General features: G+C 62.2%; 60 protein-coding genes (2 of these 60 only partly in view). 24 read left to right on the top strand and 36 right to left on the bottom strand.

What is annotated here, in order from left to right; translation table 11 throughout:
* The 7 genes in view from RSE12_07375 to RSE12_07345 are tightly spaced (at most 25 nt apart) and all read left to right on the top strand, a layout consistent with a single transcriptional unit that may run on beyond the window.
* A protein-coding gene (locus RSE12_07375; GenBank protein ID WRH64146.1) for a xanthine dehydrogenase family protein subunit M crosses the window boundary here: on the top strand, positions 1-69 show its 3' end. It extends 747 nt beyond the left edge of the window; 69 of the gene's 816 nt are visible here — the last part of the coding sequence; its start codon lies beyond the left edge, outside the window; its stop codon occupies positions 67-69.
* A complete protein-coding gene (locus tag RSE12_07370; protein ID WRH64145.1) occupies positions 66-524 on the top strand; it encodes a (2Fe-2S)-binding protein in 459 nt (152 codons plus the stop codon). Before RSE12_07375 ends, RSE12_07370 begins: the two co-directional genes overlap by 4 nt.
* The gene (locus RSE12_07365; protein ID WRH64144.1) at positions 521-2,869 is read left to right on the top strand and encodes a xanthine dehydrogenase family protein molybdopterin-binding subunit; all 2,349 of its coding nucleotides are present in this window, start codon (positions 521-523) and stop codon (positions 2,867-2,869) included. The genes RSE12_07370 and RSE12_07365 overlap by 4 nt, the downstream gene beginning before the upstream one ends.
* Positions 2,870-2,894: 25 nt before the next feature.
* The gene (locus RSE12_07360) at positions 2,895-3,725 is read left to right on the top strand and encodes a sulfite exporter TauE/SafE family protein (protein ID WRH64143.1); all 831 of its coding nucleotides are present in this window, start codon (positions 2,895-2,897) and stop codon (positions 3,723-3,725) included.
* Between the two features lie 13 nt (positions 3,726-3,738).
* Positions 3,739-4,302 (top strand): carboxymuconolactone decarboxylase family protein, encoded by a 564-nt coding sequence (locus RSE12_07355; GenBank protein ID WRH64142.1) that lies wholly within the window; start codon positions 3,739-3,741, stop codon positions 4,300-4,302.
* On the top strand, positions 4,302-5,312 hold the full coding sequence (locus RSE12_07350; protein ID WRH64141.1) for a Gfo/Idh/MocA family oxidoreductase: 1,011 nt from the start codon (positions 4,302-4,304) through the stop codon (positions 5,310-5,312). The genes RSE12_07355 and RSE12_07350 overlap by 1 nt, the downstream gene beginning before the upstream one ends.
* Positions 5,309-5,755, top strand: coding sequence for a DMT family transporter (locus RSE12_07345; GenBank protein ID WRH64140.1), 447 nt, complete (start codon positions 5,309-5,311; stop codon positions 5,753-5,755). Before RSE12_07350 ends, RSE12_07345 begins: the two co-directional genes overlap by 4 nt.
* On the opposite strand, the gene RSE12_07340 is transcribed toward RSE12_07345, so the two are convergent.
* The 15 genes from RSE12_07340 to RSE12_07270 all read right to left on the bottom strand — a co-directional run bounded on the left by RSE12_07340 (position 5,752) and on the right by RSE12_07270 (position 19,603).
* The gene (locus tag RSE12_07340; protein ID WRH64139.1) at positions 5,752-6,618 is read right to left on the bottom strand and encodes a polysaccharide deacetylase family protein; all 867 of its coding nucleotides are present in this window, start codon (positions 6,616-6,618) and stop codon (positions 5,752-5,754) included. The genes RSE12_07345 and RSE12_07340 overlap by 4 nt on opposite strands.
* Positions 6,619-6,692: 74 nt before the next feature.
* Positions 6,693-7,787 carry an amidohydrolase family protein gene (locus RSE12_07335; GenBank protein WRH64138.1) on the bottom strand — a complete coding sequence of 365 codons (1,095 nt, stop codon included), beginning with the start codon at positions 7,785-7,787 and terminating at the stop codon, positions 6,693-6,695.
* A gap of 115 nt (positions 7,788-7,902) precedes the next feature.
* Positions 7,903-8,937, bottom strand: coding sequence for an ABC transporter substrate-binding protein (locus RSE12_07330; GenBank protein ID WRH64137.1), 1,035 nt, complete (start codon positions 8,935-8,937; stop codon positions 7,903-7,905).
* Between the two features lie 52 nt (positions 8,938-8,989).
* Positions 8,990-9,829, bottom strand: a complete 840-nt coding sequence (locus RSE12_07325; protein WRH64136.1) for an ABC transporter permease — start codon at positions 9,827-9,829, stop codon at positions 8,990-8,992.
* Positions 9,822-10,691 carry an ABC transporter permease gene (locus tag RSE12_07320; protein ID WRH64135.1) on the bottom strand — a complete coding sequence of 290 codons (870 nt, stop codon included), beginning with the start codon at positions 10,689-10,691 and terminating at the stop codon, positions 9,822-9,824. The genes RSE12_07325 and RSE12_07320 overlap by 8 nt, the downstream gene beginning before the upstream one ends.
* Positions 10,691-11,452 carry an ABC transporter ATP-binding protein gene (locus RSE12_07315; GenBank protein WRH64134.1) on the bottom strand — a complete coding sequence of 254 codons (762 nt, stop codon included), beginning with the start codon at positions 11,450-11,452 and terminating at the stop codon, positions 10,691-10,693. The genes RSE12_07320 and RSE12_07315 overlap by 1 nt, the downstream gene beginning before the upstream one ends.
* A 138-nt stretch (positions 11,453-11,590) precedes the next feature.
* Positions 11,591-12,205, bottom strand: a complete 615-nt coding sequence (locus RSE12_07310) for a GntR family transcriptional regulator (protein WRH64133.1) — start codon at positions 12,203-12,205, stop codon at positions 11,591-11,593.
* Positions 12,206-12,308: 103 nt separating this feature from the next.
* Positions 12,309-13,313 carry a Gfo/Idh/MocA family oxidoreductase gene (locus tag RSE12_07305; protein WRH64132.1) on the bottom strand — a complete coding sequence of 335 codons (1,005 nt, stop codon included), beginning with the start codon at positions 13,311-13,313 and terminating at the stop codon, positions 12,309-12,311.
* A 13-nt stretch (positions 13,314-13,326) separates the two neighbouring features.
* Positions 13,327-14,634 (bottom strand): histidinol dehydrogenase, encoded by a 1,308-nt coding sequence (gene hisD / locus RSE12_07300; protein WRH64131.1) that lies wholly within the window; start codon positions 14,632-14,634, stop codon positions 13,327-13,329.
* Positions 14,635-14,649: 15 nt separating this feature from the next.
* On the bottom strand, positions 14,650-15,381 hold the full coding sequence (locus RSE12_07295; GenBank protein WRH64130.1) for an SDR family oxidoreductase: 732 nt from the start codon (positions 15,379-15,381) through the stop codon (positions 14,650-14,652).
* On the bottom strand, positions 15,378-15,812 hold the full coding sequence (locus RSE12_07290) for a heme-binding protein (protein ID WRH64129.1): 435 nt from the start codon (positions 15,810-15,812) through the stop codon (positions 15,378-15,380). The genes RSE12_07295 and RSE12_07290 overlap by 4 nt, the downstream gene beginning before the upstream one ends.
* Complete coding sequence (locus tag RSE12_07285; protein WRH64128.1) at positions 15,809-16,699, bottom strand: NAD(P)-dependent oxidoreductase; 891 nt, start codon at positions 16,697-16,699, stop codon at positions 15,809-15,811. The genes RSE12_07290 and RSE12_07285 overlap by 4 nt, the downstream gene beginning before the upstream one ends.
* Positions 16,696-17,487, bottom strand: coding sequence for an alpha/beta fold hydrolase (locus tag RSE12_07280; protein WRH64127.1), 792 nt, complete (start codon positions 17,485-17,487; stop codon positions 16,696-16,698). The genes RSE12_07285 and RSE12_07280 overlap by 4 nt, the downstream gene beginning before the upstream one ends.
* The gene (locus RSE12_07275) at positions 17,484-18,581 is read right to left on the bottom strand and encodes an LLM class flavin-dependent oxidoreductase (protein ID WRH64126.1); all 1,098 of its coding nucleotides are present in this window, start codon (positions 18,579-18,581) and stop codon (positions 17,484-17,486) included. Before RSE12_07275 ends, RSE12_07280 begins: the two co-directional genes overlap by 4 nt.
* Positions 18,582-18,661: 80 nt before the next feature.
* Positions 18,662-19,603, bottom strand: a complete 942-nt coding sequence (locus RSE12_07270) for a LysR family transcriptional regulator (GenBank protein ID WRH64125.1) — start codon at positions 19,601-19,603, stop codon at positions 18,662-18,664.
* A 100-nt stretch (positions 19,604-19,703) separates the two neighbouring features.
* On the opposite strand from RSE12_07270, the gene RSE12_07265 reads away from it, so the two are divergent.
* Positions 19,704-20,231: a flavin reductase family protein gene (locus RSE12_07265; protein ID WRH64124.1), complete on the top strand. Its 528-nt coding sequence runs from the start codon at positions 19,704-19,706 to the stop codon at positions 20,229-20,231.
* Here RSE12_07265 and RSE12_07260 read toward each other — a convergent pair.
* Positions 20,228-20,626 (bottom strand): hypothetical protein, encoded by a 399-nt coding sequence (locus tag RSE12_07260; GenBank protein WRH64123.1) that lies wholly within the window; start codon positions 20,624-20,626, stop codon positions 20,228-20,230. The genes RSE12_07265 and RSE12_07260 overlap by 4 nt on opposite strands.
* A gap of 73 nt (positions 20,627-20,699) precedes the next feature.
* On the opposite strand from RSE12_07260, the gene RSE12_07255 reads away from it, so the two are divergent.
* Positions 20,700-21,914, top strand: coding sequence for an FAD-dependent monooxygenase (locus RSE12_07255; GenBank protein ID WRH64122.1), 1,215 nt, complete (start codon positions 20,700-20,702; stop codon positions 21,912-21,914).
* On the opposite strand, the gene RSE12_07250 is transcribed toward RSE12_07255, so the two are convergent.
* Positions 21,907-22,866, bottom strand: coding sequence for a cyclase family protein (locus RSE12_07250; protein WRH64121.1), 960 nt, complete (start codon positions 22,864-22,866; stop codon positions 21,907-21,909). The genes RSE12_07255 and RSE12_07250 overlap by 8 nt on opposite strands.
* 118 nt (positions 22,867-22,984) lie before the next feature.
* On the opposite strand from RSE12_07250, the gene RSE12_07245 reads away from it, so the two are divergent.
* From RSE12_07245 to RSE12_07195, 11 genes are all read left to right on the top strand, one after another.
* Positions 22,985-23,644, top strand: a complete 660-nt coding sequence (locus RSE12_07245; protein ID WRH64120.1) for a TetR/AcrR family transcriptional regulator — start codon at positions 22,985-22,987, stop codon at positions 23,642-23,644.
* 102 nt (positions 23,645-23,746) lie between these two features.
* Complete coding sequence (locus RSE12_07240) at positions 23,747-24,496, top strand: PhnD/SsuA/transferrin family substrate-binding protein (protein WRH64119.1); 750 nt, start codon at positions 23,747-23,749, stop codon at positions 24,494-24,496.
* A 103-nt stretch (positions 24,497-24,599) separates the two neighbouring features.
* Positions 24,600-25,379 (top strand): amino acid ABC transporter ATP-binding protein, encoded by a 780-nt coding sequence (locus RSE12_07235; GenBank protein ID WRH64118.1) that lies wholly within the window; start codon positions 24,600-24,602, stop codon positions 25,377-25,379.
* A gap of 42 nt (positions 25,380-25,421) precedes the next feature.
* On the top strand, positions 25,422-26,153 hold the full coding sequence (locus RSE12_07230) for a transporter substrate-binding domain-containing protein (GenBank protein WRH64117.1): 732 nt from the start codon (positions 25,422-25,424) through the stop codon (positions 26,151-26,153).
* A gap of 39 nt (positions 26,154-26,192) precedes the next feature.
* Positions 26,193-27,077, top strand: a complete 885-nt coding sequence (locus tag RSE12_07225) for an ABC transporter permease subunit (GenBank protein WRH64116.1) — start codon at positions 26,193-26,195, stop codon at positions 27,075-27,077.
* A gap of 10 nt (positions 27,078-27,087) precedes the next feature.
* On the top strand, positions 27,088-27,915 hold the full coding sequence (locus RSE12_07220) for an ABC transporter permease subunit (protein WRH64115.1): 828 nt from the start codon (positions 27,088-27,090) through the stop codon (positions 27,913-27,915).
* Between the two features lie 144 nt (positions 27,916-28,059).
* Entirely contained in the window at positions 28,060-29,397 is a 1,338-nt protein-coding gene (locus RSE12_07215; protein WRH64757.1) for a glutamine synthetase family protein, read from the top strand.
* 143 nt (positions 29,398-29,540) lie between these two features.
* The gene (locus RSE12_07210) at positions 29,541-30,221 is read left to right on the top strand and encodes a type 1 glutamine amidotransferase (GenBank protein WRH64114.1); all 681 of its coding nucleotides are present in this window, start codon (positions 29,541-29,543) and stop codon (positions 30,219-30,221) included.
* 40 nt (positions 30,222-30,261) lie between these two features.
* Positions 30,262-31,617: a glutamine synthetase family protein gene (locus tag RSE12_07205; protein WRH64113.1), complete on the top strand. Its 1,356-nt coding sequence runs from the start codon at positions 30,262-30,264 to the stop codon at positions 31,615-31,617.
* Between the two features lie 5 nt (positions 31,618-31,622).
* On the top strand, positions 31,623-32,924 hold the full coding sequence (locus RSE12_07200) for an FAD-binding oxidoreductase (GenBank protein WRH64756.1): 1,302 nt from the start codon (positions 31,623-31,625) through the stop codon (positions 32,922-32,924).
* A 127-nt stretch (positions 32,925-33,051) separates the two neighbouring features.
* The gene (locus tag RSE12_07195) at positions 33,052-34,239 is read left to right on the top strand and encodes an aminotransferase class I/II-fold pyridoxal phosphate-dependent enzyme (GenBank protein ID WRH64112.1); all 1,188 of its coding nucleotides are present in this window, start codon (positions 33,052-33,054) and stop codon (positions 34,237-34,239) included.
* A 114-nt stretch (positions 34,240-34,353) separates the two neighbouring features.
* Here RSE12_07195 and RSE12_07190 read toward each other — a convergent pair whose 3' ends face one another.
* The 4 genes from RSE12_07190 to phaC form a co-directional block, all read right to left on the bottom strand.
* The gene (locus tag RSE12_07190) at positions 34,354-35,301 is read right to left on the bottom strand and encodes a LysR family transcriptional regulator (protein ID WRH64111.1); all 948 of its coding nucleotides are present in this window, start codon (positions 35,299-35,301) and stop codon (positions 34,354-34,356) included.
* A 21-nt stretch (positions 35,302-35,322) separates the two neighbouring features.
* Positions 35,323-35,886, bottom strand: a complete 564-nt coding sequence (gene phaR, locus RSE12_07185; GenBank protein ID WRH64110.1) for a polyhydroxyalkanoate synthesis repressor PhaR — start codon at positions 35,884-35,886, stop codon at positions 35,323-35,325.
* Positions 35,887-36,081: 195 nt separating this feature from the next.
* On the bottom strand, positions 36,082-36,531 hold the full coding sequence (locus RSE12_07180) for a Phasin (GenBank protein ID WRH64109.1): 450 nt from the start codon (positions 36,529-36,531) through the stop codon (positions 36,082-36,084).
* A 144-nt stretch (positions 36,532-36,675) separates the two neighbouring features.
* Positions 36,676-38,472 carry a class I poly(R)-hydroxyalkanoic acid synthase gene (phaC, locus tag RSE12_07175; GenBank protein ID WRH64108.1) on the bottom strand — a complete coding sequence of 599 codons (1,797 nt, stop codon included), beginning with the start codon at positions 38,470-38,472 and terminating at the stop codon, positions 36,676-36,678.
* A 107-nt stretch (positions 38,473-38,579) separates the two neighbouring features.
* Here phaC and phaZ point away from each other — a divergent pair, with 107 nt between their 5' ends.
* Positions 38,580-39,857: a polyhydroxyalkanoate depolymerase gene (gene phaZ, locus RSE12_07170; protein WRH64107.1), complete on the top strand. Its 1,278-nt coding sequence runs from the start codon at positions 38,580-38,582 to the stop codon at positions 39,855-39,857.
* Here the strand turns inward: phaZ and RSE12_07165 are convergent.
* From RSE12_07165 to RSE12_07155, 3 genes are read right to left on the bottom strand one after another with little or no spacing between them, the layout of a single operon-like run.
* Positions 39,835-40,578 carry an alpha/beta hydrolase gene (locus RSE12_07165; GenBank protein ID WRH64106.1) on the bottom strand — a complete coding sequence of 248 codons (744 nt, stop codon included), beginning with the start codon at positions 40,576-40,578 and terminating at the stop codon, positions 39,835-39,837. The genes phaZ and RSE12_07165 overlap by 23 nt on opposite strands.
* Entirely contained in the window at positions 40,575-41,555 is a 981-nt protein-coding gene (locus RSE12_07160; GenBank protein WRH64105.1) for an alpha/beta fold hydrolase, read from the bottom strand. The genes RSE12_07165 and RSE12_07160 overlap by 4 nt, the downstream gene beginning before the upstream one ends.
* Positions 41,555-42,301 (bottom strand): alpha/beta hydrolase, encoded by a 747-nt coding sequence (locus tag RSE12_07155; GenBank protein WRH64104.1) that lies wholly within the window; start codon positions 42,299-42,301, stop codon positions 41,555-41,557. The genes RSE12_07160 and RSE12_07155 overlap by 1 nt, the downstream gene beginning before the upstream one ends.
* A gap of 208 nt (positions 42,302-42,509) precedes the next feature.
* Between RSE12_07155 and thrS the strand changes: the two genes are divergently transcribed.
* Positions 42,510-44,456: a threonine--tRNA ligase gene (gene thrS / locus RSE12_07150; protein WRH64103.1), complete on the top strand. Its 1,947-nt coding sequence runs from the start codon at positions 42,510-42,512 to the stop codon at positions 44,454-44,456.
* Between the two features lie 292 nt (positions 44,457-44,748).
* Positions 44,749-44,955: a cold-shock protein gene (locus RSE12_07145; GenBank protein WRH64102.1), complete on the top strand. Its 207-nt coding sequence runs from the start codon at positions 44,749-44,751 to the stop codon at positions 44,953-44,955.
* A gap of 62 nt (positions 44,956-45,017) precedes the next feature.
* Here the strand turns inward: RSE12_07145 and RSE12_07140 are convergent, their stop codons facing one another.
* The 5 genes from RSE12_07140 to RSE12_07120 all read right to left on the bottom strand — a co-directional run bounded on the left by RSE12_07140 (position 45,018) and on the right by RSE12_07120 (position 48,608).
* A complete protein-coding gene (locus RSE12_07140; protein ID WRH64101.1) occupies positions 45,018-45,341 on the bottom strand; it encodes a glutaredoxin domain-containing protein in 324 nt (107 codons plus the stop codon).
* An 81-nt stretch (positions 45,342-45,422) separates the two neighbouring features.
* Positions 45,423-45,818: a DUF2177 family protein gene (locus tag RSE12_07135; GenBank protein ID WRH64100.1), complete on the bottom strand. Its 396-nt coding sequence runs from the start codon at positions 45,816-45,818 to the stop codon at positions 45,423-45,425.
* Positions 45,819-45,997: 179 nt separating this feature from the next.
* Entirely contained in the window at positions 45,998-47,293 is a 1,296-nt protein-coding gene (locus RSE12_07130) for a MarR family transcriptional regulator (protein ID WRH64099.1), read from the bottom strand.
* A gap of 62 nt (positions 47,294-47,355) precedes the next feature.
* Complete coding sequence (locus RSE12_07125) at positions 47,356-47,829, bottom strand: dihydrofolate reductase (protein ID WRH64098.1); 474 nt, start codon at positions 47,827-47,829, stop codon at positions 47,356-47,358.
* Positions 47,829-48,608, bottom strand: coding sequence for a thymidylate synthase (locus RSE12_07120; GenBank protein ID WRH64097.1), 780 nt, complete (start codon positions 48,606-48,608; stop codon positions 47,829-47,831). Before RSE12_07120 ends, RSE12_07125 begins: the two co-directional genes overlap by 1 nt.
* A gap of 101 nt (positions 48,609-48,709) precedes the next feature.
* Between RSE12_07120 and RSE12_07115 the strand changes: the two genes are divergently transcribed.
* On the top strand, positions 48,710-49,138 hold the full coding sequence (locus RSE12_07115) for a VOC family protein (protein ID WRH64096.1): 429 nt from the start codon (positions 48,710-48,712) through the stop codon (positions 49,136-49,138).
* A 109-nt stretch (positions 49,139-49,247) separates the two neighbouring features.
* Here RSE12_07115 and ribD read toward each other — a convergent pair whose 3' ends face one another.
* The 7 genes from ribD to RSE12_07080 form a co-directional block, all read right to left on the bottom strand.
* Positions 49,248-50,306 (bottom strand): bifunctional diaminohydroxyphosphoribosylaminopyrimidine deaminase/5-amino-6-(5-phosphoribosylamino)uracil reductase RibD, encoded by a 1,059-nt coding sequence (gene ribD, locus RSE12_07110; protein WRH64095.1) that lies wholly within the window; start codon positions 50,304-50,306, stop codon positions 49,248-49,250.
* Between the two features lie 31 nt (positions 50,307-50,337).
* Positions 50,338-50,805 (bottom strand): transcriptional regulator NrdR, encoded by a 468-nt coding sequence (gene nrdR / locus RSE12_07105; GenBank protein ID WRH64094.1) that lies wholly within the window; start codon positions 50,803-50,805, stop codon positions 50,338-50,340.
* 157 nt (positions 50,806-50,962) lie between these two features.
* Entirely contained in the window at positions 50,963-51,217 is a 255-nt protein-coding gene (locus RSE12_07100) for a Txe/YoeB family addiction module toxin (GenBank protein WRH64093.1), read from the bottom strand.
* Positions 51,214-51,468 (bottom strand): type II toxin-antitoxin system prevent-host-death family antitoxin, encoded by a 255-nt coding sequence (locus tag RSE12_07095; protein WRH64092.1) that lies wholly within the window; start codon positions 51,466-51,468, stop codon positions 51,214-51,216. Before RSE12_07095 ends, RSE12_07100 begins: the two co-directional genes overlap by 4 nt.
* Before the next feature lie 525 nt (positions 51,469-51,993).
* Positions 51,994-53,991, bottom strand: a complete 1,998-nt coding sequence (gene rpoD / locus RSE12_07090) for an RNA polymerase sigma factor RpoD (GenBank protein WRH64091.1) — start codon at positions 53,989-53,991, stop codon at positions 51,994-51,996.
* A gap of 138 nt (positions 53,992-54,129) precedes the next feature.
* A complete protein-coding gene (gene dnaG / locus RSE12_07085; GenBank protein WRH64090.1) occupies positions 54,130-56,103 on the bottom strand; it encodes a DNA primase in 1,974 nt (657 codons plus the stop codon).
* 249 nt (positions 56,104-56,352) lie between these two features.
* Positions 56,353-56,399 carry the 3' portion of a sarcosine oxidase subunit gamma family protein gene (locus RSE12_07080; protein WRH64089.1) on the bottom strand. The gene runs 505 nt beyond the window's last position, so 47 of the gene's 552 nt are visible here — the last part of the coding sequence; its start codon lies beyond the right edge, outside the window; its stop codon occupies positions 56,353-56,355.

The following is a 56,399-nucleotide window of genomic DNA, read 5'->3' as shown; positions in this document are numbered from 1 at the left end:
AATTCTGCCGAGACCAAGGTTCATCTGGCACGGGTGATGATCCGCCGCCTGCTGGAGCGCATGACATGAGGGTTACTTTCCGCCTGAATGGCGAAGCCACGGTGATCGAGGCCGAACCGCGCCAAAGCCTCGCCGATGCGGTGCGCGCGGCGGGGTTCACTGGAACGCATCATGGCTGTGAACATGGGGTTTGCGGGGCCTGCACCCTGCGCGTGGACGGCGTGGCGGTGCGGGGATGCCTGATGCTGGCCGTGCAGGCAGAGGGGGCCGAAGTGGTGACGGTCGAGGGGTTGGATGCGCCCGATCTAAAGGCGGCTTTTGTCCGCCACAATGCCCTGCAATGCGGGTTCTGCACGCCGGGGATGTTGATGACCGCAGCGGAATTGCTTGAATCCGGCCATGTGCCGGACCGCGCTGAAATCCGCGATCACCTGTCGGGCAGTTACTGCCGCTGTACCGGCTATCAGGCGATTGTCGATTCAGTGGAAGAGGTGGCGCAGGCGCGTCATGGGGCCAAGCCATGACCCAGATCGGCCGCGCCCTACCCCGCCCCAATGCGCGCCGACTGGTGGAAGGCGCGGGCCGGTTCGTGGGCGACCTTACCCCGCCCCGGATGCTGCACGCGGTCTTTGTCCGGTCGCCCTATGCCCATGCGGTGATCACCGGGATGGATCTGGACGCCGCGCGCGCCGCGCCGGGGGTGGTTGCGGTCTATGACGGGGCCGACATGGCCACCCAGATCACGCCTTGGGTGGGCGTGCTGACGCATATGGTGGGCATGCGGTCACCGCCGCAGCCTGCGCTGGCGGTCGGGCACACGCATTGGCAGGGTGAGCCTGTGGTGATGATAGTGGCCAGCAGCCGCGCGCTGGCCGAGGATGCCGCCGAACTGGTTACGGTGGACTATGATCCGCTTCCCCCGGTCACGGACATGGAAGCTGCGCTTGCCCCCGACGCCCCGGTGATCCACCCCGACCTTGGGTCGAACCTCTGCTGGGAGAAGCGTATCGATGTGGGCGCGGTGGACGTGGCCTTTGCCGATCCGGCCAATACGGTGGTGGAACGCCGCTTTGTCTTTGGCCGCCATACGGGCGTCACGCTGGAGCCGCGCGTCATCACGGCCGATTATGACGCGGCGCAGGATCAGTTGACGGTAAACTACTCGGGCCAAGTGCCGCATATGATGCAGGAGGTGTTGGCAACCCATCTGGGCCTGCCGCAATCGCAGGTGCGGATCGTGGCGCAGGATGTGGGCGGTTCCTTTGGGATCAAGATCCACACTTACGGCGACGAGGTGGCCGCCTGCGCCGCAGCCCGCCTGCTGCGCCGCCCGGTGCAATTCGCAGCGGACCGCTATGAAAGTTTTCAAAGCGACATCCACGCCCGCGATCACAGGGTGACAGCCCGCGCGGCGATGGCGCCTGACGGGCGCCTGCTGGCCGTGGATGTGGATGACATCACGGGGATCGGCCCCTATTCCGTCTACCCCCGCTCTTCGGCGATCGAGGGCAATCAGGTCATCAACCTGATCGGCGCGCCATACACCCTGCCCGCCTATCGCGCCCGGTTGCGAGTGGTGTTCCAGACAAAGGTTCCCACCTGCCAATACCGCGCTGTGGGCCATCCGATTGCCATGGCGGTGATGGAAGGGCTGATGGACGATCTGGCCGCTGCAACGGGCCGCGATCCGGTGGTGCTGCGGGAGATGAACCTGATCCCGGATGATGCCTATCCGGTGCGTTCGCCGCAGGGGATGCTGTATGCCGATCTGTCGCATCAGGCCTGCCTGACCCGCCTTAAGGAACTGATGGGCTATGACGCGCTTTGCGCGGAACGCGACGCGATGCGGGCGCGTGGCGTGCATCGGGGGATCGGGATCGTCAGCATGGTAGAGATCACCAACCCGTCGCCGATGTTTTATGGCGTAGGCGGTGCTCCGGTTGCGGCACAGGATGGGGCGGTCGTGCGGCTGGATGCGTCGGGTGCGGTGCATCTGTCCAGTTCCGTCACTGAACAGGGACAGGGAACGGAAACGATCCTCGCCCAGATCGCCGCCGATGTGCTGGGCCTTAGGGCCGAAGATATCCGGGTACAGACCGGGGATACCGCCCATATGCCCTATGGCGGTGGCACCTGGGCCTCACGCGGGGCGGGGATCGGGGGCGAGGCGATGCGCGCGGCAAGCGTGGCATTGCGCGCGCAAGTGTTGGAACTGGCCGGAGCTGTTCTGCAATGCCCGCCCAGCGCCTTGGCTCTTGCAGGCGGTGCGATCATTGATGCCGCAAGCTCGACGGAGCGCATGACCCTGCGCGAGTTGGCGCAGATGGTGTATTTCCGGGGCAATGAGCTTCCCGCCGGACAGGCGGCTGAGTTGATCGCCAGCCGCCATTTCCGGGTTGAGGGGATGCCATTTGTGTTCAGCAACGGGGCGATGGCATCCTATGTCGAGGTGGATGTCGAAACAGGGCTGGTTACGCTTTTGAACCATTGGGTGGTGGAAGATGTGGGCACCATCCTGAACCCCAAGCTGGTGGATGAACAGATCCGGGGCGGTGTGGTGCAGGGCATAGGTGGGGCCCTGTTCGAGGAATGCCTGTTCTCTGACGATGGCCAGCTTTTGACCGCGACGATGGCCGATTATCTGGTTCCGATGGCGGGCGAGATGCCAGATATCGAGATCGCGCATGTGGTCACGCCCACCAGCACCTCGGCTCTTGGGGCCAAGGGTGCGGGCGAGGCGGGCACCTCGGGCGCATCGGGCGCTGTGATGAATGCCGTGAACGATGCGCTGCGTCCGCTGGGCGCGCAGATCAGCCAGATGCCCATGACGCCAGAACGCATTTTGCGCAGTCTTGGTCTGGTGCCATGATGCCCCCTTTCAGGAGAGAACGCCGATGATCATGGACACTGACGGCGGCACCCTGTTTGGCGTGGCCGCCATGCTTGTGGTGGCGGGGTTGGCCACCGGGGTTCTGGCCGGCCTGTTCGGTGTTGGCGGCGGGGCGATCCTTGTGCCAGTCCTGTTCCTGTCTTTCACGCTGGTGGGGGTGGAAGAGGCGATTGCTATGCCGCTGGCAGTGGGAACATCGCTGGCTGTGATCGTGCCCACCTCGATCAGTTCGGCGCGGGGGCATTTCGCCAAGGGCATGGTGGATATGGCGCTGGTGCGTGTCTGGGCGGTGCCGATACTGGCGGGTGTGATGGGTGGGGCGGTGCTGGCGCGGTATTCCGCGCCTTGGGTGTTCCAGTTGGTCTTCATTCTGGTTGCGGGGACCAATGCAACCAAACTGCTGCTGGGCAAGGCGAACTGGAAGATCGCGGATGATCTGCCGACCGGTTGGCTGTTGCGGTTTTATGGGTTCATGGCGGGGCTTCTGTCGGCACTGATGGGCATTGGCGGCGGGGCGATTACCAATCTGGCGATGACGCTGCATGGCCGGCCGATCCATCAGGCGGTGGCAACCTCCGCTGCCATCGGGGTGGTGATTTCGATCCCCGGCGCCATCGGCTATGCGTTGGCGGGGCTGGGCAAGGCCGGCTTGCCGCTCGGGTCCATCGGGTTTGTCTCGGCCCTTGGCTTTGTGCTGATCGTGCCAACCACGCTGCTGACCACTGCGATTGGCGTCCGGCTGGCGCATGCCATGTCGCGCCGGACGCTGGAAAAGGCCTTTGGCATCTTCCTGCTGGCGGTAAGCCTGCGCTTTCTGCATCTGCTGTTGACCTGAGAGAGGCTGACCCATGCCCCGCCTGACTGATCTTGACGAAACCCGCCTCAGCCCAGCGCAACAGCGCATCTTCGATGCCATCCGGTCCGGCCCGCGCGGTGTGGTCGAAGGCCCGCTGCGCGTCTGGCTCACAAGCCCCGGCCTTGCCGATACTGCGCAGGCGCTAGGGGCCTTTTGCCGCTATGGCACGTCGCTGCCGCCGCGACTGTCAGAACTGGCGATCCTCGTGACCGGGGCCTTCTGGGCATCGGGTTTTGAATGGGCGGTCCATGCCCCCATCGCCCACAGCGCGGGCCTGTCGGAAGAGGTGATCGAGGCGATCCGTCAAGGCCGGATCCCGGCATTTGCGCAGGAGGACGAGGCGATCATCTACGCCTTTGCCAGCGAACTGCACCGCGGTCACAAGGTGCAACCCGCCACATATGCCCGCGCCACCGCAGCCTTTGGCGAACAGGCCGTGGTAGAGCTTGTGGGCATCCTTGGCTATTACACCTTGATTTCCATGACCATCAACGCCTTCGAGGTGCCCCTGCCCGCAGGCGCGCCCGATCCTTTCCCGAAGCAGGAGTCTGTCTGATGCTGAACGCCGCAATCGTCGGTCTGGGCTGGTGGGGCAAGACGCTTGCCCGTGCAGCGCGTTCCGGGGGAGAGATCGCAATTGTCGCCGGGGCCACGGGCCGCCGTGCCTTGGCCGAGGATTTCGCCGCCGAGCAGGGGTTTGACCTGCTGGACAGCTATGAACAGGTGCTGGCCGATCCGCGTGTCGATGCCGTGATCCTTGCCACACCGCATCTGGACCATGAGGCGCAGATGATCGCTGCCGCCCGCGCAGGCAAGCACATCTTTGCCGAAAAGCCCTTTACGCTGACCAAAGCCTCGGCCGAGGCGGCGGTGGCGGCTATCCGCGCGGCGGGCGTAACCGTGGGTCTTGGCCATAACCGCCGCTTTCACCCGCATATGGCCGATCTGAGACGCCGCGTGCGCTCGGGTGCTTTGGGCACTGTCCTGCATGTCGAAGGTACGATGACCGCGCCAAACGGGCTGTTCCTGAAACCCGACAGCTGGCGCGTCGATCCCCGGCAATCGCCCGCAGGCGGCATGGCGGGCCTTGGCATCCACATGGTTGACGGGATGATCGATCTGTTCGGCCAGATCACCGAAGTCACCTGCCAAAGCCTGCACCGCGCCACGCCTGCGGGAACGCAGGACACAACGTCGATCCTGCTGGCCTTTGCCGAAGGGATGACGGGATATGTGTCCTGCATGACGGCCACGTCGCCCAGCTATCGGTTCTGTGTCTATGGCTCAGCCGGGATTGCCGAAATCCGGGGGCAGCATCTGGACGAGTTCACCTTTGCCCCTGCCCCCGATGCGCCGTTGTCAGGCCATGCCACGGCGAAGCCGGTGGAGCGCCACAGCCTGCCCGGTTTCGATACCGTCGCGGCGGAACTGTCCGCCTTTGCAGCCGCCGTTGCGGGGCGCGCGCCCTTTCCCATCACCCCTGACGAAATGATCCATGGCGCGGCGGTGTTTGAGGCCATCGCCGAATCGGCGGCGGCCAACAGCAAGGTGCAGGTCCAGCGGTGAGCGCGAGTTTTGCCGTTGCCCTTGCGGGGCTGATCGCCGCCGGCGCGGTTCTGGCCATGCAGGCCCCGATCAATGGGGCGCTGGCGCGTGCGGCGGGCGATGCCACCTTTGCCGCCTGTATCAATTTCTTGGTTGGCTTTCTCGTGATGGGCTGCGTCGTTGTGCTGCGCGGGGCATGGCCTGTGACCGGTTTCATCGCCAATGCCCCGTCCTGGGCCTGGATCGGGGGGGCGCTGGGGGGATTTTACATCACCATGATGGTGATGATGATCCCCATCACCGGGGCGCAGACGGCGGCCATGGCAGGGATCCTTGGCCAGTTGGTCATGGCGATGCTGCTGGATCATTTCGGGGCTTTCGGCCTGCCGGTACAGCCGATCACATGGCAGCGGATCGCCGGTCTGGCGATGGTGGCGGGTGGCGTGCTGTTGTCGCGCGCCTAAAGCCCCATTTCCCCGCGATACCATCCGGCGATTTCCTCGCCCGTCATCCAGACCACGCCGTCATGGCTGCGGATGTGATCAATCGCACGCTCCAGATAACCGATCCGATGCGGCACGCCCGACAGATAGGGATGCAGGCTAATCGCCATGACGCGCGGCTGGGTTTCGCCGTCCTGATAAAGGCGGTCGAACTGATCGATGCAGCGGTTCATGAACCCATCCGATGGCAGGTGCTGCACCGCATGCACCACGATGTCATTGGTTTCCACTGTATAGGGCACCTGCAACATCGGCCCGTGCTTGGTGTGCAGAACCGAGGGCAGATCGTCGATGGGCCAGTTGGCCACATATTCGATCCCTGCCGCGCGCAGATGATCCAGAGTTGCTTCCGTTTCCGTCAGACCGGGGCTTTCCCAGCCCACGGGGGCCTTGCCGGTGAAGCCTTTGATCGCGGCCACCGTGGCATCAATCGCCGCGCGCTGGTCATCCAGTTGGTGCATCGGGCGCTGCACAAAGCCGTGGCCCATGAACTCCCACCCGGCGTCGCGGGCGGCTTCGGCGATGCGCGGATAGCTGTTCACGATATTGCCGTTCAGCGCCATCGTTGCCCGCAACGCGCGCGATTGCAGCGCATCGAGGATGCGCCAGAAGCCCACCCGCATCCCGTATTCATGCCAGGCCCAGTTGGGCAGATCGGGCTGCAACGGGTTGCCCATGGGCGGGGTCAGCACCTGCCGCGGCATGGGCCGCTCCAGCGCCCATTCTTCGATGTTCACGATGAACCAAACCGCCACCCGCGCCCCGCCGGGCAGGGTGAGCTTTGGGCGGTCAGGGAACGCCTCATAGGGCGCGCGGTCGCTCATGCGCATCGGGCAGGTCTTTCCTTGTCAGGTCTCAGGGGAAAGGGCCGCAAGCCAAAGGCCAGCGGCCCAAAGGATCAGAGCGACAGGCCCAAAAGCCGTGCAGCGGTGCCGCCGGCGACTTTGGCGGTGTCCTCGGTCGAAAGCCCGGCGCTGATAACATGTTCCACCGGATCGTAATCGCACATGTCATAGGGATAGTCGGTGCCCATCACGATCTTGTCCGCGCCATAGACCTTGACCAGATATTCCAACTGATGCGGGGTGAAGACGACGTTATCGAAATAGACCTTGCGCAGGTAGTGCGTCGGCGGATGCGGCAGGTCGGCATGGCTGTCCTTGCGTGCGCCCCAGGCATGGTCGATCCGGCCGGAATAGGATGGCAGATAGCCGCCGCCATGCACTGCCAGAATCTTCAGATCCGGCATCCGCTCCAAAGTGCCGGAGAAGATCAGGTGATGCAGGGCAATCGTTGTTTCCAGCGGGTTCCCGATCACGTTCGAGAAGTAGTAATCATGGAAGCGGTCGCCATGGGTGAACCCGTTGGGATGGATCATCACAAGTGCGCCCAACTCTTCCGCGCGCTTCCAGAAGGGCGCGAATTGCGGGGCGGCGAGTTCGGCGCCATGGACGTTCGTCAGCACCTCCACGCCTTTGAACCCCAGCGTGTTCATGCAGTATTCAAGTTCTTTCACCGCCTCGGCTGCGTCCTGCATGGCCACGGTGCCAAGCCCGGCAAAGCGATCCGGGCGCTTGGCGACAAAGCCTGCAATCCCTTCGTTCACCATGCGGCTGGCCTTGACGGCATGTTCGACCGGGACGGAGTAATAGCATTGGAAAGGCGGCGGGGCGACGACCTGAAAATCAATCCCCATCGCATCCAGCACGGCCAGGCGGTCATCCATATCGACCATGGCAACCTTGCGGTCGGCGTCTTGGGTCATGTTGATCGATTTGGTTTCCGCATTGGAATGCCGGACCATGGCGATATCGGTCATCACCAGATGCGGGGCGATATAAGCGGCGGCCTCGGGGACGGCGACGTGTGCGTGAATATCCACCGTGGGCGTTTTCAAACGCTTTGCGCCGTCGGGCCGCTGGCGGGCAGCGGTCGGCCCGTACCGGTTTACGTAATCGCCGCGATCGGCCGTATCTATCGTGCTATGAGACATGGAACAGTCCTTTTGAGGGTCGGAGTAATGCCAATCGGACCGCCTGAAGGCGCAATTCCGTGGTGAAGATCAGGATGGGTGACGGGCAGCCCCGATGGGGACTGCCCGCGCAGGGTTACTTGTTGGCTTCAAGCCAGGCTGCTGCCTCGGCCTCGACCTCGGCGCGGTCGAAATCATTGGCGGCGGCGATGTAGGTGTCGTTGAGGAAGGTGGTCACATCCACCGGTTCCGGCACAGCACCTGACGAGACGAGACGCGGCTGAAGCGCGGTCCAGACGTCGGATTGCAGATCACCCAGACGCTCGGTCGTCGATACGTTCATGCCGATGGACATATCGAGGAACAGTTGACCTGCCGCCTCGTTTTCCCATTCGGCCGGCACGCCCTTGCGCAGCGCCTGCGCCACCATTTCCGGGTTCACGGAAGCCACATACATCCCCTTGGACCAGGCCTTGAGGAAACCTTCGATGGCGTCACGCTTCTCTTCGATGGTGTCGGCATTCACGGCGAAGGTGTTCGCCGGGCTAGCCAGCATTTCGGGCGGCGTGATCAGGCGGACGTTGATCCCATTGGCGTTGAGCGAGATCCAGTCCGGGGCCGCGCCGGAAATGGCCGAGACCTGACCATCGCGGATCGCGGCGGCGAGCGTCGGACCGCTTTCACCCAGCACCACGGTTTCCACATCATCAATCGACTTGCCCACCACATCGAGCGAGGCCTGAAGGAAGGCGCGGTCACGGTCAGAGACAAGACCAACAGTGGTGCCGGCAAGATCGTCAACCGAGTCATATTCGCTGGTATCCAGAACACCGATGGCTTCGGGCGCGTTCTGCATCACTTCATAGACGGTGTTGATATTGGCACCGGCCAGCCGCGCGTTGATCGTTTCGACCGGGTCCAGCATGGCCAGATCGGCCTGCCCGTTTTGCACGAAGGCGACATAGGGGATCGAGGTGTCGGACGGCAGCAGGTTCACCTCCACCCCTTCTTCGGCGAAGTAGCCAAGCGCCTCGGCCACGACGAGCGGAAAGAAGTTGGTCGACCGCGGCAGCGGGTTGATCATGTTGACCGGGGTCAACTCTTGCGCGACTGCGGGCACCGTTACCACCGCCAGCGCGGTGCTCAGCATCAAGGTCTTGAAGATCGTCATTGGTCGTTCCTCCCAGAATTTTTGTTGATTTTTCGTGACTTGTTTTCGCCCCTTACTTTTCCGCGTCCGATTTCCAGGCCCGGGCGCGGGCGCGCGACACCGCCGACAAGCGCGCTTCCCGACGCCAGAACACGATCCGGTCGTCCAGGAATTCCATCGTGTAGAACAGCAGCAGCCCGATCAGCGTCATGCTCAGCAGCGTGGCAAGCGACGACGCCATATCCAGAGAAAAGGAGAAGCGGGCCATCAGGACGCCCACGCCTGCGGTGGCCTGCGCGAATTCGGCCACGACCGCGCCGATCAGCGCCGTGGTCAGCCCGATCTTCAGCCCGGCAAACATCAGCGGCAGCGCAGCAGGCACCCGCAATTGCAGAAAGACCTGCCGGCGGGTCGCGCCGAAAGAGCGGAACAGTTCTTCCCGGTCGGCATCGGTCTGGCGTAGGCCGGTCAGCGTGTTCACGAAAATCGGGAAAAAGCAGATCACGGCAGCAAGGGCGATCTTTGATCCCATGCCATAGCCGAACCATGCGATGATGATGGGTGTCAGCGCGATCCCCGGTGTCACGTTCAGCACCACCGCATAGGGCGAGACATAGCGTTCAAAACCCTCGGAAAGCGATGACGACACAGCAAGCGCAATCGCCACACCCGCCCCGATCAGAAAGCCGAAGACGGCCTCGGCCAGGGTGATGAAGAAGTGTTCGTAGATCGTGCCTTTGGTCACATACAGTTCGACGATGGCCCCCAGAATGGCGCTGGGGCGCGGCACCATGATCGTGTCGATCGTCCCGGATGCGACGGCCCATTCCCACAGAACGATTAGCGCCGCGAAGAGCATCAGATGCGGCAGGATGCGGAACAGCCAGTAAAGCCATGCCTCTGGTTCACGCATGGGCATTCCCTTTCTGTGACATGGCCCAGGCGCGGGCGCGCTTGGCGCCCACGCGGCGCAGACCGGCCTCGTTCTTCCAATAGGCGATGTGGTGATCGAGCATTTCCATGCCCTTGAAGATCAGGAACCCGATCAGCGTCAGGGTCAGGATGCAGGCAAAGGCCGAGGCCATGTTCAGGTTGCGCGTATAGGTCAGGATCAGGGTGCCGATCCCCTGATCGCGCTGGATGAATTCCGCCACCAGCACGCCGGACAGCGCCGATGTCAGCGCCAGCCGTTCGCCTGCCATGATCACCGGCACGGCTTCGGGCAGCACCAACTTGCGCAGAACCTGCATCTTGGAGGCGCCCAGAGACCGCATCAGTTCCATCCGGTCGCGGTCGACGTTGATCACCCCTGACAGCGTGTTGATGAAGGGCGCGAAGAAGCAGACCAGCATGATGATGGCGATTTTTGACGTCACGCCAAAGCCCAGCGCCGCAATAAGCAGCGGTGCCACCGCGATGCGGGGGGTGGCTTCCAGCACGATCACGTAAGGTTGCAGGAACCGCCGCACCACGGCGTTCATGCCCACCACCGCGCCCAGCCCGATGCCAAGAAGTGATCCTGCAGTAAAACCTGCCAGCACCAAACCGAGCGAGACGTAGAGGTGATACCAGATGTTCCCTTGGCTGACATAAATCCGCCAGACCGAAGTGAGGATCGCGCTGGGTGCGGGAAAGAACAGCGGGTCCAGCCAACCCATCTGCGCGCCCAGTTCCCACAACAGGATCAGTGTCAGGAAGATGCCCAGATGGGTGAACAATCGGCGTTGCCGAAGGCTGGTTGCGCCTGTCGCGGGGATGGCTGTCATCTCTGCCATCAATGTGTTCCCAGAATATCGCGCACTTCGGCCACCAGCGCATTGAATTCGGGTGTCAGGGTCAGTTCGGGCGTGCGGGGCCGGGCAAAGGGCACGTGCACCATGCGCGCCAAACGGCCGGGGCGCGGCGTCATCACCATCACCTCATCCGCCAGAAAGATCGCCTCGAGGATGTTGTGGGTCACGAACAGCGTCGTGGCCCCCACCTCGCCCACGATGCGCATCAATTCGATGTTCAACCGTTCGCGCGTGAATTCATCCAGCGCGCCAAAGGGTTCGTCCAGCAACAGGATATCCACACCCGTCTGTAACAGCCGCGCCAGCGCAACGCGCTGTTGCATGCCGCCCGACAACTGGCTGGGAAAGGAAAAGGCGAAATCCTTCAGCCCGACCATGGCAAGCAATTCGGCCGCGCGGGCCTTGTCCGCCGCCGTGACAGACCGCTGGATTTCGACAGGAAGCAGCACGTTTTCAATCGCCGTGCGCCATTCAAGAAGGGTGGCGCGTTGAAACATCATGCCGACATCGGTATGCGGGCCGGCCACATCCCGGCCATGCACGGTCAATTGCCCGGATGTGCGGTCGATCAGGCCCGCGATCAGACGCAACAAAGTGGATTTTCCGCAACCCGAAGGCCCCACAAGCGACACGAAGGATCCGGCCTGAATCGAGAAGCTGGCCCCTTCCAGCGCGATCACGCTGCCGCCGCCGAACGACTTTCCGACACCCCGTCCTTCGATCACGGTTCTGCTTTGCGCCATCGCGTCCATTCTTCCCAAAGGCTGCATCGTGTTCACTCCCCGGTTCCTCCCGACACAGCCAGCCGATATGCCACGCTGCTTTGTTTCGACCTTGCCTGATATATCAGAGATTCAGGCAATAAAAAACGCAACCCCCGTTCAATCCACAATTGGCCGCTGACCGAGCCCACGCATTATGGAGCCGCGCGATTTTCCGACATGCCGCGTCACCATCCGCGCCGCCGCAGCGCCATTGCGCGCCTGCAGGGCATCGATGATCTCGTTATGGTCGGCCAACGGGTCCGCAAGGGCATCCTCGCGCCGCAGGGTCGACAGGGACACAAGACAGAGGCGATCATAGACCTCCATCAGGCGGCGGGTTTCCTCGGCCAGCCGCCGGTTGCCGGTCATATCTGCCAGACCATAGTGGAACGAGCGATTATAGGCTGCAAACGCAGAAATAGACGTCAAATCTGTGGTGCGAAAGGCATCCAGACTCGCCAGTTGCGCATCCGTCGCCTTATCCGCCAGCAACCGCACCACGCCCGTTTCCAGAATGGCGCGCAGTTCCAGGATATCATCCGCATCCGCCACTGAAATCGGTTTGACCCTGTGGCCCCGCCGCGGCTCGATCTCGATCAGGCCTTCGAATTCCAGTTTCTGCATCGCGTCGCGCACCGGCGATTTGGACACGCCGTAGCGCCGCGCCAGTTCGTTTTCGCGCAATTCCTCGCCCGGTCGAAGTTGGCAGGACAGGATTTCACCCCGAACCATTTCAAAGACCCTGTTTCGAACTAGGCTCAATGATTCACACCTCTCTGATATTTCAAGAAGCATGATTTGTGCAGATGCCTGCGTCAAGGCTGCTTTCATCGCCCTAGCTGTCTTTTGCCAGACGGATCGTGCCGCCCCCTGCCGCCGAGGCGACGATCGCCTCAAGGATCGCGATATTCCCGACCAGTTGTTCGGGCGTGAAGCTATAGGTTGCCTTGCCCTGCGCGGCTTGCGCGAACAGGTCCAGATTGGCGCGCACGGAATCCGTCCAGTCATAGGTGATCACGCGCGGCGGTTGCCCGGTGACCTGCACCGTCAGGGTCGATGGGCCGGGCGTATCCGGATGGGTTTCGTTGCGGTATTCGGCCCAGGCCTTGGTGCCAAACACGGTAAAGCGGAGGTAAAGCGGTGTGTAGAGCACCGCGTTCAGATAGGCTGTCGGGCCAGAATGGAACCGGATCAAGGCCGAGACCACATCGCCATTGTCGCCAGGCAGCACGCGCTTGGCCGTCATCGCCTGCACTTCCGAAGCCGGGCCAAACAGGTTCACAAAAGCATCCGACAGGTGAATCCCCATCGCCGTATAGCCCGCCGCCGGGCTTTCGGTGGCGCTGCGCCGCCAATCGGTGACCGGCACGTTGATCAGCTTGTCATGGCTGAAGTTGCCTTCCGCATGCATGATCTCGCCCAACTCACCGGCGCGGACCATGCGTTCCACTTCCAGCATCGCCAGTTCAAACCGCCGCTCATGCCCCATGCCCAGCACGACTTGCTTTTCCTGACACAGCTCCACAGACGCCCGCGCCTCGGCCACGTTCAGCGCGAGCGGCTTTTCGCAAAACACATGCTTGCCCGCATGAGCCGCCGCCGCGATCTGCTGCGTGTGCAGGCTGTTGGGCGTGGTCAGGATCACGGCATGCACATCCGGATCGGCCAGCACCGCGGCGTAGTCGCCCGTCACCGGCACGCCGTATTTCGCAGTGTATTCCCCCTGCTTTTCCGGGAACAGATCCACCGCCCGGGTGATGCGCATCTCGGTCGATGCCTGCATCCGATCGGTGATGGTCTTGCCCCACCAGCCAAGGCCAATGACTGCTGCGTTCAACATGGTCCTGTCCCCTTCATTCCGCCGCCGTGCCATAGGCCACGTTGCGCCCGCCATAGCGGCGGACACGCACATTGGCCTGTTCGGCATGGCCGACAAATCCTTCCAGCATGCACAGGCGCGAACAGGCCTCGCCCACCTTGGCGCTGGCCTCATCCGTCAAGACGCGCTGATAGGTGCAGGTCTTCAGGAACTTGCCCACCCACAGCCCGCCGGTATAGCGCGCAGCCCCCCGCGTCGGCAGCGTGTGGTTCGTGCCGATCACCTTGTCGCCATAGGCCACATTCGTACGCGGGCCCAGAAACAGCGCACCGTAATTCGTCATGTGGTTCAGGAAGTAATCCGGGTCGCGCGTCATGACCTGCACATGTTCCGAAGCGATGCGGTCAGCTTCCGCCACCATCTCATCAAGACTGTCGCAGACAATGACCTCGCCGTAATCCTTCCAGGCTTGCGCGGCGATCCCAGCCGTCGGCAGGATGGCCAACAGCCGCTCCACCTCGGCCATCGTGGCACGCGCCAGCGCCTCGGATGTCGTAAGCAGCACTGCGGGGCTGGTCGGCCCATGCTCGGCCTGCCCCAGCAGATCGGTGGCGCAAAGTTCTGCATCCACGCTGTCATCCGCGATCACCAGCGTTTCCGTGGGCCCAGCGAACAAATCAATCCCCACCCGCCCATACAGCTGCCGTTTGGCTTCGGCCACAAAGGCATTGCCCGGCCCCACCAGCATATCGACGGGCGCAATGCTTTCCGTGCCCAGCGCCATGGCCCCCACCGCCTGCATTCCGCCCAGCACGTAGATCTCGTCCGCGCCCGCCATATGCATCGCTGCCACAATCGCCGGATGCGGTGCCCCATGGAACGGCGGGGCCGAGGCGATGACTCGCTTCACTCCCGCAACCTTGGCCGTCACCACCGACATATGGGCCGAGGCGACCATGGGATACTTGCCCCCCGGCACATAGCAGCCCACCGAATTCACCGGGATATTGCGATGCCCCAGCACCACGCCGGGCATGGTTTCCACCTCGATATCCTGCAAGGCGGCGCGCTGATGGCGGGCGAAGTTGCCGACCTGTTCCTGCGCGAAACGGATATCCTCCAGATCACGGCGCGACACTTGCGATATGGCCTTTTCAATCTCCACCTCTGACAGGCGGAACTGCGCAGGCTCCCAGCCATCGAACTGCTTTGACAGGGCGCGCACGGCAGCATCGCCCTCGGCCCCTATGCGGGCGAGCGTCTCTTCGACCGTGCGGCGCACGGCGGCATCGGCCTCGGCCCGCACTTCGGCGCGCATCGCTGTTTTCAGATGGCATGGCATGGCCCTGTCTCCCTCTTATCGCGCGGTCCAGCCGCCATCGATCCGCAGGCTGTCGCCCGTGATCATCCGCGCCCCATCTGACGCCAGAAACACCACACCCGCTGCCACATCTTCGGGCCGGGCCAGCTCGCGCATTGGGATCATGTCCAGAACGCTGTCGCGAAAGGCGGCGTCGGCGAACATTGGTTCGGTCATCGGCGTCAGCACAAAGGTCGGCGCCACCGACACCACCCGCACCCCCGATGGCGCCAATTCCACGGCCATCGCCTTTGTCAGGCCTTCGATTGCATGTTTGGACATGCAGTAAACCGTGCGCTTGGCCGCACCCACATGCCCCATCTGCGATGACATGTTGATGATGACGCCGCGCCGCGCGCGCACCATCGCCCGAGCGCCCGCCTGCGCCACTTTATACGCCGACCGTATGTTGAGCGCGATCAGGTGGTCCAGCGTTGCATCATCCACATCGACCATAAGCATCGGCCGGTTGCCGCCTGCGTTGTTCACCAGAATATCCAGATCCGTCATCGCCGCGATGGCATCATGCAGCGCCGCATCCTGCACGTCCCCCACCATCGCGGTGATCTGCCCCGGTGCCTCGGCGGCCAGTGTGTCGAGATCGGCCCGCGTGCGCGCCACGGCCGTCACCCGCGCACCCGCAGCCACCAGTGCAAGCGCAATGGCCCGGCCCAGGCCACGCCCCGCCCCCGTCACCACCGCATGCCGCCCCGCCAGCATCCCGGTCATGGTTTGCCGCAATCGCCGGTCAGGCCAGCCAGACCGATGCCTTCCATGGCACAAAGCTCGTCCATATCGCCGGTATCACCGCTGACGCCCACCGCGCCGATGATACGCCCCGCCGTATCCCGCAGCAGCACGCCGCCCGGATTGGGCACCATCCGCCCACCCGACGCCGCCGCCAGCGCGGTAAAGAAATTGGGGTTGTCCTGCGCGCGGGCAAAGAGTGTCCGGCTGGGCAACCCCATGCCAAGCGCGCCATAGGCTTTGCCATGCGCAATCTCACAGCGCAAAATCCCGCTGTTGTCGGACCGTTTCATCACCACGACATGGCCGCCTGCATCCAGCACGACCACGGTCAGCGGCTGCGCGCCCCTGCGCTGTCCGGCGCTCAGTGTGCCGTCTGCGATCACTTCCGCCTCAGCCAATGTCACGCTCATGGCGTCTCCTCCGGTCCGGGGGCCATTTGTTGCAGCACTGCGAAGAGCGCCGCCGTGTCTTCTTTGTGCCGACCCTGCGCCAGGGCCGCCGAATAGAAGGGCAGACTTGCCGCCATCAACGGAACCGGACAGGCCACGTCGCGCGCGTGATCCATGATCAGCGCGAGGTCTTTTTGGTAGACATCCATCTTCATCGTCGCGGGCTCATAGCGGCCGTCGATCATCAGCGGGCCGCGCACTTCGAACATGCGCGAATTCCCGGCACCCGACCGGATCGCATCATAGACCATGCCAAGATCAAGCCCCGACTTTTCCGCCAGCAGCAGCGCCTCGGCAGTGGCAAGGTTGTGGATCGTCACCAACAGGTTCGCCACCAGCTTCAGCTTCATGCCGGCGCCGAACGGTCCGACATGCCGGATATCCCGCGCCAGCGCCGCGAATACCGGGTGCAGCACCGCCACATCCGCCGCCTCGCCACTGGCAAACACCACCAGATCGCCCGTCGCCGCCTGCGCCCCTGTGCCCGAAACCGGGCAATCGAGCAGCGCCACGCCCACCTCGGCGCAGGACGCCCGCGCGGCCTCTTTCGCCTCCAGCGGCAAGGTGCCCATCTCGGCAATCACCATGCCCACGCGCAGGTGGGGCCGCATCTCGGCCACCACCGCCTCCAGCGCCTTGACCGATGGCAGCGCCATCAGGATCACATCCGCCCCCTGCGCCACCTCGGCCGCCGTGGCGCAGCCGCACCCACCAAGGCCGTCCAGCGCCTCCCGCGCCGCAAGCACAGGATCAAAGCCCAGAACCGTGGCCCCGGCGCGGCGCAGGTTGGTGGCATAGGCCATCCCCATGATGCCCAACCCGATCAGGCCCACGCGCGGCAGGGTCATGCGCTGGCCTCCAGCCAATCGGCAAGGGCGGCGTGAAACGCCTCGGGGTCTTCCATGTTGGGAATATGTGCGAGGCCTTCCAGAATGATCAGCCCGGCCCCCGGCGTGGCCGCCGCCATCGCCGCCATCGCCTCTTTCGGCGCGCCCATATCCTCGGCCCCGACCAGATACTGCACCGGCGGCTGCATCGATCCCAGATGGCGCAGGTAATCCAGCCCCATCAGGGCCTTGGCGCAGCCAATGTATCCCGCAGCCGACGTGGCGCGGATCATCGCCGCCGCCCGCGCCTTGGGCTCTTCGGAACAGGCGGGCGTGAACCAGCGCGCCAAGGTGCCATCCACCAGTGCGGCGGTGCCATTCGCCTGCACCACGGCAATCCGGTCGATCCAGCCTTGCACGAAAGGGGGCGGATTGTCGGCCCGCGCATCGCAGACCACCATCCGCCGCACCCGGCCCGGATGCGCGAGGCCCAAACCCAGCGCCGTCATCCCGCCCAGAGACAGCCCGATCACATCTGCCTGTTCTGCGCCCACATGATCCAGCACCGCCAGCATATCGGCGACCAGCAGATCAAAGTCATAGGCCCCGTCCGACGCCGTGCTTTGCCCATGCCCGCGCGTGTCATAGCGCACCACCCGGTGGCTGCGCGTCAGCACCTCCATCTGGTCGTCCCACATGGTCAGATCGGCCGCCAGCGAGTTTGACAGCAAAAGCCAAGGCTTGCCCGCCGATCCATCCACCTGCGCGGACAGCGTGGCCCCGGCCACCGGAACCGCGATCCGCGTCATTCCGCAGCCTCTGCCACAGCCGAGTTCACCATGGGCAGCACCTTTTCCGCCAGCAGCACCTTGGACCGCCGCGCCAGCGCCACATCCGTCCAGTCATGCCCGGCGTAAAGCAGCGTGCCGAAGGGGCCGACCTGATCGCGGAAGGCCAGCAGTTCATCGGCTACTTTGTCGGGCGTGCCCCAAATCACCAGACGGTCCAGCACGTAATCCAGCGTCACATCGTCATCCGACATGTTCGGATCATCTTTGAACAGGTTGGACCGCCCGTTCTTCTTCAGCTTGGTCACCAGCGATTTGTAGTAATGCACATAGGGCGACCCGGCCCCAAGCGCGTATTCCCGCGCGGTGTTCAGGTCATCGGCGACGAAGATGCTTTTCGCCACGCGCCAGTTGCCAAAATCCACCGCCCGCCCGCCTTCGGCGCAGCCCGTAGCATAGCTGTCGCGATGCGTGGCCACCCATTTCGGCATCAGGAAGTTGGCCGAGATCGGGTCCCACCCACGCGCTGCCGCCGCCGTCACCCCCTTGGAAAACGGCGCAACGGCCGTCACCACGATGGGCGGATGCGGGCGCTGCAAGGGCTTGCCGATCTTGCCCTGCCCGATCTCGCCCATCAGCGTCCGCTCGGTCGAGATGTTCCAGTATTTGCCCTTAAGGTTATAGGGCGCTTCCTGCGTCCACAGCGCCAGCACCATGTCGATGGCTTCAAGGAACATGGCGTTGCGGTCATTGTCGAGGTTGCCGAAAATCTCGGCATCCGACAGCAGGCCGCCCGGGCTGATCCCGAAGTTAAACTTACCGTCCAGCAGATGATCCAGCATCGCCAACTGCCCTGCCACATGGGCAGGATGGCTGTTGGGCAGGTTCACCGTGCCGGTACCCATGCGGATATTCTTCACCCGCCCCGCCAGCGTCGCGATGAACAGGGCGCAGGAGGTGATGTTTTCCGCCAGATCGGTGACATGCTCGCCGACATAGCCTTCGGTGAAGCCCAACTCATCGGCCAGAAGGAAGGCTTCCTGATCCTCACGCAGACACTGACGCCAATCCTTGGTCAGCGGGTGGATCGGCATGGTGAAAAAGCCAAGCTGCATCGACGGTCTCCACTGCGGTGTGGGGGTCAAGCTAGGCCGCGGCAGACTTCAGCGGAAACGATAATATATGATGGCTGCTATCAGATTTTTCGATTGGCCTCGGATGGCCCGATCAAGGACGTCCATTCCGCGTCGGCGCGGCGATATTCCTCTTCCAGATAACGCAGGAAGGCGGCGGCTGCCGGGCTCATCGCTTTGCGGGCAGGTTCAACCACCACATAGCTGACCGTCAGTTCAGGCCCGGTCAGGGGATGCAGCCAACGATCACGTCCGTCGATATCCTTGCGGCATATGGTGGCGGGCAGCACTGTGGCGTAATCGGACGTTGCCACCAGTTCCAGCGTGGCAAACATCGCGTCCATGTCGATGATCTTGCCGACCGTCAACCCGTTTGAGGCAATAAAATCATCCAGCCGGTCCCGGCGCACATTGCCCTTGGCGGGCAGGACCAGCCGCAGGGGTGTGACATCAGCCAGCCTCACGGGCGTCAGATGCGGGATCGGTCCGCCGGGGCGGCAGACCAGAAATTCGCGATCCGTGCCCAGGCGGCGGCTGCGCATCCCCGTGCGCCCACCATCCTGCGGCACCACGACGAAATCCGCCTCACCTTCGGCCAGACGATCCATCAGCGCGGCGGAATAAGCCTCGACCACCGTCACATCGACATTTGGATGATCGGCTAGAAAGCGGCTGAGCGTCGGGGCCAACACGCCGCGCGTGAAGGTGGGCATCAGGCCGATCCGGACCGGCCCGCTTATCGTGCCGGACAGGTTGCGCAATTCTGCCTCGGCCCCTTCCAGACGGCGCAGGATATCAACGGCGGTGTCGTACAGGCGCTGTCCGGCATGCGTGGGGGTTACCCCCCGGGCGGAGCGGTCAAACAGCGTGGTGCCCAGCGTTTCTTCCAACTGCTTGATCTGCATCGACAGGCCAGATTGCGTGGCGTTCAGGCGCGTGGCGGCGCGGTTGAACGACCCCTCCTCAAAGATGCCCACAAAGGTCGACAATTGGCGAAAGTTCACGGGTATCACCCTGAATGATATCTATAGACAGATATTATTGTTTCCTGTGATTGCCCGCCACGCCTATTTTTGCTGTGTCAAACATCAGGGCGGGTCGCGCATGAACATCCCCAATTCCTTTGTTGCCGATGGCATGGCCGGCGATCTGCGCCCCTGCGATCCGGCCAGCTATCGCGATGTGATGGGGGCCTTTGCCACGGGCGTCACGGTGATGACCCTTGGCACCGCCGATGGCTTTCGGCTGGGCGTGACGGCGAGTTCTTTCAACACCGTCTCGCTTGACCCGCCGCTGATCTTGTGGAGCTTGGCGCTCAAGGCGCCCAGTCTGGCCGAATTCAGGCGGCATGACCATTTCGCCGTGAACGTGCTTGCCGCCGATCAGAAGGATATCGCCCTGCAATTCGCACGGCCCTCGGAGGACAAGTTCGCAGGCATACCGACCGCGCAAGGCACGCTGGGCCTGCCCCTGATCGTGGGCGCGCTGGCCCATATCGAATGCCGGACAGTGGCCCGCTATCCGGGCGGCGACCATGAGATCATGCTTGGCGAGGTTGTCAGCCTGCGCCGCGCCGATCGTGCGCCGCTGGTGTTTCAAAGCGGCGCCTTCCACGGCCTGACCCGCGCTTAATCCAGCGGCAGGGGGCGGTTCGGGCTCAGCTTGTTCTCGACTGTGGTAAAGGTCAGGACGGTGTTGCCGATGTTTTCCAGATCATGCGTCATGAACTGGCCCGCCGCAAAATGCATGTGCCTGGTATCGCCGGGGGCATAGTCCATCTCGACCACACGGCCATCGGGATTGCGCGACCGCGCCCGCCCGTGGGAGGTGGCCACCCAGAAATAGTTCAGCACATGGGTATGAAACGGCATCCGATCCCCCGGCGCGATCTCGATCAGCCAGATGCGGTATTCGGATGTTTCATCCACCAGACGCGAACCGACACGGCCGTTGTCGCGCGCGCCAGCCGCCTCGGCCACCAACGCGGGCGACCAGTGCGGCGCTTGGGGATCAGCATGGGCGGACATTGCAGCTCTCCGTTGCGTTTTGGTGTTCTTATTTATAATATGATAAATAACGAAATCTGGCAAGGAAGTCTGGATGTCTCGGCGTGCGGTCATCTGTGGCGGTTCCATCGGCGGGCTGTTCTGCGCCGCCTTTCTGCGCAAGGCCGGGTGGGACACGGTTGTTCTGGAACGGTCGCGCAGCGAATTGTCGGGGCGCGGCGCGGGGATCGTCACCCATGACCTGCTGCTGGATCTGATTGCCCGCGCCGGGGCGCCAATCACCGAGTTGGGCGTGCAGGTGCAGGATCGGGCGGCCTTTGATTTGGCAGGTGATCGCGTCGCCACCCTGCCCTTGCCGCAGATCGTCACCTCATGGGACCGCGTTCATTCCCTGTTGCGCGCATTGGTGCCGGATGGTGGCTATCGCCTCGACAAGGCGGTGGCGCGCTATGATGACCATGGCGACAGCGTCAAGCTGACCTGCGAAGATGGCAGCCAGTTCGAGGCTGACGTGCTGATCGGGGCGGATGGCTTCCGCTCTGCCCTGCGCGGACAGATGCAGCCAGAGGTGCAGCCCGTCTATTCCGGCTATGTCGTCTGGCGCTGTCTGGCCCGTGAAGCGGACCTGCATCCCGACCTTCGCGATCAGGTGTTCGACAGTTTCGGGTTTTTCCTGCCGCAGGGCACGCAGATCCTTGGGTATCCGATTGCAGGGCCCGGCAATGACCTGCGGCCGGGACACCGGCGATACAACTTTGTCTGGTATGCCCCGGTTGAGGCGGGCGAACTGGCCGACATGCTGACCGATGCCAAGGGCATTCATCACCCTGTCACCATCCCGCCGCCACTGGTGCGTGATGATGTGCTGGACCGGATGCAGGGTTTTGCCCGCAACCATCTTGCCAAACCGTTCCTTGAGGTTCTCGCTCGGTCCGAGCGGCCCTTCTTCACCCCGATCTACGACCATCTCTCGCCCGTCTTTGCCGCCGGACGCGTGGCCCTTGCCGGGGATGCCGCCTGTGTCGCGCGGCCCCATGTCGGCATGGGGGTGACCAAGGCCGCCGCTGATGCCGAGGCGTTGGCGCGGCACCTGACGGCAGGAACGGTGACGCAGGCGCTGGCAGCCTATAGCACCGAACGCCACGCCGCCGCCGCACTGGCCCATGCGACGGCGCAACGTCTGGGCCGCTATATCTTTGCAGGGCCGGATGAGGGCAGCAACCAAGACGGCCGCAACAACCCCAACCTTGCCCGCATTATGGCCGAGACGGCGGTTGTTCCCGCCGCCCCGGATTATCCCGTTACTTGATGGCCTGCGGGTTGATGGGCGACCCGCATCCCCCCGGCACGTTCATCGGCGGCGCGCAGAAGAAGAATTCGTAAACCCCATCCGCCGCGCAATCCTCGGCCAGTTCCTTGACGAAAAAGATTTCGCCCATGGTGATCCCGATGGCCGGGATCACCACCCAATGCCAAGGCTGGTTCGCCTCATCCGTTTCATTCGGACGCACTTCGCAACCCCAGGTATCGGCGCAGATCGCCGCGATGTCGTGCTGGCGGATCCAGTAGGCCGTCTCGAAGGCAAGGCCCGGCGCATCGCCGCCCGCATAGCCGGTCCAGTCACCTTTGGCGAGGCAACGCTCCTGATGGCCGGTGCGCACGATCACGAAATCGCCGCGCCGGATGTCCACCCCCTGTGCCGCCGCCGTGGCATCAAGATCGGCGTTGGTGATCGGATAGCCGTCGGGCAGGGAATCGACCCCCTTCCACCGCGCCACATCCAGCAGGACGCCGCGCCCCACCATCTTGTCGCGGGTGTGTTCGATGCCGTTCTTCTTGGCCCCCTGCACGTCGACCAGCGTGGCCGGGTAGCCGTTCCACATCTTGTCATCGAGAAAGATATGCGCCAGCGCGTCCCACTGCGTTGAACACTGCATCGGCAGATTGATGGCATCATCGGCATAGCGCAGATAGGCCTTGCCATCCCCATCTTGCACGCCCGCCACCGCATCCGTGCCGGTCGCCAGCATCTGGTGCAGCGGGTTCCAGCGCCCCCCGAACAACCCCGACTGGATCTTTTCATCCAACGGCAGACCCAGCGCGAATGTCTTGCCGCGCTTGATCAGCTTTGCCGCGGCGGCCACATCTTCGGGCGTGACTAGGTTCAGGGTTCCGATCTGATCCTCCGGCCCCCAGCGACCCCAGTTCGACAGTTCCTGCGCCGCCTCATAGATCTTGGCGCGATTGACCTTCATTGCCATCCTCACTCCTCCCGCTATTCTTGCGGCGCTGCCGCGTTGTTATTTATCGCACGATAAAGAAAACGCCGTCAGCACGCAACGCAAGAGACAACGCCCCCGGGCGGACAGGTGATGGAACGTGACAGAGCCCGAAACGCAGCCAGACAGCCCGACCGCCCTACCCCCGCTTGCCCGCCGCACCCGCCTATCGCCCGCCGCGCGCAAGCAGGAAGTGCTGGCCGAGGCCATCCTGTATTTCGCCGATGAAGGCTTTGATGGCGGCACGCGCGGGCTGGCAAAGCGGATGGGGATCACGCAACCGCTGCTCTATCGCTATTTCCCGTCCAAAGACGATCTGGTGAATGAGGTGTATCGCGCCGTCTACCTTGACCGCTGGCAAAGCGGCTGGGAGGACACGATCCGTGACCGGCAGCTTCCGATCGAGACGCGGCTGCACCGTTTTTATCAGAGCTACACCTCGGTGGTGTTTGACCGGAACTGGCTGCGGATATTCTTCTTTGCCGGGCTGAAGGGCCTTGATCTGAACGCGCGCTACCTCCAGCGGGTGGAAAGCGCGCTGCTTGGCCCGATCTGGGCCGAAACCTGCATCGCCTTTGGTCAGCCCGCACCTGCGGCGCAGCAGACGGGGACACATGATCTGGTCTGGCAGATGCACGGCGCGATATTCTACCACGGCATCCGCCAGCAGATTTACGGCGACCGTTCGGTCAGCATCGACCAGACGATCACGCTGGCCATTAAAACCTATCTGGGCGCGGCGCAGGATCACTTGGGGTGAACTGACCACAGGCCCTTTGACCATGCACGCTGCATGGCTATGAACCAGAACAGGAAGACGATGACTTTGCACCCAATCAGCGGACCCTTCGCCTCGCTGCCGATGTATGACCGCCCCGAACTTCAAACAGAGACGGATCGCTATTGGGCGCTGATCCGCGACGGTCTGGCGGCGCGCGGGATCGCCGCGCCCGAGGCATTGCGCCGGGGGGATGCCGTGCTGATGCCGCAATGGGAGAGCGCCGATCTGATCCTGTCGCAGACTTGCGGCTTTCCCTATCGGGCGCGGCTGCATGGCCGGGTGGAGCTGGTCGGTACGCCGGATTTCGGCAATGACGGCTGCGCGCCCGGATACTACCGGTCCATCCTGATCGCACGGGCGGACGATCCGCGCGGCCGCTTTGCTGAGTTTGCAGGCGCGGCGCTGGCCTATAATGACGGGTTGTCGCAATCGGGATGGGCGGCACCGATCAACCATGCCACAGCAACCGGCATCCGGCTGCGTCCAGGGGTGGAGACCGGATCGCATCGCGCCTCGGCCCATGCCGTAGCAGAGGGGCGGGCAGAACTGGCGGCGATTGATGCGCTGACCTGGTCGCTCATGTGCGAGTTTGAAGACATGTCGCGCGTCAAGGTGATCGGGGCAACAGATCCCACCCCCGCCCTGCCCTACATCACCGCGAAGGGGCGCGACGCCGAGGCCATCCGCGCGGCGGTGGCCGAGGCGATTGCCGCGCTGACCCCGGCAGATCGGGCAAGGCTGCGTCTGCGCGGGATCGTGCAGATTCCGGCATCGGCCTATCTTGCGGTGCCCATCCCGCCATCGCCTGAACAGATCGCGCAGGAAAACTGATCAAATCGGCAGCGACCCGGCGGAAGTTGTGCCGAATGGCCGTTGCATTGCCCCGAATGATGCGCCTTACTCCACCACCACATTCACCAGCGCACCGAGCAAAGTGACAGATCACAGCCCCGATACGCCCGTCATCCGCATTCGCAACCTGCACAAGAGCTATGGTCAGCTTGAAGTGCTCAAGGGTGTGGATCTTGTCGCGCCGCGTGGGCATGTGATTTCGCTGATCGGATCTTCGGGTTCAGGCAAATCAACCCTGCTGCGCTGCTGCAACATGCTGGAGGAAAGCCAGGACGGCGAGATCGAGTTCGAAGGCGAGGCCGTCCGCTGGAAAGGTCACGGGTCGAGCCGCCATCCCGCCGACAAGGCGCAGGTCATGCGGATGCGCACGAACCTTTCCATGGTGTTCCAGCAGTTCAATCTGTGGTCCCACCTGACCATTCTTCAGAATGTGATGGAGGCCCCGGTCACGGTGCTGAAGCGCGATCCGAAAGAGGTAGAGGAAAAGGCCCGCGCCTATCTGGCAAAGGTGGGCATCGTCGAGAAATGCGACGCTTGGCCTGCCCAACTTTCAGGCGGCCAGCAACAGCGGGCGGCCATTGCCCGCGCGCTTTGCATGGAGCCGCGCGCGCTGCTGTTCGATGAACCGACCTCGGCCCTGGACCCTGAACTGGAACAGGAAGTGGTCAAGGTCATCAAGGCGCTTGCCGAAGAGGGGCGCACGATGATCCTTGTCACCCATGACATGAAGCTTGCCGCCGATGTATCGGACCATGTGATCTTTCTGCACAAAGGAAAGATCGAAGAAGAAGGCCCGCCCGACAGGCTGTTCGGCAATCCGCAGACCGAAAGGCTGCGCGGGTTTCTGTCTGCCACCGCCTGAGGCGGCCAAAACAATAGCCTATCAACCCAAGGGAGCTACCCAATGAAGAAAATGATGCTTGCCACCGCGCTTCTGGCGCTGACTGCCGGCGGATCGCTTGCGCAGGACGTTGTCCGGATCGGCACCGAAGGCGCCTATGAGCCCTACAACTATATCGATCAGGCCACCGGCGAACTGACCGGGTATGAAATCGAACTGGGTAACGAGCTGTGCAAGCGCGCATCGCTGAACTGTGAATTCGTGCAGAACGCCTGGGATTCGATCATCCCGAACCTGCAGTCGGGCAACTACGACATGATCATGGCCGGCATGTCGATCACCGATGAGCGGGAAGAAGTCATCGACTTCAGCCAGAACTACATTCCCCCGGCCTCCTCGGCCTATCTGGCCCTGACGGCGGATGCCAATGTCGGCGAAGGCGCCGTGGTGGCCGCGCAAACCGGCACGATTCAGGCGGGTTATGTGGCCGAATCCGGCGCGACCCTGCTGGAATTCGCGACCCCGGATGAAACCGTGGCCGCTGTGCGCAATGGCGAAGCGGATGCCGTATTTGCGGACAAGGATTACCTCGCCCCGATCGCGGCAGATTCGAACGGCGAAGTCGTTCTGCTGGCCAATGAAGTGCAGCTTGGCGGCGGCGTCGGTATCGGCATGCGCGAAACCGACACCGAGCTGAAGGAAAAGATGAACGCAGCCATCCAGTCGATGAAGGATGACGGCACGCTGAACACCATGATCACCAAATGGTTCGGCCCCGAAGCCGCGACCTTCTGATCAGGCGGGGGCGGCGATCACGCCGCCCCCCTTTCCCCGATGTTCGAATATTGCGCCGATCCTTCGCAACTGTCCGGCTTGACCTGGCTGAGCTGCTACCTGACCACAGGGACGCATTTCAATTTCTATTGGTCTTTCCTGACGGTGCTGATGCTGCTGGCCGTGACCGCGCCCACAGCGCTGGCCTTCGGCTTCGGCGGCGCGATGATGGCGCGTTCACCCGTTTTGCCGGTGTCGCTGATCGGGCGCGGCTATATTGCCGCGGTGCGTGGCGTACCGGACATCGTCTATTTCCTGTTTTTCGTCATCGCGTTGGACCAAGGGCTGGAATGGGCCAAACACCTGTTCGTCTGCGATGATCTGAGCCAGCCGGTCTGGCAGGGCACCGAGTTCCGGGTCTGTGCTGCGGCCAAGGTGCCCTTGGCAACATCCGCGGCGATCTGGCATTCGGCCTATGCCTTTGCGATTGCGGTCTTTACCTTTGCGCTGGTCTTCGGGGCCTTTGCCGCGAACGTCCTGTACGGCGCGATGCAGGCGGTGCCACGGGCGCAACTGGAAACCGGCGAAGCCTACGGCATGACCCAGCGGCAGGTGTTCCGCCGGATCCTTGTGCCGCAGATGTGGGTTTTTGCCCTGCCCGGCCTGTCGAACCTGTGGCTTATCCTGATCAAGGCGACGCCTTTGCTGTTCCTGCTTGGGATTCAGGACATCGTCTATTGGGCGCGCGAATTGGGCAGCGCCAAGACAAGCGGGAACAACCCCTATCCGCATGGCGACTGGCGGGTGTTCTATTTCCTGGCCCTGCTGGTGTTCTACCTTGCCTTCACGCGGGTGTCGGAAATTGTGCTGGGTCGCCTGACGCAGCGCCTGTCCAGCGGACAGGCCACGCTGGGCGGCGAACAGTTGCGCAAGGCGGGGGCCTGAGATGGAGCCGATGACCTGCTTCGAGACCATTCAGGCCTACGGCCTGCGCTCGCTCGGGATCGGTGAGCGGCTGCTGCCCCGGTCGGATTTCACCCTGTGTCAGCATTTCACGCTGATCGGGTCAGGGATGATCTGGAACATCTATTTCGGCGTGCTGGCCCTACTGTTCGGCTTCTTTTTGGCCAATGCGCTTGCGCTGGCCAAGGCGAGCCGCAGCCCTTGGACGCGCAAACCCGCGGAATGGTTCATCTTCGTCTTCCGGGGATCGCCGCTCTTCATCCAGTTCTTTCTGGCCTATGAAATGCTGGTCCTGCTGCCCAAGGCCGGGATCAATGTCATGGGCATCACGATCGAAACCGCCTGGACAACCCGCGCCTGGGCCGGGGCGCTGTTCGTGCTGTTCCTGAACACGGCGGCCTATTCGGCCGAAATCTTCTATGGCGCGCTGAAATCCGTGCCCAAGGGCGATGTCGAGGCGGCGGATGCCTATGGCCTGACGGGGTGGTCGCGGTTCCGGCGCATCCTGTGGCCCACGATGCTGCGGCTGGGATGGCCTGCCTACACGAATGAGGCGATCTTTCTGTTTCACGCAACGACGCTGGTCTACTTTTCGGGCTTTCCGGCGTTTCAGCAGAAGGGCGACGCGCTTTATTACGCCAACTTTTTTGCCGACAAGACCTTCAACCCTTTCATCCCCTATCCCATCGTGGGGTTCTATTTCATCATCCTCACGCTGCTGCTGATCTGGGTGTTCAACCGCATCAACCGCTATCTGAACCGGCATTTGCCTTCAAATATGACGGGCAGAATCCGCTTGCGTGCGCAGGTGATCCGATAGTAACCTTGATTTGATCAAATTCCCCGGCCGCCGGCCGGGTCTGCACAAGCTGCGGCGCAGGGCATGGGGCCCGGCGGACATGGGATCGAACACAGGGGAAGGATCGGGGCCGGGCATATGCTCCCCCGCCTGAAAAAAACGATGATGAAGGATTGGCTGAGAAAGCATCCCGATGTCCGCACCATTCGCGTCGCGGCCGTGGATCTAAACGGGCAGGCGCGCGGCAAACGCGTTCCGGCCCGCTTTGCGGAAAATGTGACCAAGAACGGGACGCGGTTCCCCTTTTCGGTTCTGAACCTGGATATCTGGGGCGAAGATATCGACGACAGCCCGCTGGTGTTTGAACAGGGTGATCAGGACGGGGTGTTGAAACCCACCGAACGCGGCTTCATGCCGATGCCATGGCTTGAGGCGCCCACCGCGCTGCTGCCGATCTGGATGTTCCGTGAAAACGGCACGCCCTATGAGGGTGACCCCCGCCATGCGCTGCGGTCGGTGGTGGAAAAGTTCAAGGAACGCGGCCTGACGCCTGTCGTGGCCATGGAGCTGGAGTTCTTCCTGATCGACGACAGCGGCAAGACGATGCAAGTGCCCGCGTCACCCCGATCTGGCAAGCGGCGGAAAGCAGCGGAAACGCTGTCGATCCGGGCGCTGGATGCCTTTGATACCTTCTTCACCGATCTGTATGACGCCTGCGAGGCGATGGACATTCCCGCCGATACGACCACGTCGGAAACCGGGCTTGGCCAGTTCGAAGTGAACCTGATGCATTGCGACGATCCCTTGCGGGCCGCCGATGATGCCTGGCTGTTCAAGATGCTGGTCAAGGGTCTGGCACGGCGGCACGGCTTTGCCGCCAGTTTCATGGCCAAACCCTATCCGGAATATTCCGGATCCGGCCTGCACACGCATTTCAGCCTGATCGACGAAGATGGCCGCAACGTGTTTGACTCGGGCGGTCCCAAGGGCACCGCGACGCTGCGCTCGGCCGTGGCGGGCTGCCTGAACGCAATGCACGATTCCACGCTGATCTTTGCGCCGCACCAGAACAGCTATGAACGGCTGGTGCCGGGCAAGCATGCGCCCACCGCGATCTGTTGGGGGTATGAAAACCGGACCAGCGCGATCCGCATCCCGGCGGGCAATCCCAGTGCACGGCGGGTGGAACACCGCGTCGCGGGCGGGGATGTGAACCCCTATCTGATGCTGGCGGCCATCCTTGGCGCGGCACTGGACGGGATCACACAGGCGATGGAACCGCCCGCGCCGATCACCGGCAACGCCTATGCCGTCGAAGACTTGCCGCAGATCCCGGCCACCTGGGAAGCCGCGATCGAGGCGCTGGAGCACAGCAGCATCGTCCCGCGCTTCATTCATCCGGAACTGATCAAGAACCTGATCCAGACGAAGCGGCAGGAACTGCACTACATCGGCGAACTGAGCGAAAGTGAAAGGGTCGAACTCTATCTCGACACTGTCTGAGTGTGACGAGGCCTGAATTTTCGCAGAAAATTCGTTGGCCTCGTCCGGCATAGGGGGCAACGATCTTTCTGCGAAAGATCAGCCCCCTTGCCGAATGCGATTGTCAGGCACTACCTTTGATCACGGCAGAACAGGCGAACAGCATGCGGATCGGCATTCTTCAGACCGGACTTGCCCCCGAGGCCCTCGCTCCCAAGATGGGGGATTACCCCGACATGTTCGCCCGCCTGTTGGACGGTCATGGCTTCACCTTCCAGACTTGGAAAGTTGTGGAAGGGGAGTTTCCCGCCTCTGTCCAGGATGCCGATGGCTGGCTGATCACGGGGTCGCGGCACGGGGTTTATGAAGACCATCCCTGGATTCCACCACTGGAGGATTTCATCCGGGCGGCCTTTGCCGCGCGGGTGCCGGTTGTGGGCATCTGCTTTGGTCATCAGATCGTGGCGCAGGCCATGGGCGGCAAGGTGGAACGCTACAATGGTGGCTGGGCGGTGGGCGCGACCGAATATGATTTCGGCGGCGAAACACTGCGCCTGAACGCCTGGCACCGCGATCAGGTGATCCGCGTGCCAGAGGGCGCGCAGGTGATTGCCACCAACGAATTCTGCGCCAATGCCGCGCTTCTTTATGACGACCGCGCGCTGACGGTGCAGGCCCATCCGGAGTTTCGCCCCGATTTCATCGACGGCCTGATACGGACAAGGGGCAAGGGGCTGGTTCCGGACGAGGTCATGGCAGAAGCCACGGCCCGGATGGACCTGCCGATCCAAGACAAGACCATGGCGGGGCGTATCGCCGCCTTCTTCAAGGAACCGCGCGCCTGACGGATGGGCGCGCGGGCAACCGCAAAACAAGAGATTACACATGTCCAAGTGGACCGAGAAACTGCCCGAAGCTGCGCGTGATTTCATCGCAGGCCGCCGGGTTGATGAAGTGGAATGCATCATCGCCGATATCGCCGGCGTGGCGCGGGGCAAGGCGATGCCCGCTTCGAAATTCGCCAAGCAGGCCAGCTATTTCCTGCCCAACTCGATCTTCCTGCAAACAATCACCGGGGAATGGGCTGACAATCCGTCAGGTGCCTTTACCGAACCGGACATGATCCTTGTGCCGGATTTCAGCACGGCCACTGCCGCGCCCTGGACGGCGGATGTGACGCTGCAAGTGATCCATGACGCGCAGGATCAGCAGGGCAATCCCGTTCCCACTGCCCCGCGCAACGTGCTGAAAAAGATCGTCGCGCTTTACAATGCCGAAGGCTGGCAGCCGATCGTTGCGCCCGAGATGGAGTTTTTCCTGACCGCCCGCAACCTTGATCCGAACATGCCGGTGATGCCGCCGATGGGCCGGTCCGGCCGCCGCGCGGCGGGCAAACAGGCCTATTCCATGAGCGCGGTCGATGAGTATGGCAAGGTGATTGACGACATCTACGACTTTGCCGAAGCGCAGGGGTTCGAGATTGACGGCATCCTCCAGGAAGGCGGCGCCGGGCAGGTGGAAATCAACCTCGCCCATGGCGATCCGGTCGCGCTGGCCGATGAGATCTTTTTCTTCAAACGCCTGATCCGTGAGGCGGCGCTGCGGCATGACTGTTTCGCCACCTTCATGGCCAAACCGATCGAGGGCGAACCCGGATCGGCCATGCATATCCACCATTCGGTGGTGGATATGAAAACCGGCAAGAACATCTTTTCCGACAAGAAGGGCGGCGAAACGCCGGAGTTCCTGCATTTCATCGCCGGGATGCAAACCCACCTTCCCGCCGCTGTTGCCCTTCTGGCCCCTTACGTGAACAGCTATCGCCGCTACGTCCCCGATTTCGCAGCACCCATCAATCTGGAATGGGGGCGCGACAACCGCACCACCGGCCTGCGCGTGCCAATTTCGGGGCCCGAGGCGCGGCGTCTGGAAAACCGCCTCGCAGGGATGGATTGCAACCCCTATCTCGGCCTCGCCGCCAGCCTGGCCTGTGGCTATCTGGGGCTCAAGGCTGGCAAGATGCCGCGTCCGGAATGCACGCAAGACGCCTATAACATGGAAACAGACCTGCCCTACAATCTGGGCGATGCGCTGGATCTGCTGGAAGAAGATGCTGCCCTGCGCGAAGTGCTGGGGGTGGAATTCTGCAATGTCTACGACAGCGTGAAGCGCAATGAATACAAGGAATTCCTGCAGGTCATCAGCCCGTGGGAACGTGAGCATCTGCTCTTGAACGTCTGATGCGCCTGAACCTGTTGCACGCAAATGACCGGGCGGGGGAATATCCCCCGTCCTTCTACGCCGCCACGCGCGCCGAGTTTGCGCCCCTGACCCCGCTGGCGGGCGAGGTGCGTGCTGATGTCTGTGTTATTGGCGCGGGCTATACCGGCCTGTCCGCTGCGCTGAATCTGGCACAGCGCGGCTATCGCGTTGTGGTGCTAGAGGCGCATCGCGTGGGCTTTGGCGCGTCGGGCCGCAATGGTGGGCAGGTGGGCAGCGGGCAACGGCTGGATCAAGAGGCGCTGGAGGCAACGGTAGGCCGCGCCGACGCGCGCCGCCTGTGGGATCTGGCGGAAGAGGCCAAAGGCATGGTGCGCGGCCTGATTGCCGAGCATGACATGCCGGTGCGGTTCCACTCTGGCATCGCCCATGCCTGCTGGACAGCGGCAGAGGCGCGCGATGCGCAGGCCTATGCCGAAAAACTGCGCCGCGATTATGACTATGATCAGGTCGAAACGCTGTCGTGCGATCAGATGGCGCGGCTGATCCCATCCGGCGTGTTTGCCGGGGGCGAGGTGGACTGGGGCGCGGGGCATGTGCACCCGCTGAACTATGCCATCGGCTTGGCGCGGGCGGCGCTGGCGGCGGGTGCCGTGATCCATGAACGATCCGAGGTGACGCGGGTCGATCAGGGCGCGAAACCGGTGGTGCATACGTCCGAGGGCCGGGTGACCTGCGATCACCTGATCCTTGCCTGCAACGGCTATCTTGGCGGGCTGGTGCCGCAGGTGGCCGCCCGGGTGATGCCTATCAACAATTTCATCGTCGCAACCGAACCGCTGGGCGACCGGGCGCGCGAGGTGCTGGCCGAACCCGTCGCCGTGGCGGATACGAAATTCGTGGTGAACTACTGGCGGCTGTCCGAGGATAACCGCCTGCTGTTCGGCGGCGGCGAAAGCTATGGCTATCAGTTCCCCGACATCATCCAGACCGTGCGCAAGCCGATGCTGGAGATTTATCCTGCATTGCGCGATGTGCGGATCGACCACGCATGGGGCGGAACGCTGGCCATCACCATGACGCGCAATCCGTGCTTCCTGCGCGTCGCGCCCAATATCCTGTCGGCCTCCGGCTATTCCGGACATGGCGTGGCGCTGGCCACTTTGGCCGGGCGGTTGCTGGCGGAAACGGTTGCCGGACAGGCGGAACGGTTCGACCTGATGGCAACCCTGCCCACTCCGCGCTTTCCGGGCGGGGCTATGTTGCGCTGGCCAATACTGGTTCTAGCGATGACTTGGTTCTCCCTCCGCGACAGGTTGGGGTTCTGACTGTCCGCTTGGGCGATTTCCCGCCATTGAACGGGGGGAAAAACCTGCTGTCGTAAAGATGTCACTGGAAATGTGGCATCTGTCCCTTTACACAAAAACAGAAGAAGAGTTTCAGAAAAGGTGCAGGATGGCTCCTGACGGACAGACGCTCGCCCCCAATGTCTATGACTCTGAGGCGATCCCCGATGCGGCGCGGGCCGAGATCGACCGACTGCTCGCGACCGGTGACCTGTTCCGCTACACCGCCCCGGAAGGCGCCCCCGTTGCGCTGCTGGAGGCCGAGTTCGCCGCACTTCTGGGTGCACGCTATGCGCTGGCCGTTTCCTCCTGCTCTGCCGCTCTGTTCCTGTCGCTCAAGGCGCTGGACCTGCCGCGTGGTGCAAAGGTTCTGATCCCGGCCTTCACCTTCGCCGCCGTGCCCTCCTCGATCGTGCATGCTGATTGCGTGCCGGTTCTGGTTGAGGTGGGTGCGAATTACCGCGTCGATATGGCCGATTTCGAAACGAAGCTGGCCAATGCCTCGGCCGTGATGATCAGCCACATGCGCGGCCATACGTCCGATATGGATGCGATCATGGCGCTGTGCGATGCGCGCGGCATTCCGGTGATCGAAGATGCGGCCCATTCGCTGGGCACCACATGGAACGGACGCAATATCGGCACCATCGGCAAGGTGGGCTGTTTCAGCTTTCAGTCCTACAAACTGGTGAATGCGGGCGAAGGCGGGATCATGGTGACGAATGATCCGGAACTGGCTGCGCGGGCGATCATCATGTCGGGCGCCTATGAGGAAAACTGGAAGAAACATCCGGGCCTGTCGAACAGCTGTGCGCATTGGCAGAACAAGCTGCCCCTGTACAATCTGCGCATGCAGAACCTGTCGGCGGCCGTGATCCGCCCGCAATTGCCCGAAGTGGCCCGGCGCGTGACGCAAGGGCGTTCTAACCACGATTGGGTCGCGGCACAGTTGAACAGCAGCGACTGGATGCAAGTGCCCCCTGCCCTGCCGCAGGAGTTGCGCGCGCCGGACTCGATCCAGTTCAACCTGACGGGCGACTGGACGGATGATGAGGCGCGCGCCTTCCAAAAAGCCGCCAAGCGGCGCGGGGTTTCGGTGCAGATTTTCGGCCTGTCCGAAGGGAACGCCCGTGCCTTCTGGAACTGGCAATTCCTGACCGATCTGCCCGAGTTGCCGCAGACACGTGCAATGCTGATGCGCGCCTGCGACGTACGCCTGCCGGCCCGGCTGACCGAGGCAGAGCTGGATTACATCGCAACCGCCATTCTGGAGGCTGCCCACGACGTAAAGGGCTGAGACAAAGAATTTTCAGCGAAAATTCTTTGATGCGATCTTTCTGCGAAAGATCGGAAGATCCTTTTTCAAAGGATTTTCGCTAAGGCAATCTTTTCCATGGAAAAAATTGCAGCCTTACAGAACCTTGAGCGCAGAGCCAAGCCAGGGCCAGGTCGCCTGTGCGGGATCAACCACCTGCGCCTGCAAAAGTCGGCGCAAACGGGCGGCCACTTCACCCGGCATATCGCGCAGAACACCCGCGCGGGCGTGCAAGGACAGGGTCCGTCCCAGCGGTTCAAACGGCAACGGGCGCAGGTCCACCGCGCCACGGAAGCGGGCTGCCTGATGCAGCGCAAGCGGCGTCAGGATCGTCCAACCCGCACCTGCAGCCACCATCGCAAGAATGGGGGTATAGCTGTCCAGTTCAAACTTGGTCCCGATACGGATGTTCTGGCGGGCCAAATGGGCGGCGATCTGGCGCCCCATCAGATGGCGGCTGGTGTAGTGGATCAGCGGAAGATCAGCGAAATCCCCCACCCCTTTCGGCGCGATGGCCAGAAACGGTTCCGCCAGCAGGGGATGCACCTCGCGCCAGCCTTCGGACATGTCCAGCGTCGCATCGGCGGCCACGACGATATCCAGCGCGCGGGTGGATAGGCGCTCCAGCAAATGATGGCTCGCCCCGGTTTCCAGCAGGAAGCGGCACCCCTTCAACTCACCCGCCAGTTCGGCCAGCAATCGCGGGGTGACCTCGGCATCCAGATCCTCGATCATTCCCAGTCGCAGTGTCGTCAGCGCTGAAAGATCGGATTGGGCCAGTTCCGCCCGCGCCTCAGCCTCGGCATTCAGGATCACCTGCGCGTGGCGGCGGAACATGGTTCCGGCCGGAGTCATGGTCATGGGGCGGGCGCTGCGGTCCAGTAGCGTGGTGCCAAGCGCGGCTTCAAGCGAGGAAAGCTGTTGGCTTACCGCTGACGGGCTTACGCCCAGCCGACGCGCCGCAGCCGAGATAGCGCCTTCCTCGGCGGTGGCGAGAAAGACCTCGATCCCCCAGAGCGTGACGCGACCCTGGCCTTCGGACATGGGTCGCGCCCCCTTTCCCGGTCAGAGTTTCGACAGCTTCTTTTGAAGCTCGGCCAGCTGGCGTTTGATTTGGGCCAGTTCTTCATCCTTGGAACCAGCCTCTGCTGCCGGTTCTTCCTTGCCATGCGGCGCGCCGGTCCAGCCGGGCAGGCCACCCATGAACGCCTGCATGAATACCTCTTGCTGCTTGCGCATCGCCTCGAACCCCGGCATCGCGGCCATGGGGTTGGGGATGGACGAGATATTTTCCATCATCTTGGATTGCCCATCACGCAGCATCTCGAACGAGGCGGCGAGGAACTGAGGCACCACGGATTGAATCTCGGTTGTGTAGGACCGGACAAGATCGGTCAGCACCCCGATGGGCAGCACATTTTCGCCCTTGGATTCATGTTCGGCCACAATCTGAAGCAGATACTGGCGGGTCAGATCATCGCCGGATTTCAGATCGACGATCTGCACCTCGCGCCCGGCCCGGATGAAACCGGCGATGTCCTCCAGCGTCACGTAATCGGACGTCTCGGTGTTGTAGAGACGGCGGCTGGCATAGCGCTTGATCAACAGCGGCTTGTCGGTATCGGCCATGGGCCACCTCCCCTTACGTTTTGCAGCCGCAGTGGCTGCAGTGCAGAGAAGCTTAGGACATGGAAATTCAAAAAGAAAGGGCGGGCGCAAGGCCCGCCCGTTAGGGGAAATTCAAAAAGAAAGGGCGGGCGCAAGGCCCGCCCAATGGCGCCGGTCCGACAGGGAGGAGTACGAACGGCGCACAATCCTTGCGGATTACTTCGCTGCTGCAGCGGCTTTCTTCGCGGCAGTGGTCACTTCCGACGTGGCTTTCTTCACGGCGGCGGTCGCGTCTTCCGAGATGTCTTTGCCAGCGGCCAGCATCAGTTCGACGGTCTCCATCTGAACCTTCTTCGCCACTTCGGCAAAGGCGGCCATGTTTTCAGCAGCCATTTCCGCAGCGGCCGAAGCGAAGTCCGTCACCGATTTGGTGTAGTCGGTCGGCTCGGTCTTGGCCTTGGACACGTCGCTCAGCTTGGCCAAGGTGTCCTTGGTCCACTTTGCGGTGATCTCGGTCGATTTTTCGGCGGCTTCCAGAGCCACTTTCGACAGTTTCTCGGCCATGGCGGCCTGGGTCTTGAATGCGTTCTGCATCGCCGACGAGTCGACCGGGAACGAAGCCATCATGTCCTGCATGACTTTGGTGAGGTCGGGGGTCTTGGTCATTTCATCGCTCCTAGCGTTCCGGGTCGCAACCCGCTTCCTGATGACGCTAGATATACATGCTGCACCGCAGCAATTCAAGTCTTTTTCTGCAGTGCAGCATTGCGCGGGCGGAATATGTCGTGCAACCGGAAATTGCGCGGCAGATCAACCGCTTGGTACAGAGGTTACGTAGGTGCCCGGTGCCGGAGCAAGGATTTCGGCCCCCGAATCGCCCGGAGCGCGCGCCTTGATCTTTTTGCCCGATTGCTTTGCCAGCCACTCTGCCCAGCGCGGCCACCAGCTGCCCTTGGTATAGGTTGCCGTAGCCTTCCAGTCCTCCGGTGCGCCTGCAAGCGGGGCATCACTGGTGTAATGGCCATACTTGCCCTTGGACGGCGGGTTGATGATCCCCGCGATATGGCCGCTTTCGGCAAGGATAAAGGTCTTGTCCTTCGATCCCATCTGCTTCACGCCATTAAAGCTGCCGCGCCAATGGGCAATGTGGTCGGTCTCACAGGCGATGGCGCAGAGCGGCAGCTTGACATCCGACAGATGGATCGGGCGGCCGAATACGGGAAAGCCGATGGTGGCAAATCGGTCGCTCTGGCACAGCCCGCGCAGGTACTCCACCGCCATTTTGGCAGGCAGGTTGGTGCCATCGCCGTTCCAGTAAAGCAGGTCAAAGGCGGGCGGCGCCTCGCCCATCATGTAGCTTTTGATGGCCGGCTGATAGATCAAGTCATTCGACCGCAGAAAGCTGAAGGTTCGCGACATGAAAAACCGCGACAGGATGCCGTCCTGTGCTGACTGGCGCTCGATACCGTCGACGAAATCATCGTTCAGGAAGACCCCCACTTCGCCGGGATCAGAGAAATCGGTCAGGGTGGTGAACAGCGTGGCCGATTTCACCGAAGTATCGCCCGCCTTTTCCAGATGGCCCAGCGTCAGCGACAGCGTGGTCCCCGCGATGCAATAGCCGACGCAGTTGATCTGCGCCTCGCCGGTAATGCGGCGCACCTCGGCCATGGCGCGCAGGTATCCGTCGCGGATGTAATCATCCAAACCAACATCGGCATAGCTGGCATCTGGATTTACCCAAGACACGACGAAGACGGTAAAGCCTTGTTCCACCATCCATTTTATCAGGCTGCTGGCGGGCTTCATGTCGAGGATATAGAATTTGTTGATCCAGGGCGGAAAGAACAACAGCGGGGTCTGATAGACCTTTTCCGTGGTGGGCGTGTACTGGATCAGCTCGAACATTCGGTTGCGATAGACCACCGCGCCGGGGGTGGTGGCGATGTTCTGACCCACCTGAAACGCTTCAGGGTCGGCCAGTGTCACCACCAAATCGCCGGAATTGTTCTCGATATCGTGGACCAGATTTTCCAGCCCCTTCACCAGGCTTTCGCCATCGGTTTCCACGGCCTTTTCCAGCGCATCCGGGTTCGTACCCAGAAAGTTGGTCGGCGCGAACATGTCGACGATCTGGCGCGTGAAATATTCCACCCGGCGCCGATCAGCAGGATCCAGCGTTTCCATGTCACCCACCGCCTCGGTGATCGCGGCGGCATTCATCAGGTATTGCTGCTTGAGATAGTTGAAGAACGGATGGCTCTGCCACAGCGGGTTGGAAAAGCGGCGGTCTGCGGGGGTCGGGTCCGGCGGTGCCTTCAGCTCGCCCTTGGCCAGCACCTGCTGCGCCTCGACATAATGCTTCAGGCTTTTGCCCCAGTAGCTGATCTGATGCTCAAGGATCTTGGCGGGGTTTTGCATCATTTCCGCCATATAGGCAGCGGCGGCCTTCATGTAGACGTCGTTCGAGGGGCCGTTCAGCGCCGTATCGACCTGCTTGCGCTTGGCCATCGCGGAAACGAGCCGGGCTGACAACTCTTCGACCTTGGCAAGATTCTCGTTCAATCTGACGAGTCGCTCGCCTGCGTCGTTCTCTTCCGTTGTCATGCGAAAAATTCCCCCCTATCCTCGCCGCTACGCAGCATACCGCCGCCTGTCCGGGGGGGGAAGCTGCGAATATGTTCGACCACCCCTTCCGGACCAGGAGACTCGCCTTGCGGTACATGTACACGTATGACCTTATGGAGACGACCCGGAACACGAATGAGTGGCTGGGTGCCACCGCGCGTGCCATGGCGTCCTACCCCGCCTTTGCCATGTCGATGAACCCCGTGCTGCCGCTGATGGCCGCCTGGGGCGAGGTGACGGAACGGACATTCCGCCGGATGGTGGCCAAGCCCGACTGGGGTATCCGGTCGATCGTGGGCCCCGATGGCACCGACCATCTGGTCGATGTGAAGACCGTGGTGGAAAAACCCTTCGGCAATCTGGTGCAGTTCTTTGTCCGCCGCCGCGCACCGATGGCCCGCAAGATCATGCTGGTTGCGCCCATGTCGGGCCATTACGCAACCCTGTTGCGGTCCACCGTCGCGTCCCTGCTGCCCGATGCCGATGTCTATGTCACCGACTGGCACAATGCGCGCGACATTCCGGTCTCTGCGGGCAAGTTCGACGTCGAGGATTACACCCTCTATCTTGTTGATTTCATGCGGGCCTTGGGGCCCGAGGTGAACGTGATCGCCGTTTGCCAGCCTGCGCCGCTGACGCTGGCTGCCACGGCCTATCTGGCCGCCGAAGACCCGACGGCACAGCCCCGCAGCCTGACGCTGATCGGCGGGCCGATCGACCCAGATGCCGCCGCGACCGAGGTCACCGATTTCGGCCGCCGCGTGACGATGGGGCAGCTGGAACAGACCGCGATCCAGCGCGTGGGGTTCAAATACAAGGGTGCCGGGCGGCTGGTTTATCCGGGCCTTCTGCAGCTGCAAAGCTTCATCTCGATGAACGCCGAACGCCATTCCAAGGCCTTCGCAGAACAGATCATGCGCGCGGCGCGGGGGGAGTCGTCGGATCACGATGCCCATAACCGCTTCTATGACGAATACCTCGCCGTGATGGATATGACAGCGGAATTCTACCTGTCGACCGTCGAGCGTATCTTCAAGAACCGCGAAATTGCGCGCAACGAATTCACCGTGAACGGCAAGAAGGTGGATATCGGCGCAATCACGCAGGTGGCGGTGAAAACCGTCGAAGGCGCGAATGATGATATCAGCGCGCCGGGGCAATGCGTGGCGGCGCTGGATCTGCTGACGGGTTTGCCCGATTCGAAAAAGGCCAGCCATCTGGAACCCGGCGCTGGCCACTACGGCATCTTCGCAGGCAAGAGCTGGCGTTTGAACATCCGCCCGCTGGTTCTGAACTTCATCGACGCGAACGCAGAACCGCCAAAAGTGCGCAAACCGAAGGTCAGCCTGGCTTCTTCGCAATAGAGCGCAGCATCATGGGGCCATTGAGGAATGCCTCGATGGCCGCCGTGACGGTTTCGGGCTGTTCCAGCATCGGCAAATGTCCCGCGCCTTCGATCACCGTCAGCTTGCCATAAGGCGCAAGCTGCGCAGCGAAATCCTGACGACGCACCGGGACAAGCCGATCCTCAGCCCCCGCGATGATCAGCAAAGGCAGGTTCGCGCGGCGCAGCGTCTTTTGCTGGTCCGGGCGGCGTTGCAGGGCGCGGCTCTGGCGCAGAAACACCCCCTCGCCCAACGTCAGCGCCATGTCGCGCAGCAGCGCCATGATCTCATCCCGCCAATCGCTGGGGGCGAAGGCAGTTTCGGGATATTCCTGTGCCACCACCTCTTTCAACCGTCCGGCCTTGGCCGCAACGATCCGCGCTTCGCGCGCTGCCGCAGTCGCCGGGGGTTCGGCCAGCGGATCGGTGCTGATCAGCACCGCGCGGCTGGCGCGGCCCTGATCCCGGCCCAGATCGCGCCGCAGGATATCCAGCGCGATGTCACCGCCCAGCCCGTGCCCGATCAGAATGAACTTTGGCGGCGCAGTGGCAAGGATCGCCTCTGACATCTGCTCAACCGTTTCGCCCCGCGCAGGCACGGCAATATGCAGCGGATGCCTTGCCCCCAGATGCACGATCTGCGGCAGGAAGACCCGCGCATCGCACAGCAGACCGGGCAGAAAGAGGATCGGTTCGGTCACAGCCTCCGCGCCCAATCGGTGATGATGGCGATTACGGCTTCGGTCTGGCCGGGGCTCATGATATCGCCCGCAATCACGTGCGACAGCGGGTCATCATCACCCTGCATCTCGCGCAGTTCCACCTGTGTCGGCCCACCCCAGGCGTCGATCACAGGGGGGATATAGTCGGGATCAATCACCTGATCCGCCGGGGCATAGAGGAACAGTGCAGGCGTCGTAGCCTGCCCGTAATCGACAGCGCGGCCGGCGCGGACCAGCCGCGCCATCGGGTAAAGCGACGCTGTCGGATATTCCGTCGTCCAGTGCCGCCCTTGTTCGACGTTCAGCGGGGTAAAGCGGCGCGTTTCCCCGGCCACGCTATCGCCCCAGCTTTCGATGAACGGCGCATCCAGCACCCATTGCGCCGGCGCCTGCACGCCGAAGTTCGGCGAGATCAGCACCGTTCCCGCCAGCCCCCCATTCAGCGCCGGATCAGTCGCCGCCAGCGCGGCCAACGTGCCCCCGGTCGAGGTGCCGATCACGACCACCCGATCCCCCAAACGGCGGCCAATCGCCATCGCCTCGGCCACATCGAACAGCCAATCCTCAGCACTGGCCGTGGCCATGGCCTTGCCGTCGCGCCCATGCCCCGCCAACCGCGTGAAGAACAGGTTCGCGCCCAGGTTCCGCGCCACCTCATCCGGGACGGGGCGGATTTCGGCGGGACCTGCGGAAAATCCATGAACATAGACGATGGCCAGCGGGGTCTTTTCCCCCTTCGCCCCAGCCCAGATGATGCGCTTGCCGTCGCCGGGGCGGATGTCGGTAAATTGCTGTTCCCTTGCGGTGATCCAGCCCTCGGGATCGGCGGGAATGTCGGCTTCTGAAAAGGCGATGGTCCGATCAACCCCGCTGCGCGGCACCGCAAACCACAGAACCGCCATTCCGACCAACAGTGCCAGCAAGCCCCGGCCAAGCCATTTTCCGAATGCCTGCATCACATTGCACCGCTGACGTTTTCCACACTGGCAGCAATCATGGCAAGGCAATCGGGTGTTGAAAAGCGGTGATCCGCCCCCTTCACCAATGTCAGCCGCAAATCGGGGCAATCGGCGTGGTCCATCAGCCGCAGCGCCACCGAAGGGGGCACATCGGTATCTGCCGTGCCTTGCAGGATGCGAAGCGGAAAAGGCAGCGACAAGGGCGCGCGCAGCACAAGGTGGCGGCGGCCATCCTCGATCAGCCTGCGCGTGATCGGATAGCCGTCGGGCGAATAATCCGATGGAACGGTAATCTGCCCGTCCCGCATCAGGGCGGCACGCTGCCCCTCGTCAAAACCGCTCCACATGCTGTCTTCGGTAAAGTCAGGTGCCGGGGCGATACCGACCATGCCGGCAATGCGTTCGGGGATTGCCTTCGCCACCAGCAGCGAAATCCAGCCCCCCATGGACGAGCCCACCAAAACCTGCGGCCCCTCGGTCAGGGTATTGATTACGGCCAACGCATCCTCGGCCCAATCGCCGATGCACCCGTCTTCAAAAGCGCCGGAAGATTGCCCATGCCCGGAATAATCGAACCGTAAGAAGGCCCGCCCCTGCATCCGCGCCCAGTCTTGCAGGAACTGCGCCTTGGTGCCCGTCATATCCGACATGAACCCGCCCAGAAACACCACCCCCGGCCCCTGCCCCGGCGTGCGGACATAGGCGATGCTGCGGCCTTGCGGGGTGGTGAACGTGTCGGTCATCGTATGCCTCCGTCTTGCGCCATCGTCATAACAGGCGCACCGGGGCATCAGAAGCCCGCTCTGCACGGTCGCTGCGCAACAGCGCGTGACCCGCGCAAGGCGCCCGCCGTGGCGGCGGTTGACAATCCCGCCCCGCCCGCGCAGGAAAGCGGCACATAACCCGCAATCGGGCGTTCCGTGGGCGCCAAACCGACGAGGAGAGCCAAAGATGGCCCAGATTTCCCTGATATTTCCCGATGGTAACACGCGCATCTATGACGCGGGCGTAACGCCTGCCGAGGTGGCCGCCTCTATTGCGCCATCGCTCGCCAAGGCGGCGATTTCCGCGCAGGTGGACGGCGTGCATTGGGATCTGCAATGGCCGATCCAAAGCGATGCACGCCTGTCCATCAACACGATGAAGGATGACGGTCCGGCGCTGGAACTGATCCGGCATGACCTTGCCCATATCATGGCCCGCGCCGTGCAGGAGATTTGGCCCGATGTGAAGGTCACCATCGGCCCGGTGCGCGATTACGGATGGTTCTACGATTTCGACCGGGCCGAGCCCTTTACCCCCGATGACCTTGGCCAGATCGAAGCCAAGATGAAGCAGATCATCAATGCCCGCGATCCCGTGCGGACGGAAATCTGGTCCCGCGCGGATGCACTGGCCTATTACGAACAGCGCGGCGAACCCTATAAGGTGGAACTGGTCAACAAGATCCCCGACGATCAGGACCTGCGGATGTATTGGCACGGCAACTGGCAAGACCTGTGCCGTGGCCCGCATTTTCAACATACGGGGCAGGTTCCGGCTGACGGGTTCAAACTGACACATGTCGCAGGCGCCTACTGGCTGGGCGACAGCACACGCCCAATGCTGCAACGCATCTACGGTGTGGCCTTCAAGAACCGCGATGACCTGAAATCCCACATGACGATGCTGGAAGAGGCCGCCAAGCGCGACCACCGCAAGCTGGGCCGCGAGATGGGCCTGTTCCATATGCAGGAAGAAGCCCCGGGTCAGATCTTCTGGCACCCGAATGGCTGGACGATCTACACCACGCTGCAAGATTACATGCGCCGCCAGCAGCGCCGGGATGGATATGTAGAAGTGAACACTCCGCAGGTCGTGAACCGCAAGCTGTGGGAAGCGTCGGGTCACTGGGAAAACTACCGCGAAAACATGTTCATCGTGGAGGTCGACGAAGAGGGCGCACGCGAAAAGGTCGTCAACGCGCTCAAACCCATGAACTGCCCCTGCCATGTGCAGATCTTCAACGTGGGCTTGAAATCCTATCGCGACCTGCCGATCCGCATGGCGGAATTCGGCTCTTGCGCGCGCTATGAACCGTCCGGCGCGCTGCATGGCATCATGCGCGTTCGCGGCTTCACGCAAGATGACGCGCATATCTTCTGCACGCTCGATCAGGTGGAAGCGGAATCGAAGAAATTCATCCAGTTTCTGGCAAAGATCTATTCCGACCTCGGCTTCGATAAGTGGCGGGTGAAACTCTCCACCCGTCCGGAAAAGCGTGTGGGGTCGGATGAAATCTGGGACAAGATGGAAGCCGCGCTTGCCAATGCCTGCACGGCCGCCGGCTACGCTTACGAGCTGTTCCCCGGCGAAGGGGCATTTTACGCGCCGAAACTGGAATTCGTGCTGACCGATGCCATCGGCCGCGACTGGCAATGCGGGACGCTGCAACTTGACCCGAACCTGCCGGAACGTCTGGATGCCAGCTATATCGGCGAAGATGGCGCAAAACATCGTCCCTTCATGCTGCACCGCGCCTGCCTTGGGTCCTTCGAACGCTTCATCGGCATCCTGATCGAGAACCACGCGGGCAAACTGCCCTTCTGGCTCGCCCCGCGTCAGGTGGTGGTGGCCTCGATCGTGTCAGACGCCGATCCCTTCGTGGAAGAGGTGGTGACAGCCCTGACCCTTGCCGGGGTGCGGGCCGAGGCGGATATGCGCAACGAAAAGATCAACTACAAGGTGCGCGAACATTCCGTGGGCAAGGTTCCGGTCATCCTCGCCATCGGGATGAAAGAGGTCGAGGAGCGCACGGTTTCCGTCCGTCGCCTGGGCGAGACGCAGACGCAAACCATGACGCTGGATGCCATCGTTGCCGAACTGACCGCAGCCTCCCTGCCGCCAGACATGCGTTGAAATCCCGGGCGGAAAGGTGCCTCAGCGCACCTTTCCGCCGACACCGCCGCGCGCCGCCAGCCCGCATGAAGCGGTCATTTCGCCAATTTTCCCCTTGTTTCATTGGCTTGCCCGCCGATTTCACGCCGCGGATTGGGGCTTGATTTTCATCCGGGCTTTGGCATGATTTTGCACAGTGACGACAGACTTTCGACCGCCTCCTGTGTTGCTCAGGCAGCCGGACCTAGGAAGACCTGGCTGCACGGCCTGACGGCAATATCGCCGCGGGGAGGTAGTGAAAGGAGAATGCGGAATGCCAACGGGCACCGTGAAGTGGTTCAACACGACAAAGGGCTTTGGGTTCATCGCCCCCGATGATGGCGGCAAGGATGTGTTCGTGCATATTTCGGCAGTCGAACGGGCGGGTTTGCAAGGTCTGAACGACAACCAGAAAATCGCCTATGAATTGCAGTCGGGCCGCGACGGGCGGGCCTCGGCCAGCGATCTTCGGCTGCTCTGATCGCAGCAAACCGATGAAAAGGCACAACAATCACAAGGCCCGCCACTGGCGGGCCTTGTGCGTTACAGCAGTTTCGCCTGCACCGCATCGTCCCAGCCAAGGTGCCATTCGGCACCATTGCGGATGACCGGGCGTTTCATCACTGTGGGTTGGGCGGCGATCTGGGCCTCGGGGTCCGACGCCTTTAGGAAATCGCTGAACGCACGATAGGTGGTCGACGTCTTGTTGATCACCCGGTCGCCGAATTCCACAACGATTTCATTGATTTCTGCCGAGGTCAGCGGGTTGGCCCGCACGTCGCGGAAGGTGACGTCATGGCCTGCCGCCTGCAATGCCCTGAGCGCTTTCTTGCAGGTGTCGCAGGTCGGGATACCGTAAAGGATCATGTTTTTCCCCTGTGCAGCCGATGGTGCAGCACGCTGTGCAGCACATTGTGCATACGCAGCGGGCTGTGTTTTGACCAGAGGTTAACCGGTGATTGCCCGCGTGATGGCCACCCCGGCCCAGGCCGACAGGCCCGTCAGCACCGTGCCCCAGATCGTATCGGTCATCACCATCTGCCAATGCCAATCCTTCATGATGGCATAGGAAGTGAACTCATAGGTGCCATAGGCCATCGCCCCGATGATCATCGCCGGGATCAGCACCGGCGCGCCAGTCTTCAACGCGGGCCATGAGATCAGGTAGATCAGCCCCGCCACATAGGCGAGGTAGAACAACGCCGCCGGAACAACGCGGATGTTCTCCAGCATCAGCGCCCCGATATGACGGCTGAACAGCGGCTTCATCACGAAGGTCAACATGATCGCATCGAGGATCAGGAAGACAGCGGCGGTCGACAGGTAGAGGGTGGCGATCTGCATGGGGCGCTCCTTGTGGCGACACAGGTAGCACAAGGGGGGGTGGGGGAAAGGGGTTGTTAACCAGTTGAGGGAAGGTGTCCGTCCCGCACGCGCCCTCGCTAGCTCAAATCCGCCACCTTGGTTCGATCAGAAAGCTTGCTCCAAATGCGGAAACCTGAAAAAGTTTCAACAGTGCCATTTCATGAAAGGCCATCTGCACTGTAATCCAAGTAAGCACGCACCTTCCAACCCTTTGAGGTAACTTGAATTGTCTTTCGTCGCTTGTCCTCGTCATCAACTGAACTAACCAACAGGCCAGCAGTCTCTAGTGTCTTAATTTGAGGGCGCATTGCAGCAGGCGTTTCATAACCAAAAGCCATGCAATCACTTGGAGAAAATGCTTCGAACTGGCATGCTGTTTCAAAAACTCGAAGAGCCGCAGGACGCAATTCAGCTCGAATGGCATGAAAATTGCTCTCTAGTTCTTCTTGAAGCCACTCCTCAAAAAAATCTTCTTCAAAATCCTCTGGATCTTCGACTCTATCAGCAACCCAAGAGCAAAACTCGTCACATTCGTTCAAAACACTTCGAATGTTTCCTCTCATTATGTCAAAAAGTTCCACAAAATTTGACTCCGACATCGGTAGTTTTGATCGAGGTCCACTACGAAATGCTTTGATTCTATTCCGAAATATTTCTGGTGCGTATCTTTCCTCAAGATCGTCCAAAACAACTGGTTTGTTTAGTCGCCCTTCAAGTCTCGGAGATGACGCAATACCATGGACTATTCCGAGTGCACCACATAGAATCCACCGAAGACCTTTGATTTGGAAAAGTGTATCTCGGAATGCCTCAATTGCCGCTCTCGCCTTCAAAGAGGTTTGTAAAAGTTCGAGATTGTCAATCACACAGACTACACCGCCGGATTTCTCATCTGGAAAGACTTCGTTTAACCAATCAGCCACAGCCTTCTCAAAACCACTCCGCTCGAAGCCTTTGCCTGTATTTGTTTCCAAGGTAACGCCACCATTGACGACCCAAGCCCCAGCGGTAAAGGACTTGACTTGAGCGGAATTCAGAAAACGTTCAAGATTCTTATTCTTTGAAGCGCGCGTTCGCCCAGCTGGAGTTCGAAGTATTTTATGCTGATCCAATAGAGTTTGAGCAATCTCCATTAGGACTTTTAATTGAAAGTCCTCAACAGTGGTAGACGGATTTAATTGGAAAATCTGGCGACAGGGAATGTATATCGGCCCGACACGATTGTTAACCGACTCCGACATTGCACGATATATCATAACATTTGCTAAACTAGTCTTTCCAACTCCATTAAGGCCCTCGATCGTTGGAATCTTTGAGGAATTGTCGAGCCTTCGACGCAGCTTTTTTATTTCCTTGTCACGCCCAACAAGCAATTGGCTTCCCTCCTCACTTGACGGAAGCGGACTTGTCTCAAAAGGATTTCTTTCAAATCCCCATTCTCTATAAAAAGACATATCGTCACCTCTTTAATGTACCGTTGATTTTATCCAACCTTGTGTAGGTTTGTGTCAACACTTTATCTGACCCACTCCCGCAACACACAGCCCGGCCCGTCCACCCGCAACCGCCGCTCATGGATCACCCGCCATTCCCCCTCATCAAAGGCCGGGAAGAACGCATCGGCGTCGGGGATGGTGAGGTCCACTTCTGTAACCAGCAGCCGGTGGGCCCGTGGCAGCAGGGCGCGGTAGATGGCGCTGCCGCCGATGCCGTAGAGGCGGGTGTGGCCGGCGTCGAGCGCCAGGGCGATGGCGGCCTCGGGCGTGGGGGCGGTGGTTTCCCAGACTGTCGGGTCAGAGGTGACCACGATGTTGAGGCGGTTCTTGAGCGGGCGGAAGGGCAGGCTTTCCCATGTGCGCCGCCCCATGATCAGCGCGCCGCCGGTGGTTTCCCGCTGAAACGCGGCAAGGTCTTCGGGCGCGTGCCAAGGGATCGTGTTTCCCTTGCCGATGGCCCCGTTGCGGGCGCGGGCGACGATAAGCGTCAGCATCAGACCGCCACCGGGGCCTTGATGGCGGGATGGGGGTCATAGCCTGTGATCTCAAAATCCTCGAACTTGAAGTCAAAGATGGACTGGACAGGCCGCGTGATCCGCAGCTTTGGCAGCGGGCGGGGCTCGCGGGCAAGCTGGGTGGCGACCTGATCCATGTGGTTGGAATAGATATGCGCGTCGCCGATGGAATGGACGAAATCGCCGGGTTCATAGCCCGTGACATGGGCGAGCATCACCAGAAGCAGCGCATAGGAGGCGATGTTGAACGGAACGCCGAGGAACATGTCGGCGCTGCGCTGGTAGAGTTGCAGGTGGAGTTTCCCGCCAAGGATGCGGACCTGCCACATCGTATGGCAGGGCGGCAGCGCCATCTGCGGCACGTCGGGCGGGTTCCATGCGGACACGATCAGGCGGCGGGAATCCGGCGACTTGCGGATCATGTCGCTCAGCGTCTGGATCTGATCCACGCCCCCGAAATCGCGCCACTGGCGGCCATAGACGGGGCCAAGGTCGCCATTCGCGTCGGCCCATTCATCCCAGATCGTCACGCCATTGTCGTTCAGGTAGCGGATGTTGGTATCGCCCTGCAGGAACCAAAGAAGTTCGTGGATGATCGACTTGATATGCAGCTTCTTGGTGGTAACCAGCGGGAAGCCATCGACGAGGGGGTAGCGGCATTGCAGGCCGAAATGGCTGATGGTGCCGGTACCTGTGCGGTCGGTGGAGGGGGTGCCTTGGGCAAGGACGGTGCGGAGCGCGTCGTGATATTGCTGCATGGGCCTGCCGATGGGTATGGGATGAGTCGGGTTCCACTCTATCTTGTGGTGGGCTTGGGTGCGACGGGCTATGTACGGTGGGATGGAAAAAGGAGGCCGCAATGGGCATTCGGTATCTGCATACGATGGTAAGGGTGAAGGATCTGGAGGCGTCGATCGCCTTCTACAAGCTTTTGGGGCTGGAGGAGACGCGGCGCTACGACAATGAAGGCGGGCGGTTCACGCTGGTCTTCCTCGCGCCCCCCGGTCAGCCGGAATGCCCGGTGGAGTTGACCTATAACTGGGATGGCGATGACGGCTTGCCAAGCGACAGCCGCCATTTCGGGCATCTGGCCTATGAGGTGGATGACATCCACGCCACCTGCGCGCATTTGCAGGCGAACGGCGTGGTGATCAACCGCCCGCCGCGCGATGGGCGGATGGCTTTTGTGCGCAGCCCCGACAATATCTCGATCGAGTTGCTGCAAAAGGGTGGCGCTTTGGAGCCGGTCGAGCCGTGGAAGAGCATGGCCAGCACCGGGCATTGGTGAGTGCAGGCGGGGGGACCGTGGTCCCCCCGCCCCCCCTTTGCGCGCAGTCAGACCGGCGGCGCAGCGGAGGGCGGGGAATTGGGTATTTGGGCCAAGGTGAAACGGCAGGTCAGAAGGACCAGCGGGTAAGTGTGTCGGGGCCGAGGGTTGTGGCGTCGATCAACCTTGGTCGCGGGGCATCAGCGAGCGCCGTCAGGCCGAGGGGGCCTAGGACCGGGATCCCGTCGCCTCCGATCAAGCAGCCAGCCTGAAACAAGGCAAGTTCATCGACAAGGTTCGCGCGTATCAGCGCGGCGGCGAATTGGCCGCCGGCTTCGATCAGGATGCGGGTGAGGCCCTCTGCCGCCAGCAAGCGAAAGGTGGCCGGCAGGTCGAGATGGTCGCCATCCGTCGGGGCTGTGATCAGGCGGGCATGGGTTTGATCCCAGCCGTTGGGTGCGGCGTCAGGCCCGTGCAGCACCCAGACGGGGTGCAGGGCGGCTGTCTGGCCGAGGCGGGATGCGGCGGGCACGCGCAGGCGAGTATCAGCAAGGATGCGAAGCGGCTGATGGCTGGCGCCGATATCGCGGGCCGTAAGGTCGGGGTCATCGGCCAGCGCGGTGGCAGAGGTCGTCAGCACGGCGTCATGGGCGAGGCGCATCTGGTGGACGGCGCGGCGGGCAGCCGGGCCGGTGATCCAGCGGCTTTCGCCCGAGGCTGTGGCGATGCGGCCATCGAGTGTGGTTGCCAGTTTCAGCGTGACGAAGGGCAGGCCTTCCGTGATGCGCTTGAGGAAACCCGCCTGCAGCGCGCGCGCGCGGGGTTCCAGCACAGCTTCCGTCACCGCAAGACCTGCGTCGCGCAGGATGGCGTGGCCGCGGCCCGAAACGCGGGGATCGGGGTCGGTTTGCGCGGTCACCACGCGGGCGACCTTGGCCGCGACCAGTGCCTCGGCACAGGGGGAGGTGCGGCCGTGATGGGCGCAGGGTTCCAGCGTGACATAGGCGGTGGCACCTTCGGCCTGCGCGCCCGCCTGCGCCAGCGCCATGCGTTCGGCATGGGGCCTGCCACCCGGCTGTGTCCAGCCGCGCCCGATGATGCGACCTGCCTTGACGATCACGCAGCCTACAGCCGGGTTGGGCCATGTGCGGCCAAGCCCCCGCGCGGCAAGCGCGAGGGCGTGGGACATATGGACCTCATCCTCGGTCACATGCGGCCCGTCACTCTTCGGGGCCGCCGCCGGGGCGCAGTTCGCTGACAAATTTGTCGAAATCATCCGCTGCCTGGAAGTTCTTGTAGACGCTGGCAAAGCGGACATAGGCCACGGTGTCGATCCGGGCGAGGGATTCCATCACGATCTCACCGATAACCTTCGACGAGATGTCGGTTTCGCCAAGGGATTCCAGACGCCGCACGATGCCGGAAATCATCTGGTCGATGCGTTCGGGATCAATCGGGCGCTTCTGCATGGCGATGCGGATGGAGCGTTCCAGCTTGGTCCGGTCGAAATCTTCGCGTTTGCCGCTGGATTTGATGACGACCAGATCGCGCAGCTGCACACGTTCATAGGTGGTAAAGCGGCCGCCACAGGCCGGGCAGAAACGCCGCCGCCGAATGGCGACGTGGTCCTCGGCGGGACGGCTGTCCTTTACCTGGGTGTCGATATTGCCGCAGAATGGGCAGCGCATGGGCCCCCTCCTTGCTTGTTGTTGGTTACGCCTGCCTCATGCCGGGGTGTTTCCCCCGGTTCGGCCCAAACTATAGGGGGGGAAGCGAGGTTTCGCCTAGAGGGAACTGCGCGGCCCCATATCCGGGGGTGGCGGGGTGTGGCGGCGGGGACTCAGGTCAGTAATGATAGCGGCATTGCACGACCTCGATTGCCGATGCCGTCACGCGATAGACAAGGCGATGTTCACGTGTGATCCGGCGCGACCAGAAGCCCGACAGATCACCCTTCAGTGGCTCGGGTTTGCCTGTGCCTTCGAAGGGATGGCGCTGACATTCGCGGATCAGGGCGTTCAGTTTTCGGGACGTCGCCTTGTCGGTTTCCTGCCAGTACAGGTATTGTTCCCAGGCCTTGTCCCAGAACAGCAGGTTCATTCGTCGATCAGATCACGCGGCTGCCCCTGCCCCGCGTTCAGCGCAGCGATCCCTTCGCGCAACAGCCGGGCATTGGCGGGGCTGGCGAGCAGATAGGTTGTTTCATCCATGCTGGCCCAGTCTTCAAGGCTGACCATCACCACGGGCTTGCCTTTGGCACGGGTGACGATGACGGGTTCATGGTCATCATTCACGCGGTCCATGACGGCGGAGAGGTTTGCGCGGAGGTCTGTGGAGGTGAGGGTTTTCATGGCGAGCAATGTACGTGATTGCGTACAGAATTGCAAGCTTTGGCGCTTAGCTAGGAGGTACACTAGAATGACGTGATCTTAATTCTGAGGTAGGTGCGATGTTCAGAGAGTTTAGAATACGGCGAACGCTGCGTCGACTGTCAAAGGCCCGAGTAGCGCTCGTCCTAAACCCCGGAAAAGTTTGGGTAATCGAACGCGCGATGCCCCGAAACGAGAAAATCGACGCGGATGTGTTGACCTGCCTTTTGCGAGGCTGGGTCGAAGTTCTTCACGACGATGTGGCAATTGGAGACGTCGAAACGTTCCTCAGCGGCAATAGAACTGCCTTTCAACGAAAAGAGCCCATCTATAGGTTAACCGAAGCAGGTTGGGCGGTCCTGAGTTGGGACAGACAGATTGCTGTTCTCGCGTTGATTTTTGGCGGAGCACAGTTTGTTTCAGCTGTGCTCTAGGAAAGGGCAGAACAAAAAAAGGCGCCCGGAGGGCACCTTTTGACTTTATCGCGTTGGCGGGGGAAACCCCGCCTTACTGATCCAAGAAACTCCGCAGCTTGCGGCTTCTGCTCGGATGTTTCAGCTTCCGCAGCGCCTTGGCCTCGATCTGGCGGATGCGTTCGCGGGTGACGCTGAACTGTTGGCCCACCTCTTCCAGCGTGTGGTCGGTGTTCATGCCGATGCCAAAGCGCATCCGCAGGACGCGTTCTTCGCGGGGGGTTAGGGAGGCCAGAACGCGGGTCGTGGTTTCCTTCAGGTTTTCCTGAATCGCGCTGTCCAGCGGCAGGATCGCGTTCTTGTCCTCGATGAAGTCGCCAAGCTGGCTGTCTTCCTCGTCCCCGATGGGCGTTTCCAGAGAGATCGGTTCCTTGGCGATCTTCATCACCTTGCGGACCTTTTCCAGCGGCATTTGCAGCTTTTCGGCCAGTTCTTCCGGTGTCGGTTCGCGGCCGATTTCGTGCAGCATCTGGCGGCCGGTGCGAACCAGCTTGTTGATCGTTTCGATCATGTGCACGGGGATACGGATCGTGCGGGCCTGATCGGCGATCGACCGGGTGATGGCCTGACGGATCCACCATGTGGCGTAGGTCGAGAATTTATAGCCACGGCGGTATTCGAATTTATCCACGGCCTTCATCAGGCCGATGTTGCCTTCCTGAATCAGGTCAAGGAATTGCAGACCGCGGTTGGTGTATTTCTTGGCGATGGAGATCACGAGGCGAAGGTTCGCCTCGACCATTTCCTTCTTGGCCTGACGGGCCTCTTTCTCGCCCTTTTGCACCTGGTTCACGATGCGGCGGAATTCGGAAATGTCGACGCCGATATACTGGCCGACCTGCGCCATCTCGGCCCGCAGTTCTTCGACCTTGTCGCGCGATTTTTCCATCAGCGCTTGCCAGCCCCGGCCTGCCTTGGCGGCCATGCGGTCCAGCCAGGTGGGATCAAGCTCATAGCCCTGATATTCGTCGATGAATTCGCGGCGGTTGATGCGGGCGGCATCGGCCAGTTTCACCATGCCGGAATTGATCGCCATGATCTTGCGGTTGATGCCGTAAAGCTGATCAATCAGCGCTTCGATCCGGTTGTTGTGCAGATGCAGCGCGTTGACGAGGGTAACGATCTCTGAGCGCAGCTTCTGATAGGCGGCTTCGTCGGATGCCGAATAGCTTGCAGTTTCCGACAGGGTCGCCGACATGCGCAGATCCTGCATTTCGGCCAGCTTGGAATAGTCGCGGGCGATGATTTCCAGCGTTTCCAGAACCTTGGGCTTCAGCGCGGCTTCCATCGCGGCCAGCGACATGGCGCTGGCTTCGTCATCGTCATCCTCTTCCTCGGCGCGCGAGATGGGGTTGCCATCGGCGTCAAGTTCCGGCTCGGCGCTGCCGCCAGACCGGCGCGGGGCGGCGGCGGACATGTCCACCTCATCCAGCGCGGGGCCGCCTTCCATATCATCTTCACCGTCGAGCGACCGGCCGAAAGTGGCCTCAAGGTCGATCACGTCGCGCAACAGGATGTCTTCGTTCAGAAGTTCGTCGCGCCAGATGGTGATGGCCTGAAATGTCAGCGGGCTTTCGCACAGGCCCGCGATCATGGTGTTGCGCCCGGCCTCGATCCGCTTGGCGATGGCGATCTCGCCCTCGCGCGACAGAAGTTCAACCGACCCCATCTCGCGCAGATACATGCGGACCGGGTCATCGGTGCGGTCCAGCGTTTCGGTCGTGGCCCCAACGACGGCCACTTCGCGCGAGGTGGACGAGGTTTCCACCAGTTCGCCGCCAACTTCGCCTTCTTCGGCTTCGTCATCTTCGATGACGTTGATGCCCATTTCCGACAGCATGGACATCACGTCCTCGATCTGTTCGGACGAGACCTGTTCCGGCGGAAGCACGGTGTTGAGCTGTTCGTAGGTGATGTAGCCGCGCTCGCGGGCGTCGGCGATCATCTTCTTGACCGCGGCCTGGCTCATGTCGAGCGAGACATCGGCTTCCTGCTCTTCGGGCTTCGCGTCGTCAGTGTCTTTGAGTGCCATGTGGTCTCCTCGGGCGCGGGGCGGATGCGAATCGGTTCGCCTGCAACGAATCAATAACGCGAATCACGGTGGGTTAAAGGGTGCGAACGGTGATTCTTTCGTATTCTTTGGGCTTTTCGGGCCTTGGGGTTTTGCCGGTCAATGCCGGCGCGACGGGCGGTCAAAGCGGATGCTGTCAAAGACCTTCCGCGCCTCTTCAAGTTCCTCCTTGTCCAGCGCAACCCCGTTGGCCGAGATCACGGCCTCGCCGACCTTGTCCTGCGGGCCGCGATGGGCGGCGGCGCGGGCCTCGTTCGCCTTGGCGATGCGCCATGTCAGCCCTTCGTCGACCACGCCTTCGATATCCTGTTCGGCCTCTTCTATTTCGCGGCGGCGGCCACGTTCGGCGGACAGGATGAAGAAATCCTGCGCCAATGCGAATTCGGCCCGTTCCGTATCGGCAAGGTCAAGAAGGGCGGGTGCATTACGCACATGGGGATGGGACAGCAGCACGTCAAGCGGTGCGGGCGCTGCGCGGGCGATGGCGTCTTTCGGATCGGGCGCATCGGCATGGGCCAAAAGCAGGTCTCGGATCAGGGCATGACCGTCGCCCGTGCAATCCAGGCTTTCCAGTGCGGATTCAAAGCGTGCGATCAGGCGCGGATGGGTGACAAGCGTGGCAAGGATCACCGCTTCGCGCAGCGCTTCCTCTACCGGCGTAGTGGCGGATCCCAGCAGCGACTGGCGGGTGGTGGGCAAGGGCGCGATGGGCTGAAACGGGATGCGCCCGCCTGCCCTGCCGCCGCCACCCTGCCCGCGCGGGGTATAGGGGCGGAACGGCTGGGCGTTCTGGCCGAACAGATCAAGGCGCAGGCGCTTGATATCCTCGCCGTAATGGGCGCGGATGGACGGGTCGGCAATGCGCTTCAGCGCGGCGCGCAGCGTTTTGTCTAGGCTGGCCTTGCGTTCGGGGCTGTCAAAGACCTTGCCCTCCGTCTCGCGCCGCCAGAGCAGGTTGACCATGGGCTGTGCGGCATCCAGCACCTTTTGCATCGCAGGCGCGCCCTGCGCCTTGATCAGATCGTCCGGGTCCATCCCCTGCGGCAGGATGGCAAAGCGCAGGCCCTTGCCCGCCTCCAACAGCGGCAGGGCAAGGTCGATCACCCGCAGCGCGGCGCGGATGCCCGCCGCATCGCCATCCAGCGCGATGATCGGCTCATCGTGGATGCGCCACAGAAGGCGAATCTGGTCTTCGGTCACTGCGGTGCCGAGGGGGGCCACGGTCGCGCGGAAGCCGGCCTCGGACAGGGCGATCACGTCCATATAGCCTTCGGCCACCACAAGCGGCTGACCCTTGCCCGCCGCCTCCCGCGCGGGGGCCTGATTGTAGAGGTTGCGCCCCTTGTCGAAGAGTTCGGTTTCCGGGCCGTTGAGGTATTTGGCCCGCGCGTTCGGGTCCATCGCCCGCCCGCCGAGGCTGATGGCGCGACCGCGCGCGTCGCGGATGGGAAAGATGATCCGGCCACGGAAGCGGTCATAGGGGGGGCCGCCGTCATCGGGTTTGGCGCAAAGGCCTGCATCGACGATCAGGTCGGGCGCGATGCCCTTTTGGGTCAGCGCGTGAAAAAGCCCCTGCCGCTGATCCGGGGCAAAGCCGATTTCCCAGCGGTCCTGCGCGGCGGGTGACATGCGGCGCTTGTCAAGATAGGCGCGCGCGTCCGAGGCGGCAGAGGTTTTCAATTGCAAGCGGAACCATTTGACCGCCTCTTCCATCACCTGTGAAAGCTGGGTGCGGCGGTCGGCCTTCTGGGCGGCTTGCGGGTCGCGCGCGGGCATCTGCATCCCGGCCTCGCGCGCCAGAACCTCGACCGCTTCCATGAAAGAGACGTTGTCGTTTTCCTTGATGAAGGTGACCGCGTCGCCCTTGGCGTGGCAGCCGAAGCAGTAATAGAACCCCTTGCGATCATCGACATGGAAGCTGGCGGATTTTTCCTGATGGAAGGGGCACGGCGCCCACCAGTCACCCTTGGCCATGTTGGACTTGCGCATGTCCCATGTGACCTTGCGCCCCACGACTTGGCTCAGGGACACACGGGTGCGGAGTTCGTCAAGGAATCCGGGCGGCAGGGACATGATCCCTATATCGGGCGGGCGGGGGCGGCTGTCCAGTCATCATGCGGACGGCAGGCGGGCAGGCCCGCCCGCCGAAGGCCATTCTCCCCACCCGCGCCTTGCGGCGCGTGCGGGGCCCGTTCAGGGGGCGTTCCGCCCCCTCTGGGCCTGCGGCCCATTCACCCCCTGAGGGTATTTGCCGCCAAGATGAAGGGTGTGGGTTTCATCTTGGCCATAAATACCCATCTGCCCTGACCGCCCCGCGCAGCGTCAGGACACCTTGGCGCGGGCGGCCAACACGTCCAAGGCTTCGGCCA

It is taken from the genome of Fuscovulum sp., from assembly GCA_035192965.1.
GTDB lineage: Bacteria > Pseudomonadota > Alphaproteobacteria > Rhodobacterales > Rhodobacteraceae > Paragemmobacter.
This window is presented reverse-complemented; position numbering and strand designations above follow the sequence as displayed.

Coding starts and splice junctions, on each gene's coding strand:
- RSE12_07370 (WRH64145.1), top strand. CDS start 66: ATGAGGGTTACTTTCCGCCTGAATGGCGAAGCCACGGTGATCGAGGCC.
- RSE12_07365 (WRH64144.1), top strand. CDS start 521: ATGACCCAGATCGGCCGCGCCCTACCCCGCCCCAATGCGCGCCGACTG.
- RSE12_07360 (WRH64143.1), top strand. CDS start 2,895: ATGATCATGGACACTGACGGCGGCACCCTGTTTGGCGTGGCCGCCATG.
- RSE12_07355 (WRH64142.1), top strand. CDS start 3,739: ATGCCCCGCCTGACTGATCTTGACGAAACCCGCCTCAGCCCAGCGCAA.
- RSE12_07350 (WRH64141.1), top strand. CDS start 4,302: ATGCTGAACGCCGCAATCGTCGGTCTGGGCTGGTGGGGCAAGACGCTT.
- RSE12_07340 (WRH64139.1), bottom strand. CDS start 6,618: ATGAGCGACCGCGCGCCCTATGAGGCGTTCCCTGACCGCCCAAAGCTC.
- RSE12_07335 (WRH64138.1), bottom strand. CDS start 7,787: ATGTCTCATAGCACGATAGATACGGCCGATCGCGGCGATTACGTAAAC.
- RSE12_07330 (WRH64137.1), bottom strand. CDS start 8,937: ATGACGATCTTCAAGACCTTGATGCTGAGCACCGCGCTGGCGGTGGTA.
- RSE12_07325 (WRH64136.1), bottom strand. CDS start 9,829: ATGCGTGAACCAGAGGCATGGCTTTACTGGCTGTTCCGCATCCTGCCG.
- RSE12_07320 (WRH64135.1), bottom strand. CDS start 10,691: ATGGCAGAGATGACAGCCATCCCCGCGACAGGCGCAACCAGCCTTCGG.
- RSE12_07315 (WRH64134.1), bottom strand. CDS start 11,452: ATGGCGCAAAGCAGAACCGTGATCGAAGGACGGGGTGTCGGAAAGTCG.
- RSE12_07310 (WRH64133.1), bottom strand. CDS start 12,205: ATGGTTCGGGGTGAAATCCTGTCCTGCCAACTTCGACCGGGCGAGGAA.
- RSE12_07305 (WRH64132.1), bottom strand. CDS start 13,313: ATGTTGAACGCAGCAGTCATTGGCCTTGGCTGGTGGGGCAAGACCATC.
- hisD (WRH64131.1), bottom strand. CDS start 14,634: ATGCCATGCCATCTGAAAACAGCGATGCGCGCCGAAGTGCGGGCCGAG.
- RSE12_07295 (WRH64130.1), bottom strand. CDS start 15,381: ATGACCGGGATGCTGGCGGGGCGGCATGCGGTGGTGACGGGGGCGGGG.
- RSE12_07290 (WRH64129.1), bottom strand. CDS start 15,812: ATGAGCGTGACATTGGCTGAGGCGGAAGTGATCGCAGACGGCACACTG.
- RSE12_07285 (WRH64128.1), bottom strand. CDS start 16,699: ATGACCCTGCCGCGCGTGGGCCTGATCGGGTTGGGCATCATGGGGATG.
- RSE12_07280 (WRH64127.1), bottom strand. CDS start 17,487: ATGACGCGGATCGCGGTTCCGGTGGCCGGGGCCACGCTGTCCGCGCAG.
- RSE12_07275 (WRH64126.1), bottom strand. CDS start 18,581: ATGCAGCTTGGCTTTTTCACCATGCCGATCCACCCGCTGACCAAGGAT.
- RSE12_07265 (WRH64124.1), top strand. CDS start 19,704: ATGAACATCCCCAATTCCTTTGTTGCCGATGGCATGGCCGGCGATCTG.
- RSE12_07260 (WRH64123.1), bottom strand. CDS start 20,626: ATGTCCGCCCATGCTGATCCCCAAGCGCCGCACTGGTCGCCCGCGTTG.
- RSE12_07255 (WRH64122.1), top strand. CDS start 20,700: ATGTCTCGGCGTGCGGTCATCTGTGGCGGTTCCATCGGCGGGCTGTTC.
- RSE12_07250 (WRH64121.1), bottom strand. CDS start 22,866: ATGGCAATGAAGGTCAATCGCGCCAAGATCTATGAGGCGGCGCAGGAA.
- RSE12_07240 (WRH64119.1), top strand. CDS start 23,747: ATGTATGACCGCCCCGAACTTCAAACAGAGACGGATCGCTATTGGGCG.
- RSE12_07230 (WRH64117.1), top strand. CDS start 25,422: ATGAAGAAAATGATGCTTGCCACCGCGCTTCTGGCGCTGACTGCCGGC.
- RSE12_07225 (WRH64116.1), top strand. CDS start 26,193: ATGTTCGAATATTGCGCCGATCCTTCGCAACTGTCCGGCTTGACCTGG.
- RSE12_07220 (WRH64115.1), top strand. CDS start 27,088: ATGACCTGCTTCGAGACCATTCAGGCCTACGGCCTGCGCTCGCTCGGG.
- RSE12_07215 (WRH64757.1), top strand. CDS start 28,060: ATGAAGGATTGGCTGAGAAAGCATCCCGATGTCCGCACCATTCGCGTC.
- RSE12_07210 (WRH64114.1), top strand. CDS start 29,541: ATGCGGATCGGCATTCTTCAGACCGGACTTGCCCCCGAGGCCCTCGCT.
- RSE12_07205 (WRH64113.1), top strand. CDS start 30,262: ATGTCCAAGTGGACCGAGAAACTGCCCGAAGCTGCGCGTGATTTCATC.
- RSE12_07195 (WRH64112.1), top strand. CDS start 33,052: ATGGCTCCTGACGGACAGACGCTCGCCCCCAATGTCTATGACTCTGAG.
- RSE12_07190 (WRH64111.1), bottom strand. CDS start 35,301: ATGTCCGAAGGCCAGGGTCGCGTCACGCTCTGGGGGATCGAGGTCTTT.
- phaR (WRH64110.1), bottom strand. CDS start 35,886: ATGGCCGATACCGACAAGCCGCTGTTGATCAAGCGCTATGCCAGCCGC.
- RSE12_07180 (WRH64109.1), bottom strand. CDS start 36,531: ATGACCAAGACCCCCGACCTCACCAAAGTCATGCAGGACATGATGGCT.
- phaC (WRH64108.1), bottom strand. CDS start 38,472: ATGACAACGGAAGAGAACGACGCAGGCGAGCGACTCGTCAGATTGAAC.
- RSE12_07160 (WRH64105.1), bottom strand. CDS start 41,555: ATGCAGGCATTCGGAAAATGGCTTGGCCGGGGCTTGCTGGCACTGTTG.
- RSE12_07155 (WRH64104.1), bottom strand. CDS start 42,301: ATGACCGACACGTTCACCACCCCGCAAGGCCGCAGCATCGCCTATGTC.
- thrS (WRH64103.1), top strand. CDS start 42,510: ATGGCCCAGATTTCCCTGATATTTCCCGATGGTAACACGCGCATCTAT.
- RSE12_07145 (WRH64102.1), top strand. CDS start 44,749: ATGCCAACGGGCACCGTGAAGTGGTTCAACACGACAAAGGGCTTTGGG.
- RSE12_07140 (WRH64101.1), bottom strand. CDS start 45,341: ATGATCCTTTACGGTATCCCGACCTGCGACACCTGCAAGAAAGCGCTC.
- RSE12_07135 (WRH64100.1), bottom strand. CDS start 45,818: ATGCAGATCGCCACCCTCTACCTGTCGACCGCCGCTGTCTTCCTGATC.
- RSE12_07130 (WRH64099.1), bottom strand. CDS start 47,293: ATGTCTTTTTATAGAGAATGGGGATTTGAAAGAAATCCTTTTGAGACA.
- RSE12_07125 (WRH64098.1), bottom strand. CDS start 47,829: ATGCTGACGCTTATCGTCGCCCGCGCCCGCAACGGGGCCATCGGCAAG.
- RSE12_07120 (WRH64097.1), bottom strand. CDS start 48,608: ATGCAGCAATATCACGACGCGCTCCGCACCGTCCTTGCCCAAGGCACC.
- RSE12_07115 (WRH64096.1), top strand. CDS start 48,710: ATGGGCATTCGGTATCTGCATACGATGGTAAGGGTGAAGGATCTGGAG.
- ribD (WRH64095.1), bottom strand. CDS start 50,306: ATGTCCCACGCCCTCGCGCTTGCCGCGCGGGGGCTTGGCCGCACATGG.
- nrdR (WRH64094.1), bottom strand. CDS start 50,805: ATGCGCTGCCCATTCTGCGGCAATATCGACACCCAGGTAAAGGACAGC.
- RSE12_07100 (WRH64093.1), bottom strand. CDS start 51,217: ATGAACCTGCTGTTCTGGGACAAGGCCTGGGAACAATACCTGTACTGG.
- RSE12_07095 (WRH64092.1), bottom strand. CDS start 51,468: ATGAAAACCCTCACCTCCACAGACCTCCGCGCAAACCTCTCCGCCGTC.
- rpoD (WRH64091.1), bottom strand. CDS start 53,991: ATGGCACTCAAAGACACTGACGACGCGAAGCCCGAAGAGCAGGAAGCC.
- dnaG (WRH64090.1), bottom strand. CDS start 56,103: ATGTCCCTGCCGCCCGGATTCCTTGACGAACTCCGCACCCGTGTGTCC.